Consider the following 45,849-nt stretch of genomic DNA (forward strand, 5'->3'; position numbering starts at 1 on the left):
ACTTGGCGAGCCGGGTGCGCCCGAGGCCGGACACCGCGAGGTCTTCCACGTACACCGCTTGGTTGTCGCGAATGATCTGTGTGGATGCCTTGTGGTGCCAGTCCCGGCGCCGGTCCGCCACCTTGGCGTGCTGGCGTGCGACCTTGGTGCGGGCCTTGGCCCGGTTCTTCGATCCCTTGGTCTTGCGGGACAGCTCCCGCTGAAGGCGTTTGAGTTTCTTCTCGGCCCGTTATCCACGGGGCTTAGCCACATCTCATCTACGTAATGAACGAGTAGTGACCCGTCTCAACCTTGCTCGTTGATGAAGAGGTATCAGCAGGCTCTCATCAACGAGCAGGAACGAGGGGGAAGATGGCATACACCCTTGCTCTCCGACCGCCGGGGGAACGTCGTACCTGGACCGTGGTCGGCCAGGACTACAAGACGGTGGCACCGGTCGAGGAGTGGCTGGAGGCGCACAGGCGGTATTGGTCGCCGAACACCGTCCGGTCGTACGCGACGAGCCTGGCCCAGTGGTGGACCTTCCTGGAACAGCGCGGCGAGCCCGGGAAGTGGAACGCGGTCGGCGTCCCGACGGTCGCTGCTTACCTGTCGTGGCTGCGGAACGGGCGGACGGTCGAGCGCACCATCGCCAGGCCCGAGGATGGCCCGGAGGCCACGACGCTGGAGGCCCGGCTCGGCGCCCTGATCTCCTTCTACAAGTGGCAGGACGCCATCAACGACGTGCCGGTGGCCGCGAAGATCCTGCGCGGGGCCCCGCGCAAGGCACCGGCCCGAGGGCTGCTCTCCCACCTGGACGCCCGCACGGAGGCTGGACCGTCCTCGCTGGTCCGCGTCCGCACCGTCAGGCGCCGCGACCGGCCCCCGGTCCTGCTGCCGCAACAGGTACAGGCGATCCTCGACGGCTGCGCAACCTACGACCCCGCGGCCGGGGAATGGGTCGGCAACCTGCGCGACCGGTTCCTCTTTGCCCTTCTCGCGGAGACCGGCATGCGCCTTGGCGAGGCCCTGGGCATGCGCATCCGCGAGTTCGTCATGGGACGCGGCGCCACCCCGCACATCGAGGTTGTCCCCCGCGAGGACAACCCCAACGACGCCCGCGTGAAAATGCTCCGCCCCCGCCGTGTCTACGTCGGCGGCGATCTCGAACGCCTCTATGCCGACTACCTCACTCACCTCGCCATGAGCGCCGCCGACCTTGGCATGCCCGTCGATCCCGGCGACCCGCTGTTCGTGAACCTCGACCGGCCGCCCTACCTGTCCGCTCTGCGCGAGGGCACCGTCCGCGACAAGGTGACCGCCCTCAAACGCAAGGGCGCAGGTCCCAGCGACTGGACCCCGCACTGGTTCCGGCACACCCACGCCACCGCGCTGCTCATCGGCGGCACCCCGGAATGGGTCGTCTCCCGTCGACTGGGACACGCCCACGTCCAAACCACCCTGGACCTCTACGGCTGGGTCACCGAAGACGAAGCCCTGCGGGCGGCAGCGAACTGGAAGAGCTACACCAACGGCTGGAAGGTCAACCTTGAAGCCCTCTGACACCCTCCGAGCCGTCCTCGCCCAGGCCGGACCGGACCCGCTCTCCGGGCTCGTCGCCGACCTGCCGGCCGAATGGCGAGGCGAAATCCTCGGCCCCCGGATCGACGGCTGGATCACGCGGATCCGCCCAGGCGCCGCCATGACCATCAAGCTGGGCAGGCTGCCGTCGTCGCTGCGCACGGAACTGGCTTGGATGGCCTTCTGGCAGTACCGAGACGGCGGCAAGGTGTCCACCGTCGAGATCAATCAGATCGCGGAGGCCCTCTGGTGGGCCGAGCAGGCTGGGTATGGCCGCCCGCCTTCTCTCACGGCCCTTGGAGAGCGGGAGTTCACCAAGCTCTACCAGGCCAGTTTCGTCGCACACCAAGGACGGCTTCCCGCTCCCTCCGGGACTGCAACCCTCCAGAGGTTCCTCTACGGCAGGCCGGGGTGGGCGTTGGCTGCCCGACTGAACACCGGCGCCTGGTGGGAAATGGATGTCTGGAGTCCGCGCTGTGATCCAGGCATCCCCCTGCGGGCTCGCGAGCCCCGCCGGTCGGAGAACTGGCGCCCCGGCAACCTGCGAATCCCCTGGCTACGGCAGAGCGTCAAGTGGCATCTCGGGACGGCGCTGGAATCGGGCCAGATGACCTGGGGAACGATCGGCGGCAGGCTTAGCGCGCTCATGTGGCTCGATCGCTGGCTGGCCGGACAGCCCTCGCCGCATGCCATCGCCGGCCCGGCGGCCGAGGCACACCGTCTGGCCGCCACATTTCGCCACTGGCTGAGCGATCCCGCCAACCGGGGGCGGGAGGCCGGCGGCAAAGTAGAGCCCCGCGCGATCAACGAGCCCATCCGGGCAGTGGCCGATCTGATGAGCTTTCTCCTGGACAACCTGCCGGACGTCCCTGCGCAGGTTGGCACCTCGCCCTGGCTCGCCCTCACCGAGGCACACCCGCCCATCTGGCGACGCCATATGAAGCGCGTGCGTGAGCCAGCATCTCGGGTCCGCGAAGAGCAGTACGTCGACGACCACACCCTCGCCCAGATCACGGCCTGGCTCCCGGTCCTGGCCGCTCCCGCCGATGAGCTGGTGTCCGTCAGCGTCAATGGCATCGAGACGGCGGTGCCTGGCCACGGCGACCCCCAGAGCATGCGGATCTTGCTCCTCCAGATCCTTACCGGGCGACGCGCCAGCGAAATCTGCCTATGCGACTTCGACTGCCTGTCCCCAGCGACTCCAGCCGCGGTCAAGGCGGCTGAGGGGGATGCCGTCGCCCGATTCCACTACGCCCAAAGCAAGATCGATAAGGCGTCGGACTCCATCTTTGTCGATGCCGAGGTCGTCGCCGTGATCGACGAACAGCGCCGGTGGCTGCAACAGCGCTTCCCTGATGCCTCGCCCACGCACCTGTTCCTCCAACTGGTGACGAACGCCCACGGCACCAAGCCGTTCTACCGCAGCACCTACGGAGCCGCCCTGCGCAAGTTCAGTGAAGTCGCCCAGATCACCGACTCGCAGGGCCGCCCGTTCCGGCTGAGCCACACGCACCGCTTCCGCCACACCAAGCTGACCAAGCTCGCAGAATTGGGCCTCCCCGTCCACGTCCTGATGCGATACGCCGGACACTCGAACCCGACGATGTCGATGCACTACGTGGCTCGACGCGACGAGCACGCAGAGCAAGCCTTCTTGGCCACCAGGAAGTTCAAAGCGGACGGCACTGCAGTGGCGTTCTCCCGCGAGGATCACGACGGCATGCAGCTGTTCAACCGGGCCGACCGGTTCCTCCCGCACGGCTACTGCCTGCTGCCACCACTCCAAAACTGCGACAAGGGAAACGCCTGCCTGACCTGCTCGGTGTTCGTCACCGACTCCAGCCATCTGGACACCCTCCAGCGGCAGCTCGCCGAGACCGAGGCCCTGATCCAGCGGCACCATGACCAGTTTCAGGCCCGACACGGTCGACCGATGCCCGAGGACAACGTGTGGCTCGTCCAGCGGGCTGCTGAGCGTGACGCCCTGGTGAAACTGCTGGCCACCATGCAGGAGACCCCCGAGCGTCCCTGCCAGGGCGCCGGCAGCCCCACCTCGGGCCCTACGCCGATCACCATCGACATCACCCGCCACCGGAGGACGCAGCCATGAGCGACAACAGGCAGCAGAGGATTGACACCCTCAAGGAAGCCGCCCGCCGAAAGTCGGCGGAGAAGACGCAAGCCGCCGAGGCGGCCATCCGGCGGCTGATCAAGAGCGGCGAACAGGTGACCTTCCAGGCCGTTCAGCGCGAGGCAGGCGTCTCACAGAACTTCCTCTACAAGAACCCGGAGTTGCGGGCGAGGATCGAGCACCGACGGGCCACGCACCGCCCGGCACCCCGCCCGATCCCGGAACAGGGCGACAGCAACATCGTGGCAGCGTTGACCGGAGAGGTCGCCCGGCTCAAGAAGCGGCACCACCAAGAGGTCACGGAGCTCCGGAAGGCACTCGAAGAAGCCCACGGCGAGAACCTTGCTCTTCGCCGAGAACTTGAGCGCCGTGGCGGACGTTGATGAGATGTCATCAACGGAACCAACTGCGAGAACTTCCCGAATTGAACATCAAACCGCTGATACGGCCCGGCGCAGGAAGCGCGGGCTGTCGATCTTCCGGCCGTTGGACAGGACCGCGAAGGCGGACAGGCCAAGGTCGATACCTGCCTCTGCGTCCACCTCGGGGAGGGTGTCCGGCTCGGTGTCTACGACGAAGCTGAGGAAGTACCGGCCGGAGCTGTCCTTGGTGACGGTCAGAGAGGTGGGTGCGGCCGGCAGGCGGCGGGACCACTTGACTTTGAGGTTGCCGACCTTGGCCACGTACACCGTGCCGTTCTCCTTCAGAGAGAAGGCGTTGGTGTTGAGGCGGATCGACTGCCGGATGTCCTTCTTCGATTTGTAGCGGGGCGGGCCGGCCTTGCGGCCCTGCCGCTTGCCCAGAATCGAGTCAAAGAAGTTCTTGTAGGCGGTGTCCAGGTCCCGCAGGGACTGTTGCAGGACGACCGCCGACACGTCGGCGAGCCAGGCTCGTTCCTCGGTGCGCTTGGCCTGAGTGATGCGAAGCCGGGACAAATCCGCCGACTTCACATACGGCAGCCCTGCCGCGTGCGCTTGCTTGCGGTCGCGCAGGCAGTCGTTCCACACCACGCGGGCGCACCCGAACGCACTGGCCAGCGCACGGCGCTGGGTGGCGTCCGGGTAGGCCCGGTAGTTGTAGCGGAGCTGCACGCCCAAGATCCTACTACGATTGGTCTCATGGATGAGCAGGACGACTACAGACGTGGCAGGCACGTTGTTTCGGCGATGCATGTGCACTTGGTCTTCGTGACGAAGAACCGGCGTGGAGTCTTCAATGACGAGATGTTGACGCGCTGCGAAGAGGTCATGCGCAAGGTCTGCGAGGACTTCGAGGCGGAGCTGAAGGAGTTCAACGGCGAACGCGATCACGTCCACCTGTTGGTGCACTACCCGCCCAAGGTCGCCGTCTCGAAGCTGGTCAACAGCCTCAAGGGCGTCTCCGCCCGCCGGATACGCCAGGAGTTCACCGGCCGGATCAACCGCGCCCTCATGCACGGGCACCTGTGGTCGCCCTCATATTTCTCCGCATCGTGCGGCGGAGCACCGTTGGCGATCGTCCGCCAGTACATCGAGCAGCAACAACGTCCGCTCTAACGCGCACGTCAGAGCAGCCTAATACTCCAGCTGTAGACCGTGATCTTGCTGGTGGGGCTGGTCCGAGAAACGGGTGCGTCCACCGTTGATCACCGTGAGGTACGTGGTCTGACGACGAGATGGTGGCCGCTGGCCACAGCGCAGATCCCGCATGTCGCTGACAAGGGGTCCGGACCTGCCCTCTGACCGGACCCCTCAGCGCGTGCTACTCCTCGCTAGGCCGCGTGGCCCGCCGGGTGGAAGTTGATGCGTTCACTGATGACGGGGAAGCCGGCCTTGGCAAAGTTCGCGGCCATGGGGAAGTTGCCCTGGTCCGTCGCTCCGCTGATGAACTCCGCGCCCTGCTCGACGAGGAGGTGGGTGCACTCCGCGAGGAGGTCGTAGGCGTAGCCGCGACCGCGCTGTTCCGGGACGACTCCGATGAAGCCGATGGTCGGGCCGGAGGGGTTGTGGGCCGGGATGTGGATGCCGGCCAGGTCGCCTTCCGGCGTGTGCGCGATCTGCCACCACTCCCGTGGGGAGGGGCACCAGTGGAAGAAGTCGAGTTCCTCCTGGGCGGCCTGGTCGAGGCCGCCCTCCTCGATGGCCCTGAGCGCGTGGGCGTCCAGGGTCACGGAGTGGATGCGGCGCAACGCGTCGAAGAACACGGTGTCGTCGGGTTCGGCGCTGAAGCGCAGGCGTCCGGGCCGCTCGGGCAGACCTCGCTGCGGGGTCCAGCGGTACAGGAAGCGTTCCACCAGGAGTTCGTACCCTGCGGCTCGTGCGGCGGCGAAGCGCGCCTCGGCGGCGGCGCGCAGGTCGGTCTTTTCCCGCCAGCCGCCGGGCAGGTTGATCTCGAGTTCGACCTGCCAGGGAGCGGAGCGCAGGAGCTCGGCCCCGGCCTCCTCCTCGCCCTCGGCCACGTCGAACCAGTTGATGTTGACGGGCTCCGAGTCGTCGGGGCCGCCCCACCACGCGCCGCGTGCGACGACCTCGCCGTCGCGCAGGGCGACGCGCTTCCAGTCGGGGCGGAACCGGGTACGCCGATGGCCTTCACGGGCGCCCAGGGCGTCGGGGAGTGCGTCGAAGAGATGAGCGTCGCTCGCGGAGAGCGCGCGGATGACCGCGTCGGTCATGGATTCCTCCGGGATACAGGCTGCTTGGAGCGCTCCCGGTCAGAACTCACGAACCACGCCGGGACAGCGGAAAGAGGGAGCGCTGGAAAGGTGTGGACCGCACGGCACTCGCCTCCTTCCATCCATCTCAGGGCGTGGAGCCACACACTAAGTGATCTACCGCGGGCCCGTCCACGGATTTCCTTACGCCCTGACCCGCGATTGATGTGGTCAAGCGTTCCCGTGGCGGTTGAGTTCGAGCGCCATGCCATGCACCGGATTCCCCGGGCCATGCACGGCCCAGCGGGACTTCGCCAGCGTTCACCAGCCCAGCAGATCCATGGACCTCCGGCCGAGCCAGTCCGCGAACGACGCAGCTCGGCGGCCGTCCAGGTTCAGTGGCAGGACCTGGTCGCAGGTGGCCCGGGCGTCGAACCACATCGTGCCCCGGTGCGGGCCAGTGACAATGAGGCCACCGGTGATCATCGGTGTGTGAAGACAGAAGATCAGTCGGTGGCCGCAGGTCACAGCATAGATCCTGCCCGCTGGCAGGAAGCGTTCGAGGTCCTGATGGGCCGTATTGCGGGACGGTTCGCGCGGGTGGAACCACGGCGCCGGGCACGGGCGTTCGTGCTCGGGTTATTGTCGGACCTGCCGCGCAAGAACTGCTGGACGCTTGCCGAGCATGCCGGGGACGCGACCCCGTACGGTCTGCAGCACCTGCTGTCGAGGGCCAGGTGGGACGCGGACGCGGTACGCGATGACATCCGCGACTTCGTCGTCGAGCACCTGCACCACGAGGATGCGGTGCTGGTCGTGGACGAGACCGGCGACCTGAAGAAGGGCACGCACACGGTGGGCGTGCAGCGCCAGTACACCGGCACCGCCGGACGCATCGAGAACAGCCAGGTCGCCGTCTACCTCGCGTACTCCACCCCGCTCGGACACGCGGCCATCGACCGGGAGCTGTATCTCCCGCGCTCCTGGACCGAGGACACCGCCCGCTGCCGGGCCGCCGGAATCCCCGACAGCGTCGCCTTCGCCACGAAACCCGCCCTCGCCGCACGCATGATCGGCCGAGCACTGGACGCCGGGGTCCCTGCATCCTGGGTGGCCGGCGACGAAGTCTACGGAGGCAACCCGCACCTGCGAACCGAGCTGGAGAAACGGCAGGTCGGCTACGTACTTGCCGTCGCCTGCGACCACCGGATCACCACCCGGGCGGGCAAGTTCCGAGCCGACGCCCTGGTCAAGAAGCTGCCGAAGCGGGCCTGGCAGAAGCTATCCGCCGGCGTCGGAGCCACGGGGCACCGCTTCTACGACTGGGCCCTGGCCGACATCGCCGACGACCGGCCCGGCCACCATCAGCTGCTCGTCCGCCGCAACCGACGAACCCGTGAACTCGCCTTTTACCGCTGTTACTCACCGAAACAAGTTCCGCTGTCCACCCTGGTGCAGGTCGCCGGACGCCGATGGACCGTCGAGGAGACCTTCCAGTCCGGCAAGGGCCTGGCCGGACTGGACGAACACCAGGTCCAGCGCTGGGCGTCCTGGCACCGCTGGGTCACCCTCGCGATGCTCGCCCATGCCTTCCTCGCCGTCGTCCGCGCCGACGAACACGCGCGTCACCCGAAGCCGGAGGGGCTGATACCGCTCACCTGCAACGAGATCCAGCGCCTGTTCATCGCGCTCGTCGTCCGGCTCGTCCACGGCGCGACTCACCGGCTCGACTGGTCCCACTGGCGACGCCGCCGCCAGGCCCCATCCCAGGCCAGCCACTACCAGCGACAAGCCGCTCAGACATGAAGATCGCGATCTACAGCTGGAGTACTAAAGACGCATTCATCCCCGGCGTCAACGCCGGGGCTTTCCCCAAGAGTCCCGGTACCCGCGGGGGGGGGCGCCACAGGTGTTCCTCGCCCCCCGCCGCCCCTGCCCGTCCCATCCGGCAGGGGCTACGTCCCTGGGCCCCGCATGAGCGCTCGGGTTGTTGGGGGATTTGGCGGCTCCAAGTTCGTCGTGGCCTGTCACGCCCACGCGGCGGAGCCGCAAATCGATACAGCCCCGCGCCCCTATAGGGGCGCTTCTCTACCGCTTCTCTTTGGCCGTTGCCCACTCGTGTTGTGCTGCCACATCCGCCTTTATCTCCGCCAGTTGGATCGCTACCGCACTCGGGGCCGTGCCGCCCCTCCCGTTGCGGGAGGCCAGGGCGCCGGGGACGTTCAGTACTGAGCGGACCTCGGGGGTCAGGTGTGCGGAGATCTTTGCGAACTGGTCGTCTGTCAGCTGGTCCAGTTCCTTGTTCTCGGACTCGGCCACCTTTACGCACTCGCCCGCTACCTCGTGGGCGACGCGGAACGGGACGCCCTGCTTGACCAGCCACTCGGCGATGTCCGTGGCGAGCGAGAAACCGGCCGGAGCCAGCTCCTCCATCCGTTCGCGGTTGACGGTCAGGGTCGCCATCATGCCGGTGAACGCGGGGAGCAGGACCTCCAGTTGGTCGCAGGAGTCGAAGACCGGCTCCTTGTCCTCCTGGAGGTCGCGGTTGTACGCGAGCGGGAGGGCCTTGAGCGTGGCCATCAGGCCGGAGAGGTTGCCGATCAAGCGGCCCGACTTGCCGCGTGCCAGCTCCGCGATGTCCGGGTTCTTCTTCTGGGGCATGATCGACGAGCCGGTGGAGAAGGCGTCGTGGAGGGTGACGAAGGAGAACTCCTTCGTGTTCCAGAGGATGATTTCCTCGGCGATCCGGGAGAGGTTCACGCCGATCATCGCGGTGATGAACGCGAACTCTGCGACGAAGTCCCGCGAGGCCGTGCCGTCGATGGAGTTGCCCGAGCTGCCGTGCTCGAAGCCGAGGTCCTTCGCGACCGCCTCCGGGTCGAGGCCGAGGGAGGAGCCGGCCAGCGCTCCCGAGCCGTACGGCGACACGGCCGTGCGCTCGTCCCACTGGCGCAGCCGCTCCGCGTCCCGGGAGAGGGCCTGGGCGTGGGCCAGTACGTGATGGGCGAACAGCACCGGCTGGGCGTGCTGAAGGTGCGTACGACCCGGCATGGCGACGTCCGGGTGGGCCTCGGCCAGGCCGATCAGGGCGTCCTGGAGGTCGGCGATCAGGCCGCCGATGATGCGGGCGTGGTCGCGCAGGTACATGCGGAAGAGCGTGGCGACTTGGTCGTTGCGCGAGCGGCCCGCGCGCAGCTTGCCGCCGAGGTCCGGGCCGAGCCGCTCCAACAGGCCCCGCTCCAGGGCGGTGTGGACGTCCTCGTCGGCGATGGTGCCGACAAAGGAGCCGTCGGCGACATCGGCTTCGAGCTGGTCGAGCCCGGCGAGCATCCGGGTCAGCTCGTCGTCGGTGAGCAAGCCTGCCTTGTGCAGCACGCGCGCGTGGGCACGCGAACCGGCGATGTCGTACGGCGCGAGCCGCCAGTCGAAGTGGACGGACGCGGACAGCTTCGCCAGGGCCTCGGCGGGACCGTCGGCGAAACGGCCGCCCCAGAGCCGTACGTCACCGCTGTTGCTGCTCACTTGCTCTGCTCCTCGGATGATGGTGAATGTGCGACCGCCTCCCCACCCTTGCAGGTGAGGAGGCGGCTGTCAGGTCGGTACGGGCGAGGCTTACGCCAGGTCTCCGTCAGGCTACGCCTGCAGATCACGCCGTGCCGCGATCTTCGACGACAGGCTGTAGATGTCGATGAAGCCCTTCGCCGCCGACTGGTCGAACGAGTCGCCCGTGTCGTACGTCGCGAGGTTGAAGTCGTACAGCGACGACTCCGAGCGGCGGCCGGTGACGACGGCGCGACCGCCGTGCAGGGTCATCCGGATGTCGCCGGAGACATGCTGGTTGGCCTCGTTGATGAAGCCGTCCAGGGCGCGCTTGAGCGGGGAGAACCACAGGCCGTCGTAGACCAGCTCGCCCCAGCGCTGCTCGACCTGCCGCTTGTAGCGGGCGAGTTCGCGCTCGACGGTGACGTTCTCCAGCTCCTGGTGGGCCGTGATCAGCGCGATGGCGCCGGGAGCCTCGTACACCTCGCGGGACTTGATGCCGACGAGGCGGTCCTCGACCATGTCGATCCGGCCGATGCCCTGGGCGCCGGCGCGCTGGTTGAGCTGCTGGATGGCCTGCAGGACGGTGACGGGCTTGCCGTCGATGGCGACCGGGACGCCCGCCTTGAAGGTGATGACGACCTCGTCGGGCTCACGCGGGAGCGCGGGGTTCTGCGTGTACTCGTAGACGTCCTCGATCGGGGCGTTCCAGATGTCTTCCAGGAAGCCGGTCTCGACGGCGCGTCCGAAGACGTTCTGGTCGATGGAGTACGGCGACTTCTTGGTGGTGGCGATCGGCAGGCCCTTCTCCTCGCAGAAGGCGATCGCCTTGTCCCGGGTCATCGCGTAGTCGCGGACCGGGGCGATGCACTTGAGGTCGGGGGCGAGGGCGACGATGCCGGCCTCGAAGCGGACCTGGTCGTTGCCCTTGCCGGTGCAGCCGTGGGCGACCGTGGTGGCGCCGTGCTTCTGGGCGGCGGCGACGAGGTGCTTGACGATGGTCGGCCGGGAGAGGGCGGAGACCAGCGGATAGCGGTCCATGTAGAGGGCGTTGGCCTTGATCGCCGGGAGGCAGTACTCCTCGGCGAACTCGTCCCTGGCGTCCGCGACCTCGGCCTCGACGGCACCGCAGGAGAGCGCGCGCTTGCGGATGACGTCCAGGTCCTCGCCGCCCTGGCCGACGTCCACGGCAACGGCGATGACCTCGGCGCCCGTCTCCTCGGCGATCCAGCCGATGGCGACGGAGGTGTCCAGGCCGCCCGAGTAGGCGAGTACGACGCGCTCGGTCACGGGTTTCTCCTCACAGTGCATTCGCTGACATGCATGAGTATGCAGGACTCTGCATGGTTCGTCAATCGCGGGGGTCTGACGGGTGCCGCAGGAGAAGACCGCGAACAAATCTCAGGTTTCGTTTGAACGGCTGAAACCGCTTTCGCGTATCTCCCGCTGAACGCAGGCGCCGCGTTTGTAAACGACATCTGGAGTGCGCCGCCCGAACGACCACGGGCGGCCCAACCCCCGACCAGAGCGAGGCTTCCGCATGTCCAGGGCTCTCCCGAAGTACAACAGACGCCGGGTGGCGATGATCGGCGGCGCCGCCGCGGTGGTGTTGTCCGGCGCCGTGATCGCCGGATCGGCCTTGGCCGGAGAGACGTCGAAGAACAACTCCGACCAGGCCGCTACGAACGCGTCGCCCGGCACCGTGAACTGTCCGGCGGTGGAGGGCAGCCTCCCCGCCGAGATCCCGGCTTCCGCGCAGGCCGAGGTGGACAGCAACCTCGCCCAGCTCGACAACCAGATCTCCGAGGCCAACAAGCGCATCGTCGACACCGTCGGCCAGGGCGGCCCCAACTTCATCCAGAACGCCATCCTCGGCCCGCTCGAGGACAAGCGCGTAGCGGCCCTGAACCGCATCGAGACGGCCATCGGCCGCGCCGCCGAGAAGCCCGAGGGCCTCGAAGCCCTCGCGGCCTGCGAGCTCAACGCGGGTGGCGGGGCTGACGCGGGCGGCGAGGCCGAGGAGGAGCCGACCGAGGCGCCGACCGACGCTGCGGGCGAGGACGAAGGCGATGCCGGGGACGCCGACGACGCGGAGGACGCGGGCGGAGCCGAGGACGACGCGGGCAACGCCGGTGCCGCGGGCACCATCAGCTGCCCCGACGTCGAGCCGAGCCTCCCCGCCGAGATCCCCGCCTCCGCGCAGGCCGAGGTGGACAGCAACCTCGCCCAGCTCGACAACCAGATCTCCGAGGCCAACAAGCGCATCGTCGACACCGTCGGCCAGGGCGGCCCCAACTTCATCCAGAACGCCATCCTCGGCCCGCTCGAGGACAAGCGCGTAGCGGCCCTGAACCGCATCGAGACCGCGATCGGCCGCGCCGCCGAGAAGCCCGAGGGCCTCGAAGCCCTCGCGACTTGCGAGCTCAACCAGTAAGTCCAGTGAGTAACCACACCGAGTAAGCCCTCCGTGGCTGCCCCGAGCGCTGGGCCGGGGCGGCCACGGAGTCCGTCTGCCCCCTTTGGGAGCGCGTCCCTTGGGGGCTCCTTCGCGTTGAGGCGGGCCGCTGCCCTGCCGCCGAGTCCAAGCGTCTGAAGTCGCCGTGGGTTACCGCCAGTCGCAGCAGTTCACCCGTTGCTCCCTGGTCGATTGAACAAGCTGCCGTCCAGCGACGTACCACTGGGCCAAGGGCCACTCCCCCTCTCGCCAGTCCCACGGAGGAACCGTGAGTACGATCGCCGGCGGTCGCGCTGCGCGGCGCCAGACGTTGCGCCGTATCCGCCCTCGCCGCAATCCCGCAGTCCCGCTGCTGCTCGCTGTCTGGGCGGGTGCGGTGGGAGTGGTCTGGCTGTGGTGGAGCAACACTCCGGCCATCGCCAACAACACGGACCGGATACTCGGCGCCGGCCGGATCACCGGTCTGCTGGCCGGCTACCTGATGGCCCTCGTGGTGTTGCAGATGGCCCGGGTGCCCGCGCTGGAACGCCGCGTCGGCTCGGACCGCGTCGCCCGCTGGCACGCGATGAGCGGGCGTTACACGCTCTGCCTGGTCCTCGCCCATCTCATCCTGACCATGTACGGCTACGCGCTGCAGGCCGGCCTCGGATTCTCCGGGATCGTCCAGCAGACCATCGACTCGGTGAACACGCTGCCGGACATGGGCAAGGCCGCGATCGGCACGAGTCTGCTGCTGTTCATCGGCCTGATCTCCATCGGCGGCATCCGGCGCAGGATCCCGTACGACACCTGGTACCACATCCATCTGCTGACGTACGCGGCCGTGTACCTGTCCTTCTGGCACCAGCTGTCGACGGGCAACGACTTCGCCGTCCAGCCCGCCGCGACCACGGCCTGGTACGCGCTGTACGGGGCCGTGACCGCGCTGGCGCTCTGGTACCGGGTGCTCGTGCCGATCCGGCTGAACCTGCGGCACCGTATGCGCGTCGCGGACGTCGTCCAGGAGGCACCCGGAGTCGTCTCGGTGCTGATCTCGGGGCGTCGGCTGCATCGCATCGGCGCCGAGGCCGGACAGTTCTTCCGGTGGCGGTTCATGGCGCCCGGCATGCGCTTCAGCTCACACCCGTACTCGCTGTCGGCGGCGCCCCGCCCCAACATGCTGCGCATCACGGTGAAGGCGATCGGCGACCACACCTCCCAGCTGTGTGAGCTGGAGCCGGGTACCCGCGTCTGGGCCGAGGGCCCGTACGGCGCGATGACCGCCTCCCGGCGCCGGAGCGGCAAGGTGCTGCTGATCGCGGGCGGTGTCGGCATCACCCCGATGCGGGCGCTGTTCGAGACGCTGCCCGGCTCGCCCGGCGATCTGACGCTGCTGTACCGGGCCAACAGCACCCAGGACCTGGCCCTGTGGGACGAGCTGGCCGCCATCGCCGACGAGCGCGGCGCCCGGCTCATGTACGCGGTCAACAGCCCGGACGGGGAGCGCCCCGACATCTCGGCGGAGACTCTCCGCAGAAAGCTGCCGGACGTCGACAGCCATGACGTTTTCCTGTGCGGGCCTCCCGGCTTCGCACAGCAGGTCTACGAAGCACTCCGCGGCGCGGGCGTACCGGCCCGCCGCATCCATCACGAGTCGTTCGAGATGTGAGCGACGGGAGTCAGGAGCGATGAAGAAGAGTCACCCCATTCGGCGTGCCATGCTCGCAACCGCCGCCACCGTGTCCGGGATCGTCCTTGTCCTCTCGCTGAAACCGGCGTCAGACCCGTCGTCGGACGCATCCGCGCAGGGCGGAGCGTCGCCACAGGGCGGCGCTGAGCAGTCGGCCGTCCAGGACGGCGCCGTCACCGGAGCCGCGTCCAAGACCGAGTACGGTCCGGTCCAGGTCCGCGTCACCATGAGCGGCGGAAAGATCACCAAGGCCGAGGCCGTCCAGAAGCCGCAAGGCGGACGCAGCGACCAGATCAGCGCCGACTCGATCCCCAAGCTGAACCAGGCCGCCGTCACCGCCGGCAGCGCCGACATCGATGCCGTCTCCGGCGCCACGTACACCAGCGCCGGCTACAAGAAGTCCCTCCAGTCCGCTCTCGACAAGGCCGCCCAGTCCGGTGGCGGCGGCGGCTCGTCGTCCGGCTCGGCTCAGGCGAAGACGGTCACCGGGGACGCGGTCGACACGCAGTACGGCCCGGTCCAGGTCCGTGTCACCATGGCCGGCGACAAGATCACCAAGGCTGAAGCCGTCCAGATGCCCAAGGGCGGACGCAGCGACCAGATCAGCGCCAACTCCGCCCCCAAGCTCAACCAGGCCGCCGTCACCGCCGGCAGCGCCGACATCGACGCCGTCTCCGGCGCCAGCTACACCAGCGCCGGCTACAAGAAGTCCCTCCAGTCGGCCCTCGACAAGGCTCCCCAGTCCGGTGGCGGCGGGTCGGCTGCCGGATCCGGCCAGGCCGGTTCGGGCAGTGGCAGCAGTGGCAGCGGCAGCGGCGGGTCCGCAGATTCCGGCAATGACGGTGGTGGAGGCGGCGGTGGGTCCGCCGACGTGGCGCCCGACGCCCGCGTGCTGACCGGCGCCGTCGCCGAGACGCAGTACGGCCCCGTCCAGGTCCGTATCACCTACAACGGCGGCAAGATCACCAAGGCCGAGGCCGTACAGAAGCCCAAGGGCGGACGCAGCGACCAGGTCAGCGCCAACTCGATCCCGAAGCTCAACCAGGCCGCCGTCACCGCGGGCAGCGCCGACATCGACGCCGTCTCCGGCGCCAGCTACACCAGCGCCGGCTACAAGAAGTCCCTCCAGAACGCCTTGGACCAGGTCGGTGGCTGAGGTGGCGGATCCCGCGCAGGCGCCCCCCGCGGTGCGTCACGCGGAGGAGGTGATGGGCACGGTCGTCTCGTTCGACGTGCGCGGGGGCGAAGCGGCGGCCGTGCAGACCGCGTTGGAGGAGGCGATCGCCCAACTCCACGTGGTGGACGCCGTGTTCAGCACCTATAAGGAGGGCAGTCAGATCTCCCGCCTCGGCCGGGAGGAGCTGACCGTCGAGGAGTGCGACCCGGAGGTCACCGAAGTCCTCGAACTGTGCGCCGAGGCCGAGCGGTTGAGCGACGGCTGGTTCAGCACGAAGTACGGGGGTGTCGTCGACCCGACCGGTCTGGTGAAGGGCTGGTCGGTCGAGCGCGCGGCCCGGCATCTGATGGCTGCCGGGGTGAGCGGCGTCAGCGTGAACGGCGGTGGCGACGTGCAGTTGCTCGGCACGCCGGGGCCCGAGCGGCCCTGGCGGGTCGGTGTCTCGGACCCGCTGCGTCCCGGCTCGCTCGCGGCGGTCGTCTCCGCGGCCGGCACCGACGAACTGGCGGTCGCCACCTCGGGTACCGCCGAGCGCGGCGTCCACATCGTGGACCCCGGAACCGGCCGGTCCGCGGTCACCGACCTGGTGGCCGTGACCGTGGTGACCCCCCGGCTCACCTGGGCGGACGCCTGGGCGACGGCAGCCTTCGCGATGGGTTCCCGGCAGGCCCTCAGCTGGCTGGAGTCCCTGCCGGACGTCGAGGCGCTGCTCGTCACGGCGGGGGACGAGGTCCGCTGCACGGACGGGCTGGCTCGTCGACTCGGGTGACTGAAGCGCCCTGAAGGGGCGCGGGGCTGTGCCAATGTGCGGCTCCGCCGCGTGGGCGCGCGACCAGCCACAACCGGTCGGCGGCCAAGACGCAACACTCGGGAGTGGGCGCACCCCGGCAAAAGGTGCGCCTCAATTCCCGTACGCCTCAATGGTTGTTCTGAGCCAATCGCAACAGGTGATCGGCCAGCGCCTGACCGCCCGTCGGGTCACGGCTGATCAGCAGCAACGTATCGTCACCCGCGATCGTGCCGAGGATGTCGTGCAGCTCCGCCTGGTCGATGGCCGAGGCGAGGAACTGCGCGGCGCCCGGCGGCGTACGCAGGACCACGAGATTCGCCGACGCCTCCGCGGAGATCAGCAGCTCTGCGGACAGGCGCCGCATCCGCTCCTCCTTCGCCGACCCGCCCAGCGGTGCGCGCGGGGTGCGGAAGCCGCCCTCGCTCGGGACCGCGTAGATGAGATCGCCGTCGGTGTTGCGGATTTTCACCGCGTTCAGCTCATCCAGGTCCCGGGAGAGCGTCGCCTGCGTGACGGTCAGCCCGTCGTCGGCGAGGAGCTTTGCCAACTGGCTCTGGGAGCGCACCGGTTGCCGGTTGAGGATGTCCACGATCCGGCGGTGGCGTGCGGTGCGGGTCTGCGGCACGGCAGGCCCGGCGTGCTCGTGATCCTGCGCCTGACTCATCGTCGTCGTCTCATTCTTTGGCTCGTCCGTCCCCGTTGGCTGCACCGGCCGCGTCGGCCGCTGCGTCGAGGACGCCGGGCAGTGCCCGGAGAAAGACCTCCACCTCGTCGTCGCCGATGTTCAGCGGCGGCATCAGCCGTACGACATCGGGGGCGGGCGCGTTCACCAGAAGGCCGGCGTCCTGAGCCGCCTGCTGCACCTGGGGCGCGAGCGGCTCGGTGAGCACGATACCCAGGAGCAGGCCCGAGCCACGGACATAGTCGATCATTGGATGGCCCAGCGCCTCCACCCCGCCCCGCAGCTTCTCGCTCGTCCGCTTCACGTTCTCCAGCAGACCCTCGGCCGCGATGGTGTCGAGGACGGCGAGCCCGGCGGCGCAGGCGACCGGGTTCCCGCCGAAGGTCGTGCCGTGGTGACCGGGCTTCAGCAGCTGGGCGGCGCGGCCGAAGGCGACGGTCGCGCCGAGGGGCAGTCCCCCGCCGAGTCCCTTCGCGAGGGTGACGATGTCGGGCAGGACGCCCTCGTGGGCCTGGTACTCGAACCAGTGCCCGGTCCGTCCGACGCCCGTCTGCACCTCGTCGAGGACCAGGAGGGTGCCGGTGGCGGCGGTGATGGCGCGGACCGCCTTGAGGTAGCCGGGGGGCGGTACGACCACGCCGTTCTCGCCCTGGACCGGCTCGACGATCACCAGTGCCGTGTCCTCGGTGACCGCGGCGGCCAGCGCCTTCGCGTCGCCGTACGGGACATGCGTGACGTCACCCGGCAGCGGCAGGAACGGCTCCTGCTTGCCCGGCTGCCCGGTCAGCGCGAGTGCGCCCATGGTCCGGCCGTGGAAGCCGCCCTGCGTGGCGACCATGTGCGAACGCCCGGTCAGCCGCCCGATCTTGAAGGCACCCTCATTGGCCTCGGCCCCCGAGTTGCAGAAATACACGCGGCCGTCGCGCCCGAAGAGCTGGAGCAGCCGTTCGGCGAGCGCGACCGGCGGCTCGGCGACGAAGAGGTTGGAGACATGCCCGAGGGACGCGATCTGCTTGCTGACGGCCTCGACGATCGCGGGATGGGCATGGCCGAGCGCGTTCACCGCGATCCCGCCGACGAAGTCGAGGTACTCCTTGCCATCGGCGTCCCAGAGTTTGGTGCCCTCGCCGCGGACGAGGGGCAGCCTTGGGGTGCCGTAGTTGTCCATGAGCGCGCCCTGCCAGCGCGTGGTCAGCCGCTCATTGCCGGTCACGCCGCGTCCCCCTTTTTCTTGTCGTCCTCGTCCGGCACGACCATCGTGCCGATGCCCTCGTCGGTGAAGATCTCCAGCAGGATCGAGTGCTGGACGCGCCCGTCGATCACGCGGGCGGTGTGCACGCCATTGCGTACGGCGTGCAGACAGCCCTCCATCTTCGGGACCATGCCGCTGGCCAGCTCGGGCAGCAGCTTCTCCAGCTGCTTCGCGGTGAGGCGGCTGATCACCTCGTCGGAGTTCGGCCAGTCCTCGTAGAGGCCCTCGACGTCCGTGAGGACCATGAGGGTTTCGGCGCCAAGTGCCGCAGCGAGTGCCGCAGCCGCCGTATCAGCATTGACGTTGTAGACATGTCCGTCGTCCTGGGAACGGGCGATCGAGGAGATGACCGGGATCCTGCCGTCCTGGAGCAGCGCCTCGATCGCGCCTGTGTCGATTGCGGTGATCTCGCCGACCCGCCCGATGTCGACCAACTCCCCGTCGATCTCGGGCTGGTGCTTGGTGGCGGTGATGGTGTGCGCGTCCTCGCCGGTGAGCCCGACGGCGAGCGGCCCGTGCTGGTTGAGCAGCCCGACCAGCTCGCGTTGCACCTGTCCGGCCAGGACCATGCGTACGACGTCCATGGCGTCCTCGGTGGTGACCCTCAGGCCCGCCTTGAACTCGCTGACGATGCCGTGCCGGTCCAGCGCCGCGCTGATCTGCGGTCCGCCGCCGTGCACGACGACGGGCTTGAGGCCGGCGTGGTGCAGGAACACGACGTCCTGCGCGAACGCGGCCTTCAGCTCTTCGTCGATCATGGCGTTGCCGCCGAACTTGATGACGACGGTCTTGCCGTTGTGCCGCACCAGCCAGGGCAGCGCCTCGATGAGGATCTGGGCCTTGGGCAGGGCGGTGTGCTTACGAGTAGTGCTCATGACGAATACGCGCTGTTCTCGTGGACGTAGTCCGCGGTGAGGTCGTTGGTCCAGATCGTGGCGGTCTCCTGGCCTGCCGCGAGGTCCGCGACGATGTGGACCTCGCGGTAGCGCATGTCGACCTTGTCGCGGTCGTCGCCGACGCCGCCGTTCTCGCAGACCCATACGCCGTTGATGGCGACGTTCAACTGGTCGGGCTCGAAGGCCGCTTGGGTCGTGCCGATGGCGGAGAGCACGCGGCCCCAGTTGGGGTCCTCGCCGTGGATCGCGCACTTGAGGAGGTTGTTGCGGGCGATGGAACGGCCCACCTCGACGGCGTCGTCCTCGCTCGCCGCGTTGATCACCTCGACCTTGATGTCCTTGCTGGCGCCCTCGGCGTCCCGGATGAGCTGCTGCCCGAGGTCGTCACAGACGGCGCGTACGGCCTCGGCGAACTCGGCGTATTCCGGAGCGGCTTGGGAGGCTCCGGAGGCGAGCAGCAGCACGGTGTCATTGGTGGACATGCAGCCGTCGGAGTCGACGCGGTCGAAGGTCGTACGCGTGGCCGCCCGCAGTGCCATGTCCAGTACGTCGCTCTCGACGTCGGCGTCCGTGGTGAGGACGACGAGCATGGTGGCGAGTCCGGGAGCGAGCATGCCCGCGCCCTTGGCCATGCCGCCGACGGTCCAGCCGTCCTTCGTCACGACGGACGTCTTGTGGACGCTGTCGGTGGTCTTGATGGCGATGGCGGCCTTCTCGCCGCCGTGCTCGGTGAGTTGCTGAGCGGCTGCCACAACCCCGGGCAGCAGCTTGTCCATCGGGAGCAGCAGGCCGATGAGGCCGGTGGAGGCGACGGCGACCTCCCCGGCATTGTGCCCCAGAACCTCGGCGACCTTCTCGGCGGTGGCGTGTGTGTCCTGGAAGCCCTTGGGCCCCGTACAGGCGTTGGCGCCACCGGAGTTGAGGACGACGGCGGAGACGAGGCCGCCCTTGAGGACCTGCTCGGACCACAGCACGGGCGCGGCTTTCACACGGTTGGAGGTGAAGACGCCCGCGGCGGCCAGACGGGGCCCGTTGTTGACCACGAGGGCCAGGTCCGGGTTGCCGTTCTCTTTGATGCCTGCTGCGATGCCGGAGGCTGTGAAGCCCTTGGCAGCGGTGACGCTCACGGTGCGACTCCGATCGTGGAAAGACCCGTGTCCTCGGGCAGCCCGAGGGCGATGTTCATGCTCTGCACCGCGCCGCCCGCGGTGCCCTTGGTGAGGTTGTCGATGGCGCTGATCGCGATGATGCGGTGCGCGGCGGCGTCGTACGCGACCTGGATCTGAACGGCGTTGGAACCGTAGACGGACGCGGTCGCGGGCCACTGCCCCTCCGGCAGCAGATGTACGAAGGGCTCGTCGCCGTACGCCTTCTCGTACGCGGCGCGCACGGACTCGGCGGTGACGCCGTCCCGGGCCTTCGCGGTGCACGTGGCGAGGATGCCGCGCGGCATGGGGGCGAGGGTCGGCGTGAAGGACACGGTGACGGGCTCACCGGCTGCCGCACCGAGGTTCTGGATCATCTCGGGGGTGTGCCGGTGGACGCCACCGACGCCGTACGGCGACATGGACCCCATGACTTCGCTGCCCAACAGGTGCGGCTTGGGCGACTTGCCCGCGCCGGAGGTCCCGGATGCGGCGACGATCACGGCTTCGGGTTCGGCGAGCCCGGCCGCGTACGCGGGAACGAGCGCGAGCGAGGCGGCGGTCGGGTAGCAGCCGGGTACCGCGATGCGCTTGGACCCCTCCAGCGCGGCGCGGCCACCCGGCAGTTCGGGAAGCCCGTAGGGCCAGGTCCCGGCATGCTCGGAACCGTAGAACTTCTCCCAGTCCCCCGCGTCCTTGAGCCGGAAGTCGGCCCCCATGTCCACGACGAGAACATCCGGACCGAGCTGCTCGGCAACGGCGGCGGACTGGCCATGAGGCAGGGCGAGGAAGACGACACCGTGCCCGGCGAGGACGTCAGCGCTGGTCTCCTGGAGCACACGATCAGCGAGCGGCAGCAGATGCGGCTGCAGCGCGCCGAGCCGCTGCCCGGCGTTGGAGTTGCCGGTCAGAGCACCGATCTCGACCTCGGGATGCACCAGGAGCAGCCGCAGCAGTTCCCCGCCCGCGTACCCACTCGCTCCGGCCACCGCCGCACGTACCGCCATGGAACCCTCCTCCTAGACGGCATGACTATACGTTTGTCCGCACGTTTATGCAATCCATTCGGGTGTGTGCCGACCGCCAGGGCCCCTGCTTCTGCGAAAGACTCCGCAGAATCACTCAGTGATCGCGGGGAGGGGAGAGATGGACGAGGCACCTCCGGTGTCGTGGTTGGGCGGGCCGCCCGGGGCCGGCAAGTCGACCGTGGCCCGGCTGCTCGCGCGGCGGCATGGGCTGCGCTGGTACAACGCGGACGCCCATACGTGGGAGCACCGGGACCGGGCGATCGCGGCCGGGCACACGGCTGCGATCACGTGGGAGCGGATGCCGCGCGCCGAGCGGTGGACGGCACCGGTCGAGGACATGGTCGCGATGTCGCTTCATCATGAGCGGGGCCGGATGATCGTCGACGACGTACGCGCGCTCCCGCCCTCGCCCCTCGTCATCGCGGAAGGCACGCCCGTCACACCGTCCGTCACAGGTCCGCCCGGCCGGGCGGTATGGCTGCTGCCGACGGCCGAGGCCCAGCACGACCGGCTCGGCGAACGGGGAATGACGCCGGGCGTGGGCGCCTTCCGTCTGTATCAGGCGCTGCGGCGGGAGATCGAGACGCAGGTCGAGGAGTACGGCGGACGCAAGCTGGTCGTCGACGGGCGTCAGAGCGTGGCGGACACTGTCGCGGAGGTCGAGGCACTGTTCGCCGACGCCCTGGCCGAAGGACCCGTGGCGGCGACGGCGGCCGAACGCCGACGACTTCTGCGGTACGCCAACAGAGCCGTCGTCTCCCAGCACCAGCAGTTCGACGCCCGGCCCTGGGCTCCGGAGGGTGCGCTGAGCAAGGTGTACGGGTTCGCGTGCGAATGCGGGCACGAGGCGTGCATGGCGGACGTGAACCTGGCTATCGCGGACTTTCCTCGGCTCCCCGATAAGGGTTCCCCTCCAGTCCTGGCACTAGGCCACCAGGTCGTGCGGCCCGCTCCCTAGGGTTGCTCTCCGTCCGCAGAAGGAGGCGTCCCCCTAGCAGCCCCAGGGATCGACCCCTCCCTTCGTACGACGCCCGCGGCCCCGGCCGCATGGTCCGCTGGATCGCATGGCGATGAACAGGCGAACGGCGGTGCAGGCGTTGGGGCTCGGTTCCTTGGGGCTCGGTTCCTTGGGGCTCGGTTCGTTGGGGGTCGGTTCGTTGGGGGTCGAACGCGGCCCGAAGGAGCGCAAGGCGGCGATCACCGTGCAGGGCGAGTCGGCCGTTCGTACCAACATCCCGACGGCCCGGGACCGCCGGGCCTCGGGCGGCGCATTACTGGCCCTGGCGACCCCTCAGCCTCCCCCGGGACAGGGCTGGTACGCGACGTACGAGGTCGATGTTCCCGCCGCAGGGCCGTACCGGCTGATGGCGGTGGCCACGGTCCCGGTCGAGCAGCCGCACATCGAGGAGATCGGCTGCTACTTCAAGCTCGCGGTGGGCGACGGTCCCCTCATGCCGGTCGCGCGCTCGCAGCCGTACTGGTACGAATCCGTGCCCGCGTGGGGCGATCTCTCCGAACTCGCCCTGGGCGTCGTCGAGTTGGAGCGCGGCCGGAACACGATCACCTTCGTCGTCGACGAGCCGACCGTGCTGGCCGACTCCCCCGGTTACCGCTTCCTGCTCGACCGCTTTACGCTGACGCCCGTCGCCCGCGTCGCGCCGCTCGGCGTCCACCTCGGGGATCCGGCCCGCAACCTGGGTACGTACCGGGGCGACGAGCCCCAACTGCCGCAACTGACCTTCGTCCTGGAAGCGCGCACGCAACGGCCCCGCACGCTGCCTTTCACCGTCACCGACTATTTCGGCAACGAGGTCGCGCGAGGGCAGGTGACCATCCCGGCCGGCCAGGCACAGGCATCGATCGCGCTCCCGGCACTACGCCAACTGCCCCCGGGCCACTACCGGATGACAGCCCCAGGCATCACCGGTTGCTTCGCCCGGCTGCCCGAGCGGCGGCCCGTCACCGGCCCCGCCAACCGATTCGGCGTCAACACGTACGTCTTCTCCCTCGTCCCGCCCTCCCGTCTCGACGCCTTCGCCGCCGCGATGAAGGACATGGGCGCCGGACACGTACGCGACGGGATGTCCTGGCCAGCGGCCGAGCCCCGCCGTGGCACGTACGACACGCGGCTGTACGACAACGTCCGGCGGGCCTTCCATCGCCACGGGCTCGCCACGCTCGACGTACTGACCACCGCCCCGGAGTGGGCGATGACGGAGGCCTCGCTGCCGCTGGCCGACGATCTGCGGGACGCGTACCGCTACGCCGCCCACCTGGCCGCCGCCTCGCCCGACGCGATCCAACTGTCGAACGAGCCCGACGTCGACACGACCAGTTCCACCGGCGACCAGCACGCGGCCTTCGTCAAGGCGGCCGCGCTGGGGATCGCGGACGCCCGTCCGTCCGCCACGGTCACCGTGCTGCCCGGCATCGCCGACGCGGGCAGCTACTTCCAGATCCTCATGCTGCAGAACGACGTGGCCCGCTACGCCGACGCCTGGGGCTTCCACGGCTACCCGGACCCGAAGGACCAGGACGAACCCGAGGTCCCCGAATCGGCCGAAGCACAAAGGGAGTTGCGCCGCCTATACGGGGCCGCTCGGCAGCCGATGTGGATGACCGAGTCCGGAGTCATGCTCAACGCGCGGCCCGGCAAGGATCTCACCCCGGCCCAACAGGCCGTCCAGGCCCGCTATCTCGTCCGCGCCACGGTGCTGAGCCTGGCGGCCGGTACGGGGAAGCAGTTCTGGTTCGGCGCGCCGCCGATCCACGACGAGGGCGTGTACTTCGGGCTGCTCAGCCGCGACTTCCAGCCCTGGCCCGCCTACAGCGCCCACGCCGCGCTCACCTCGCTGCTTGGCGAGGCGCGTTTCCTGGAGCGGCTGTCCGACTCGTGCTACGTGTTCGCGGCAGGGTCGGGACGGCGGGTCACGGTGGCCTGGGGACCGGCGGCGGAGGCGGTGTCGGAGGTGGAGATTCCGGTGCTGTCCGGGGTGACGGCCGAGGTGTACGACATCATGGGCCGCCGCGTGGGGGCCGTCGGGCCCGAGGGGCGGGTGAAGGTCTCGCAGGACCCGGTCTATGTCGTACAAGAGGGCATACGGGAAGTGCTGCCGGAGGAGGACCCGGACTCCCGTCCCGCCACCCGGAACCTGTCAGTCGCCGAGCACATCGTGCTCAGCCAGCGGTTCGACCTCGCCAACGCCGCCCCGAACAAGGCCGACGGCGACGCCGAACCGCCTCTCGGCTACCGGCTGTCCACCACGACCCGGATGACGGTCGACGTCTACAACTTCAACGCCACGCCCCAGACCATCGAGCTGACCGGCCGCGCCTTCGGCGGCTGGACGGTACGGCCTACCCGGCCGCGTGACCGGATCACCGTGCCGCCCAAGGGCCGTACGAGCGCGGAGTTCACGGTCGTCGCCGGGGAGGAAGTGCGCCGGGGCGTGGACTACCCGCTGGTCTTCGCGGCAACGGTCCCCACCGCGGACGGCGAACGCTCCGTCCCGCCCTCCGTCTCGCGCATCCAGCGCAGGTCCCGCAGGCGCGGAACGCCGATCCCGCTCGCGCCCTCCGTCGACCGGCTCACACCGGCCGACGGGTCCACGGTCGACGGCCCCGACGTCCGTGTGGAGGCCCGGATCACCGACGCGCTCTCGGGCGTGGACGCGGAGCGCGTCGACGTCGAGGTGGACGGCCGATACACGCCTTGCCACTACGATCCGGCCACCGGACGACTGACGGCCGCACTGCACCTTCGGCCGGGTCGCCACGAGATCTGGGTCCGGGCGTACAACAGGGCGCACGCCCCGGCCCAGGCGTCCGTGTCGGTGACGGTGCGCGAGTAGCCGGGCAGGCCGATCACTCAGGCAAGCCCGCCAAGTTCGGTCAGTCATCCGGTTGCCGAACCACCGTTCCTAAAGACTGAGCGGAAGTGAGTCCTGTCGCCAGAACTCATGCCCAGCCGGACGCACCGAACGGTGTTGGGCGTCCTGGTCCCCCGCTTTCGCTCCGCATCCAGCGCGCACGGATCGTGTCCGTGGTCCGGGGATGTGGGGGCGGGATTCCTCACGCCCGGGGGTGTTCAGTCGGGCCTGGACGGTCCGATGCCCCTGCTCATCACTCCGGTGAGCAGGGGGCGGTGCCGTCCGTCGCCGGATCGGGTGCCCCAGGGCGCGCCTGCCGATCGCCACGGCCGCTGCGTCGTGGCGAGTTGTTGTGCGGTTCTTGCTGGTGAGGGGCTTCTGCCAGTGCTGGGCACCCCACTTGCTGGTGTAGGCCGGGTCGACGGCGACAATGGTGATGCCGAGTTCGGCCGCCATCGACACCAGGCGGGCCCGCAGCTTACCGACGGGCATGCCGGAGATGAGGTTGCGGAAGCGTTTGCGGCGGCCGTGCTTCTCTCGGGTCTTCTCGGCGGTGAAGTCGAGGTCTTCGATCGCGATGGACAGGCTGTGCCGCCTGGCCCAGTGCAGCAGGCGGATCAGCGCGTGCCGCACCTGGGTATCCCGGTATTGGGCGGTGCCGGACAGGTCGAAGCCGAACCGGAAGGGCTCGCCGACGGGGTTGCCGTGTTCGTCGAGGCGCCAGGCAGCCAGGTGGTCGGCGTTGGTGTCGACGCCGACCAGCCCGTTCGTGCGGGCAACCGTCAGAGGCACGGTCTGGACCGGTGGGATCGTCCACGACGCGGTGAGGTACCAGCGTCGGCGCTCCACGTCTTCGTGGATGCGGTAGGCGACGGCTCGGTTGACGGTGACGCGGTCGGCCCACTGCTCGCCCCGGTGCGCGAATGCCACGCGGGCGGTGAGCACGTACCGGCCGTGCGGGGCGTTCGCCAGGTGCGCCAGCGGCGCAGGGAGTTTGAGGGAGACCTCGCCGTCGAGGGTGACGCGGATGGTCTCGTTGCCGTACCGCTTGCCGGACTCGCCGTCGGTCTCAAGGAACCGGCGCCCGGCCTGCCACCGCGTGCGCCACTGCTCCTCGGTGAGCTGGCCGGCGTCCAGGTGGTGGCGGGTGTTCAGCAGCCGTCGGCCGCCGCGCACCACACGCACGATTCCGGCCTCCCAGTCCGCGCGCGCCGCCTGAAGCCGGTCGGCGAGCACGTGCAGACGGCGGGACTTCGCATGCCACTCTTGCCTGCTGCGGTAGCCGCCCGGAGCCCGCTTGGAGCCCTTCTCGTGAGGGCACGCTTGCGCGCGGCCCACTGCTCGGTGTCGTGGTCCAGCCCGGCCGCGCACCGCGCCTTCAGATCCCGGGAGGCGAGCGTGCCCAGATGGTCACCGACCAGACGCAGTATGTACTCATCCCCGGCAGTCAGGTGCTTGAGCCGGTCGCGAACCGCCACACCGGACGGCCCCAGGGCGACAAACGGTGCCGCCATCACCCGCAGCCCACCCATTCCTCCACCCTCGTCCCCGCGCTGGCCGAAAAACCCCTCACCACGTTCAACGACCACCACTGGCAAAGGTCACGCATTCGACACAGGAACCTTCGTTCTCGCCCATGCAGTCGCACGTGCCGCAGCCCGGACACTCACTCATGTGCACACGAGCACACCCGTGCGCAGTCAACCGCCAGCAGTTCACAACCCCTGCGCTCGGTGTTGCGTTCCCGCTGGCGGCGTACGACATCGCGGCCTGGCACGATGCCGGTGCCTCCGTGCTCGGGGTGAATGAGATACGCGACCGCCAGGTTTCGATCATGCCGAGGGCAAGGCCGGCTTGCAGAGGTCGCCGGTGAAGCGGCAGGTACCCGGTGGGCAGAGATGCGCAACACCTTTTCTCGGCACCCGGTTTGCGCACTTGAGGACGTACGGGCGGCCCAGGCACCGAACTACGCCCGAGCCGCCCGCCCGATCACCTCATCCAAACCTGCCGAACCGTTCGGATCACCTCTCCTTGATCCTCAGGAACGTGACCGAGTTCCCCGGGAAGGTGTACGTGAACTTGCTGCTCACCCCCTCGAAGGTGGACCCCACCGGGGCAACAGGCGTCTCCGTCTCGGAGTTGACCGCGTCGGGCGCCGCCTTCAGCGTCGTCACGGCGGCCTTCTTCGACGTCTTCAGGCCGCCGAGGTCGATCGCCGTACGGGCGTCAGCGGACTGGGCGTTGACGACCTTGACGATCACGTCGCCGGTCTTCGCGTCCCGCGTGACGACCTGGCGGAACGGCTCGGCCGGCTTGTCGTCCTTAAAGCTGCCCCACTCCTTGCCGTCGAGGAAGAGGGTCACCTGACGGCCGCGGACCTTGATGTCGACGTCGTACGCGCGGCCCGTCTCGATCGATCCCGCCTTGGAGATGAGCGTCGACTTGCCGCCGTCCGAGGCCTGTTCGACGGCGGACTGGGTGTTGTTCCAGCCGCCCAGGTTCCACCAGTAGTAGTTGCCGGTGTCCTTGACGCCGAAGGCGACGAGGAAGCCCTCCTTGCCGGACTTCTTGGTGGCCTTCACGTGCAGGTCGTAGTCGTGCCAGGCCGGGTCGCCCGCCGACACCATGGTGTTCTCGGCGGCCTCGTCGGTCTGCACGTACTGCCCGTCCTGGACGGTCCAACTGCCGCCGCCGGTGTGCGTCCACTTCGAGGCGTCACCGGAGAAGTCGTCGGTCAGCAGCGCCGAGCCGTCCGCCGCAGTCACCTTCACATCGTCGTACGCGGCACTCGTCGCCCAGGTCGACAGTCCGACCGCACCCGAGATCGGGCCGCTCACCGAGGGCGTACCGGTCGCCTTGGAGGGCACGACCCGGTCGCCGACGTTGCGCATGAACAGCTTCTGGACCTCGTAGCTGGCCGAGTTCCAGGAGGCGTGGTTGTTGAACCAGATCATGTCGGGACGCCACTGCACGTAGTCCTCGTTGGCGAGCAGCGGGGCGTACGAGGCGAGCTTCACGATGTCCGCGTTGCGCTCCAGGCCGGTCATGAACGCGGCTTCGGAGAGGGCGTTCTTGAAGGCGTTGCCCTGGGAGGCGTACTCGCCGAGGAAGACCTTGGGGCCCTTCCTGTCGTACGAGTCGTAGCGGTCGTTGTTCTGCAGGAACCACTGCGGGCTGTTGTAGTAGTGCTCGTCGACCATGTCGACGTTGCCCTCGCGGTTGAGCTTCCAGGCGGTGTCGAAGGTCGAACCGCTGTCGTCCGGGCCGGAGTTGGAGATGACGGTGATGTCCGGGTACTTCGCCTCGATGGCGGCGCGGAACTGCTTGAACCGTTCGAAGAACTCGTTCGGCAGGTTCTCCTCGTTGCCGACCCCGAGGTGGGTGAGGTTGAAGGGCTTCGGGTGGCCCATCTTCGCCCGCTTCTTGCCCCACTCGCTGGTCACGGGGCCGCTGGCGAACTCGATGAGATCGAGCGTGTCCTGGATGTGCCGCTTCAGCAGAGCGTCGTCATCCGTGGCCTTGTTCTGGCCGCAGCCGGTGACGAGGGCGGGGACGACGGGCAGCGGCATGGCGCCGATATCCTCGGAGAACTGGAAGTACTCGTAGTAGCCGAGGCCGTAACTCTGGTTGTAACCCCAGAAGTTGGCGTTCGTCGCGCGCTGCTCGACCGGGCCGATGGTGTCCTTCCACTGGTACGAGCGCTTGCGCTGCCAGCCGGAGGCCTCGTCGTATCCCTCCATGCTGCCGGTGTTGACCAGACAGCCGCCCGGGAAGCGCACGAAGGACGGGTCGAGCGCGGCGATCTTCTCGGCGAGGTCCTTGCGCAGGCCGTGGCCCTTGTAGGTGTCGCGCGGCAGGAGCGAGATCATGTCCAGCGCTACGGGGCTTGCGGCGGCGACCGTGAGGCGGCCGGTCGTGCTGGTGCGGCTCGCGGTGAACTTCGCCGTGTACTTCGCCCAGCCGCCACGCGCGGTGACCCGCCGGGCCTCGGCGAGCGCACCGTCGGCGTCCGCCAGGGCCACGGTGAGGGCGGAGGCCTGGTCGGCGCGGGCCCAGACCGAGAAGTTGTAGACCTTGCCCTTCTCGACCGAAATCCCGGTGTTGTAACCGGAGTTGGTGACCGACGAGCCGCCGTCCAGGGAGAGGTAGGTGCGGTTGCGTTCGTGGAGGCGGCCCTCGTCGTTCACGGTCTTCGCGGTGCCCGTGGTGGCCCAGGAGGTGAGGGGCGTGTATGAGGCGTGGTCGGCCGTCGAGTACTCGAACGACCGGTTCTGTACGAGCTCCGCATACAGGCCGCCGTCCGCGGCCCGGTTGATGTCCTCGAAGAAGACGCCGTACATCGTGTCGTCGATCTTCGCGCCCTTGGTCTTCGGGTCGACGGTGATCGCGTAGTCGGTGGTGTCCTCGTCGGCGGCGTTCCCCGGGGCGGCGGGGACGAGGAGCGAGGCGGCCATGATGCCGGTGGCCGTCAGGGCGAGTCTCCAGCGGGTGCGGGTGCGTGACATGGATACTCCGCGGCTCTGGTGTCGGTGGTCAGAAATCGATGTGTGGTTCGAAATATCGGACGATGATCAAGACTTCGAACGGCAAGATAGGGAGGGGGCTTGAGTGCGTCAATGGTTTGCACAGGACACGTCAGAGAGGCGGAAGGTCATGGACGACTTCTGGCCGGTGGCCGACGTGTTGGCGTACCTGGCGGGGAGTTGGCGCGTGGAGCGTTCCGTACGGGACCACGCGAGCGGGGCGGAGGGGACCTTCAGCGGCACGACGGCGTTCGAACCGCTCGAAGCGGGCGGCCTGCTCCACCACGAGTCCGGCACCTTCGTCTGGCAGGGCGTCGCCCGCCCCGCCGAGCGAACCCTGCGGTTCCTGCCGGGCAGCACACCGAGCCGCGCCGACGTACGGTTCGCCGACGGCCGCCCCTTCCACGACCTGGACCTGGCCTCCGGCCGGCACACCGCCGAGCACCCGTGCGCCGCGGACCACTACCGGGGCGAGTTCACCGTGCACGACGCGAACCACTGGCGGACGGTGTGGCAACTCGGCGGCCCGGCCAAGGACTTGACGCTGACGACGGACTACACGCGCGAGGGCTGACCTTCAAGGCGAAGGTTCCAGCGCCCCGCCCGGCCCATCAGCGTGACCGTCGACAGGGGGCGGACGTCGATATTCCAGTACGTCGACGGGGGCGCTTTCAGCGCGTACACGAGCGCGGCGCGTACGACCGCCGGCTCTGCCACAGCGACGATCTTGACGCCGCCGTCGGTCGGCCGGGTGTCGAGCCAGCCGCCCACCCGCTGGATGAAGGCCAGCAATGACTCGCCGCCGTGCGGGGCGGAGCCGGGATCGGCGAGCCACGCGTCCACGGCACCGGGCTCGCGGGCCATCGCCTCGCCGAGCGTGAAGCCCTGCCAGCGGCCCATGTCGCAGTCCCGCAGGGCGAGTTGGACGAGCGGGGTGTAACCGAGGGCGTCCCCGGTGGCCCGGCTGCGCGGCGTCGGCGAGCAGTACCGCAACTCGGCTGCCGCCAACGGCAGCAGCAACGGCGCCGCGCGCTGCACTTCGTCCCAGCCCTCCTGGTCGAGGGGCCGGTCGTCCCCGAACCGCTCGGCGAGCAATGGCGAGCTGCGCGCGGCGGCGACGAACGTGACCCGAAGCTGCATGCGGCGATGGTGGGCCGCAGAAGTGCCAATGGCAAGAGACGTTACTCAGGAGTTACCCGGGGTGTGCAGCCCCTTGCTCGAAGGCCGTGCGCAGCCTGCGTACGCCCTCCTCGATCTCGGCGGTACTCGCCACCGCCGCGAAACTCAGCCTCAGGTGGGCGGCGGCCGGTTCGGCGCTGAAGTAGGGGCGCCCCGGGGTGATGGCCACGCCCGCGCGCAGGGCGGTGGCGGCCAGCGTCGTCTCGTCCGTGCCGTCGGGGAGGGGGAGCCACAAGTGGTAGCCGCCGGCAGGGATGTGCGGGAGGGCGAACTCGGGCAGGTGCAGCCGCAGCGCGGCCGTCATCGTGTCTCGGCGGTTCTTCAACTCCCCGGCGACCGCCCGCAGATGACGGGGCCAGGCGGGCGAGCCGACGAGTTCCAGGGACGCCTCCTGGAGCGGGCGCGGCACGAAGAAGGTGTCGACGACCTGGATGGCCCGCAGCCGTTCCAGTACGGGCCCGCGGGCGGCGAGCGCGCTCACCCGGAAGCTCGGCGAGGTCGCCTTGGTCAGCGAGCACACGTGCACGACGACTCCGTCGGGATCGTCCGAGGCCAGCGGACGCGGCAACGGCCCCGCGTCCTCGTGCACGAGACGCCGTACGAAGTCGTCCTCCACGACGAACGCGCCGGCCTCGCGCACGATCCGCAGCACCTCACCGCGCCGCTCGGGCGCGAGCACGGCACCGGTCGGGTTCTGGAACAGCGGCTGGCAGACGAAGACGCGGGCGCCGGTCGCCCGGAACGCGTCGGCGAGCAGGTTGGGGCGTACACCGTCGGCATCGACCGGCACGGGTACGGGGCGGAGCCCGGCCGCTCTGGCGATCGCCAGCATGCCGGGATACGTGGGCGATTCGACGAGCACCGGTGCGCCGGGCGGGGCGAGGGCGTGCAGGGCGGTGGTCAGCGCGGACTGGCCGCCTGCCGTGATCAGTACCTCGGCGGCGGTGATCGCGCCGCCGATGCCCCGCGCGAACCACTCGCGCAGCTCCGGCAGCCCGTCCATGGGCGGGCGCCCCCAGGCGCCGGGGCGACGGCCCGCCCGGGCCAGCGCGGCGGCCATCGCCCGCTCCGGCTGCAGCGAAGGGTGCAGATAGCCGCCGTTGAACTCGATGACTCCGGGCGGCGGAGCGGCCAGCGTGACCAGCACTCCGGAGGCGTCGACGGTTCGCGGCACGAGTTCGGCGGCGGCGTCCGCGGTGAGCGCGACCTCCTGCCAGGAGGTGTCCCCCGCGACGGGCCCGTCGCGACGCGGCCGGGCCCGGAACGCGCCCGCCCCGGGCCGCGTGACCACCAGCCCCTCGGCGGCCAGCTGCGCCAATGCCCGCGACACGGTCACCGGGCTCACCCGGAACCGCTCGACGAGAGCCCGGCTCGACGGCAGCTTTCCACCTGGAGAGTAGCGGTCCAGCTCCCTTCTCAGTTGACTCGCCAGATCACCCACACTGCTACGCTCTTGCATGAGAGCACAGAGTAGCGCTACTACGCCCACACCAGTAGCGGTCCCCGCCGCCCGGACCCGACCGCCGGCCAGTGAAGGCCCACAGCTGTCACCCCGCGGCCTCCTCCTGGCCGCCCTGGGAGTCACCGCCTTCTCCCTCACCTTCCCCGCCACCGCCTGGGGCCTCGAGGGCTTCGGCCCCTGGTCGCTCGTAGCCACGCGGAGCGTCCTCGCCGCGATCATCGCCGGTGCCTGTCTGCTCGCGCTGCGCGTACCGCTGCCCGCCCGCCGCCACTGGCCGGGCCTGTCCGTCGTGGCCGCCGGAGTCGTACTCGGCTTCCCCATGCTCACCACCCTCGCCCTGGAGACCTCGACCACCGCCCACGCCGCCGTCGTGGTCGGCCTGCTCCCCGTGACCACCGCGCTGTTCTCGGCCCTGCGCGTGGGTTCCCGCCCCTCCCGTGCCTTCTGGGCGGCGGCGCTCGCGGGCTCCGCCGTGGTGATCGCGTTCACCGTGACACAGAGCGGCGGCGCTCTGACCAGCGCGGACGCGTATCTCTTCGGGGCGCTGCTGGTCTGCGCGGCCGGTTACACGGAGGGCGGCCGGCTGGCCCGTGTGATGCCCGGCTGGCACGTCATCGGCTGGGCTCTGATGCTGTGCCTGCCGCTCACGGTTCCGGCGGCCGCGGTGGCGCTCGCGCACGAGCCCGTACAGCTGACGGCGCACAGCGTGACCGGGCTGCTCTGGGTCGCGGTCGGCTCACAGTTCCTGGGTCTGGTGGTGTGGTACCGGGGCATGGCGGCGATCGGCATCCCGAAGGCCAGCCAGTTGCAGCTGGCTCAGCCCCTGCTCACACTGGTGTGGTCGGTGCTGCTCCTCGGTGAGCAGCTCACACCCGCCGCACCCCTGGCCGCCGCGGCCGTACTGGTCTGCATCGCGGTCGCCCAACGAGCACGCGCCTGACCGGCACACACCGGTGGCAACCGGCTCCACCCGCTCTAGACTGAATCCACGGACCGCTACTCCCGTGCGAGACGAGGAGGCCCTCCACATGCGTGCAAGCAAAGGCGACCACCTGCTGGTGCACGGCAGGATCGTCGGACAGCACGACCGGGTCGGGGAAGTCGTCGAAGTCCTGGGGCCGGACGGCAACCCGCCGTTCCGTGTCCGCTTCGAGGACGGCCACGAGACCGTGATGTCCCCTGGTCCTGACACCACAGTCGAGCATCACGTCAGCGAGACCAAGACCCAGTAGGCCGCAGACCCAGCAGGTCAGCGGGTCAGATCAACGCGGCGGCTTCGCCGACCGCTGATAGTGGTCGGCGACGACGCGTGCCATCGCGCCGATCGGGTCGGCGCCGACCTCCTTGGCCGCGAAGAAGACATGCCCGCGCGCCTGCGGGTGATCGCGGGCGAAGGTGAGGTGCCGGGACAGCTCGGCCGGGTCCTGCCAGGCCTCGGGCTGCGCGGGATCCCCGGCCTTGTACAGCGCCTCCCCCACATACAGCCGCGTACTGCTGCCCTCGGCGACCTCCGCCCACCAGGGCAGCAGCTTCGCGTAGTCGGCGGCGCCGAAGCCGATGTTCCAGTAGATCTGCGGACAGATGTAGTCGATCCAGCCCTCGCGGACCCATTTCCTGGTGTCCGCGTGCAGGTCGTCGTACGTCTGCACGCCGGCCTGGGTGTCGGAGCCCTGCGAGTCCGTCGAGGCGTTGCGCCACACTCCGAACGGGCTGATTCCGAACTGCGTGCCCGGCCGGATCTTCTTGACGCGGGCCGCCGTCTCGCGCACGAGTTTGTCTATGTTGTCCCGCCGCCAGGCCGCCCGGTCCGCGAAGCCGCCGCCGTACCGCTTGTACGCCGCGTCGTCGTCAAGGACCTCGCCCTCGACCGGGTACGGGTAGAAGTAGTCGTCCCAGTGCACGGCGTCGATGGCGTACTTCTTCAGCGCGTCGAGCATCGCGTCCTGGACGAAGGCGCGGACCTCGGGCAGCCCGGGGTTGTAGTACAGCTTCCCGCCGTACGGCACGACCCAGTCGGGGTGCTCGCGGGCAGGGTGCGAGGCGACCAGCTTCGTGGGGTCGGCGTGGTTGGCGATCCGGTACGGGTTGAACCAGGCATGCAGTTCCAGACCCCGCGCGTGCGCTTCCTTGACCGCGGTGCCCAGCGGGTCCCAGCCGGGATCCTCACCCTGGGTGCCGGTGAGGTACTGCGACCAGGGCTCGTACGGCGAGGGCCACAGGGCGTCGGCGGTGGGGCGCACCTGGAAGATCACCGTGTTGAGCCGGTGGCGTACGGCGGTGTCGAGGTGCGCGAGCAGTTCGGAGCGCTGCTCGGCGGCGGTCAGCCCGGTCTTGGACGGCCAGTCGCGGTTGGTGACGGTCGACAGCCACATGCCGCGCAGCTCGCCGGAGCCGACGCGGCGCCGGGCCTCTGCCTTCTCGTCCTCGTCCGCCTCGCCGCCGGTCGTCGCGCCCCAGGCCACCGCGCCTCCGGCGGCCGTGAGCCCGGCCAGCATCGCTCCCGCGAACGCCCTACGTGTCACTCGTCCCATGGGTCCCCCCATACGCACCGGACCGGCCTGGTCACGGATCGCTTCCGGGCAGACAGCATGCCGCACCCGCACGATCGATCATCGGGACCCCGAGAGTAACGTTCACGAATGGAGCAGGCGCCCTCGGGGTCCTGCCACCCCCATGGAACAGCGAAAGGGACGATGTGACGGACACCTTCGGAGACATCTCACGTGTCGGAGTGGTGGGCTGCGGCCAGATGGGAGCGGGCATCGCCGAGGTGTGCGCCCGTGCCGGGCTCGATGTGATGGTCGCCGAGACCACCGGCGAGGCCCTGGAGATCGGCCGGACCCGGCTCTACAACTCGCTTTCCAAGGCTGCCGAGCGCGGCAAGATCTCCGAGGAGGAGCTCGCCGCCACACAGGCGCGGCTCACCTTCACCACCGATCTGGGCGAGTTCGCCGACCGCGATCTGGTGATCGAGGCCGTCGTCGAGAACGAGATGGTGAAGACCGAGATCTTCCAGGTGCTCGACCAGGTGGTGACCCGTCAGGACGCGATCCTCGCCTCCAACACCTCCTCCATCCCGCTGGTGAAGCTCGCCGTCGCCACCTCGCGTCCCGACCAGGTCATCGGCATCCACTTCTTCAACCCGGCGCCCGTGCAGAAGCTGGTCGAGCTGATCCCGGCGCTCACCACCTCCGAGGGCACGATCAGCCGGGCGCAGGCGCTGGTCGAGAAGATCCTGGGCAAGCACTCGATCCGGGCCCAGGACCGCTCGGGTTTCGTGGTCAACGCCCTGCTGATCCCGTATCTCCTGTCCGCCATAAGGATGTTCGAGTCCGGCATCGCGAGCCGCGAGGACATCGACAACGGTATGGAGATGGGCTGCGCCCACCCGATGGGCCCGCTGAAGCTGACCGACCTGATCGGCCTGGACACCGTCGCTTCGGTGGCGTACTCGATGTACGAGGAGTACAAGGAGCCGCTGTACGCCGCTCCCCCGCTGCTCCAGCGCATGGTCGACGCGGGCCGGCTGGGCCGGAAGTCGAGCTCGGGCTTCTACACCTACCCCTAGCGGCATCCTCGTACCGACTACGGTCCGTACGTCTCTGGCCGGACGGGCCCGGCTCTCTTCCGAGAGCCGGGCCCGCGCCGTTCACACACCGTGTGCGCACCGGGCCCGCATATGCCCCTCGCACACGCTCCCCAGGGCCCACCAGGGCCGGTTGACTTTCCGTGCGCACGTAAGGGATGTGACGACTACTGAAAGGAGCGGACTCGTGACCGCCGACCCGGAGCATCCCGTGGTCCAAGGAGAACTCGCAGAGTTACGCCGTCGCCTCGATGTGGCGCATGCCCGCGTCGAGGGAGGACAGGCGCTGCTCAGTCACCGCGCCGAACAGACCGCCAAGGATCTCGACGACCTCAGCGCACGCGTCGTCGCACTGGAACACACCCGCTGGCCACTGCGCGCGGTCGCGGTCGTCACGGCTGTGGGCGCACTCGCCGTGGCGGTCTGGCAGGCTCTGGGCCACTAGGCCCCAGGACGCGGTGGGGGGATCAGGGCAAAGCGTCCTGCCCGAGCCTGAGATGGTGCAGGAGGAGCAGCGCGGCTGCCATGTTGGCGGCCGGGACCTCTCCGCGGGCGACCATGTCGGGGACGAGCTTGAGTGGAACCCATTCCCGACGGTCCGACTCGAAGTCGTCCACGGGGTGTCCGATGTACGCGCCTTCGTCGGCCCAGTAGATGTGGTGCCGGGCGTCGGTGAGCCCGTTGGAGGGCTCGACGCTCATCAGATGGCGCAGAGGTCCCGGCCGCCACCCGGTCTCCTCCTCCAGTTCACGGGCCGCCGCGACGGCGATGTCCTCGCCGTCCTCGACGACGCCCGCTGCCAGCTCCCACCCCCAGCTGTCGGTGATGAAGCGGTGCCGCCACAGCAGCAGCACCTCGTTGGCCTCGTTCACCACGGTGGCCACGGCGACGGGCCGCAGCCGTATCAAGAAGTGATCGAGGTGCCGACCGTCCGGCAGCTCCACATCCGCGAGATTGACGCTGAACCAGCGATTTGCGTACACAGTTTGTTCGTTCTGTTTCGTCCACTGCACGGTTCTGCCACCTTCCGCCGAGTAGATGGCAATATCGCAGCAGGAGCGTCTTCACAGCAGACTCGTGGTGGTCCGTCGGCGGTCCGCTCGCGGCGGTAGGCGCAGTGTCCGGGCTCTCCCTAGAGCGGTACGCGCAGTGCCCCGGCGATGAGTTCGGCGGCCTCGGAGGTTCCCGCGCAGTCACTGGCCACCAGATGTTCGCGTACCGCCCGGAGTCTGTCGCGCAGCCGCTGGGACTCCATTCCCCGCGCCTGCTCGGCCATTTCGACCGCGGTGACCACCGCCTTGTCCGCATTGCCCTGGCGCAGCTCGATCTGACTGAGCATCGCGAGCCGGTGCACCCGGCCCCGATCGTGCGCCGGAGTGTCCACGGCGGCCGCGGCGTGCTCCTGAGCGGCGGTCAGGTCACCGAGACTCAACAGCGCCTCCGCCACTTGTACGTTGACCAGGCCCGGCTGGACATAGCCGGTCTCGTCCGGCTCGTAACCGCGCCGGATACGTTCGGCGGCCGACTCCGCACGCCGGATGCAGGACAGGGCGCTGCTGCCGTCGCCGAGGTGTGCGTACGCCTTGGCCTGCATCGCGTAGAGGTCGGCGGCGAGCGCCGGGGTGATGTGCCGCCCCGCGGCGCGCAGCGCGGCCTCGGCGAAGGCGACGGCCTGCCGGTACTCGCGCATGAACAACGACTGGTTGACCAGCAGGGCGATGACATACGCGCCAAGTCCCCGGTCGCCGCTGGCCTTTGCCAGCCTGAGCGCCTGGTGGAAGTAGCGCTGGGCGAGGCCGTGCGCATCGGAGTCGTACGCGCAGATGCCGGCGATCGCCACCAACCCGCCGGTCGCGCGGTGGAGTTGGCGGCCCGTGGCGTCGGTGTAGCTGCCTCTGAGCAGCGGCGCGGTCTCGGAGTTGAGGAACCCGACGATACGGCTGCGGGTCGCGACACCGCCGGCCTTGCGGTACATCTGCTCGTAGTGGGCGCGGGCGGCGCGCAGCATCTCGATGTCCGCCATGCTCACGCGCTGCCGCCCGCCCCGCGAGACATCCGTGTCCTCGGGCGGGTTCTCCCATTCCCATACGGGCATCACGGCGGGCGTTCCGGTGACGGCGGGGGCGCCGAGGATGTGCGGGCGCTGCTGTTCGTCGGATCGCCACAGGGCGGTGGCCCGCTCGACGAATCCGGAGAGGGTCGTGCCGTGCGGAGAGGCCGACTCGCCGGGGACGCCGAGGCCTATGTCGTCGAGGGTGACGGGTCGCTGCAGGCGCGTGGCGAGCACCTCGCAGATCAGGTCGGGCACCTGGCCGCGCGGCCGCTGGCCCTTCAACCACCGGGCCACGGCGGTGTGTTCGTACCGGAGTGCCAGGCCACGGCTGCGACCCGCCTGGTTCACATGGGCGGCGAGGCCCGCGTGGGATATGCCGGCTTCGTCGAGAATCGCGTCGAGCAGAGTGTTGGGCTGCATGGAGGCCCTCCGGGTGGCTCGGTGCGGAAAAGAGTAGTGCGTGCGTGTTCACACGGGGTGTGAACGGAGTGCTCGAATCCGCGCTGTACGCGCGCTGTTGCGGAGAGTTTCCGGCCGGTTGACTGAAATGCCTCGCAAAGAGGCCCGCCGGGCCGCCGGCTCCCCCTCGTACAGTGCGGTGGCCCGTCTTCGCGCCGTCCGCCCAGCTGCCTGCCCGACACTCCGTGGCTTGGGCGGACGGCGTCGCTCCGCGGGTTCGCTCCGCTGGGTTGAGCGGCTGAAAAGCGGGGGCTACAAGTGGTTTGTCGACTGCGGGTCCGTCGTGGCTGGTCGCGCCCCGGCGGCGGAGCCGCCTATGTCACAGCCCCGCGCCCCTAACGGGGCGCTTAATGCTGGGCGGTCGTTGCGTAGTACCAGTATGGCTACGTCGTCCGTCGTGCTTCCGGCTGTGTGGTGCTGGAGGCCGGTGAAGACGTCTCGCAGTACGTCCCTCGGCTCCACGGGCTGCGCCTTGGCGGCCTCCGTCAGCGCGGCCGGTAGCGGGAAGAAGTGGCCCTTCCCGTTCCGTGCGTCCTCTGCGCCGTCCGTGTGGAGGAACAGGGCCTCGCCTGGGAGGAGTTGGCCGCAATCCGTGAGCGGCAGTTTTTCGGGGAGCGGGAACAGGCCCAGCGGGGGCAGGGGTTCGGCTTGCGCGAACGGTTCCGCTTGGCCTGGGGTGAGGAGATACGGCCAGGGGTGACCGCAGTTGAGGGCGTGCACCGTGCCGTCGGGGCGGATTTCCAGCAGCAGTACGGTGACGAAGTCCTCGGCTACCGGGCTCGGCGGATCCGTGGCTGAGGACGCCGGGTGCTCGTGGCGGGAGCGTTCCCGATGATGCCGGTCGAGGGCGCGCTCCAGGCGGCGCAGTACGTCGGCGAACTCGGCCTCCTCGTGGGCCGCGTCGCGGAAGCTGCCCAGCAGTGCCGCGACCGTTCCTATCGCGGCCAGGCCGTGGCCCCGTACGTCTCCCATGACCACTCGCACCCCGTGTGCCGTGGCCATCACCTCATAGAGATCGCCGCCCACCGCCGCGCCCCGGCTCGCGGACAACTGCCCGGCGGCCAGGGCGAGTCCGTCGAGTCGTGGCGGCAGCGGGCGGAGCACCACGGCCTGGGCGGCGTCGGCGACGGCGCGGGCGCTTTCGAGTTCGCGCTGCAGGCGGGCGCGGCGCCCGGCCGTGAGATAGCTGGCCAGGACGACGGCGAGGATGGCCGCGAACGTGCCGCACCGGGTGCCGATGCTCTCGTCCCGGCCCGCCGTGCCGACCGGGACGAGCGCGAAGGCCGCGCAGAGGCCGCCCAGCAGTACGCACGAGCGGCGGCCCGTGCCGGCGCAGGCGATGGCGGGGGCGGCGGCCAGGAGCTGGATCAGCTGCGCCTGGGGCGGAGAGAGAATCTCCCACAGGAGGACGGCGGCGACCCACAGGCCAGGCAGTACGAGAAGGAGTGTCCGCCACACACGGGAGGCACCGACGCGGGCGCCGCCCCGGGCAATGGTACGGATCATGCCGACGGACCCCCAAGCTGCGGTGCGGCGGTCGTGGGGCCGTCCCTGGTCGGCGCTCATGGACGGCCGATCGACCGGATCGATTCTTGTCGGCGTCCATACCCGAATGACCCGTTGGCACCGAATTCTCACCCGAATGAGTGAGGGACACCTCCGTGGCTCCGGAAGTGTCCCTCATCGCAGGTCAGCGGGCATGTGCCGGGGTCACGCCCCGCGCAGCACCGCCCCCGTGCGCTCGCCGGCGAGAGTGATCGCCGCGTCGCGGGCGGCCGAGGCCTCCTCGACGGTGAGCGTGCGGTCGTCGGCGCGGAAGCGCAGCGCATACGCCAGGGACTTTCGCCCCTCGCCGAGCTGCTTGCTCTCGTAGACGTCGAACAGCCGGATGGACTCGAGGAGTTCACCGGCGCCCTCGCGCAGCGCGGCCTCCACGTCGGCCGTCGGAACGTCCCGCGAGACGACCAGCGCGACGTCCTGCGTGGCGACCGGGAAGGTGGAGATACGCGGTGCCTGAAGGGCGCCGGTGCCCGCCTGCTCGATGAGGTCGAGCTCGACCTCCATGGCGCAGCTGCGCTCCGGCAGGTGCAGCGCTTTGATGACGCGCGGGTGCAGCTCACCGGCGTGACCGACGAGGGTCTCCTCGCCGTTCACCGCGACGTACAGCGCGGCGCAGCGGCCCGGGTGCCAGGGAGCGTGCTGGTCAGCACGCACCGTCAGCTCGACACCGGCTTCACGGGCGACCGTACGAGCCGCCTCGACGGCATCCGCCCAGTCCGCCGGACGCCCCTTGCCCCACCAGCCGGCCTGCTCGCGGGCGCCCGCGAGGACGATGGCGACGCGACGCGGCTGGCGCGGCAGCGCGGAGTTGATCCCGGCGACCTCCTCGTCGGTGGGACGACGGTCGACGGGCAGGCGCTCGGCCGTGTGCTCCTCGCCGGTCGGCCGGAAGACCAGGCCGGTCTCGAAGAGCGCCAGGTCGTGCGAGCCACGGCCGTCGTTGCGCCGCAGCGCGCCGAGCAGACCCGGCAGCAGGGTGGTGCGCATCGCCGGCTCTTCGTCGGAGAGCGGGTTGACCAGCTTGACCAGGGCGCGGCGCGGGTCGTCGGCGTCCAGGCCGAGCTGGTCGAGGACCTCGGTCCCGATGAACGGGTAGTTCAGCGCCTCGACGTACCCCGCTCCGGCCAGCGCCCGGCCGACCCGGCGGTGCAGCCGCTGCCGGTCGGTCAGGCCAAGGCCCGCGGGGGGCTTGGGCAGGGTCGAGGGCAGGTTCTCGTAGCCCTCGAGCCGGATGACCTCTTCGGCCAGGTCGTTCGGGTCGGTCAGGTCGGGCCGCCAGGACGGCACGGTGACGGTCAGCCGGTCCTGGCCGTAGACGTCGCAGCCGATCTGCTGGAGGCGGCGTACGACAGTCTCGCGGCCGTACGCGACGCCCGCGACCTTGTCCGGGTGGTCGGCCGGGATGGTGATGGTGCGCGGCGCGGAAGGCGCGATGACCTCGGTGACGCCGGCCTCGGCGGTGCCGCCCGCGAGGAGCATGAGCAGGTCGACGGTCCGCTGGGCCGCCGCGGACGCGGCCAGCGGGTCGATGCCGCGCTCGAAGCGCTTGGACGCCTCGGAGGCCAGCTTGTGGCGGCGGGCCGTACGCGCGATGGAGACCGGGTCGAAGTGGGCGGCCTCGATGACGACTTCGGTGGTACCGGCCTCGTCTTCGTGGTCCGCGATCTCCGTGTTGGCGCCGCCCATGACGCCCGCGAGGCCGATCGGCCCACGGTCGTCGGTGATCAGCAGGTCCTCGGCGTCCAGCGTGCGCACCACACCGTCGAGGGTGGTGAGCTTCTCGCCCGGCTCGGCCCGGCGCACACCGATCGCGCCCTGGACGCGGGAGCGGTCGTACGCGTGCAGCGGCTGACCCAGCTCCAGCATCACGTAGTTGGTGATGTCGACGGCGAGGGAGACCGGGCGCATCCCGGCCTTCTGCAGCCGGCGCCGCAGCCAGATCGGGGAGCGCGTCTCGGGGTCGAGGCCGGTGACCGTACGCGCGGTGAAGCGGTCGCAGCCGAGCGGGTCGGACACCTCGACCGGGTAGCCGAACTCGTTCGGCGCCGGTACGTCGAGCAGGGCCGGGTCGCGCAGCGGCACCCCGTACGCGATGGCGGCCTCGCGGGCGACACCGCGCAGCGAGAGGCAGTAGCCGCGGTCGGGGGTGACCGCGATGTCCAGGACCTCGTCGACGAGTTCGAGCAGCTCGATCGCGTCGGTGCCGACCTCGTGCTGCGGCGGCAGCACGATGATGCCCTTGCTGCCGTCGTCGCCCATGCCCAGCTCGTCGCTGGAGCAGATCATGCCGTGCGAGGTCCTGCCGTACGTCTTGCGCGCGGAGATCTCGAAGCCGCCGGGCAGCACGGCGCCCGGCAGGACCACGACGACCTTGTCGCCGACGGCGAAGTTACGGGCGCCGCAGATGAGTTCCTGGGGCTCGCCGGTGCCGTTGGCCTGGCCGACGTCGACGGTGCAGAAGCGGATCGGCTTCTTGAACTCCGTCAGCTCCTCGATGGTCAGCACCTTGCCGACGACGAGCGGCCCCTTCAGGCCCTCGCCGAGCTGCTCTACGGTCTCGACCTCGAGACCGGCAGCGATGAGCTTGGCCTGGACGTCGCGCCCGGTCTCCGTCGCCGGCAGGTCGACGTACTCCCGCAGCCAAGAAAGCGGGACCCGCATCAGATCTCCATCCCGAACGGCCGGGTGAACCGGACGTCACCCTCGACCATGTCTCGCATGTCTTCGACGTTGTGGCGGAACATCAGCATCCGCTCGATCCCGAACCCGAAGGCGAATCCGCTGTACTTCTCCGGGTCCACACCGCAGGCGGTCAGCACCCGCGGGTTGACCATTCCGCAGCCGCCGAGCTCGATCCAGCCCTCGCTGGAGCAGGTGCGGCAGGAGCGGTCGGGGTTGCCGACGGACTCGCCCTTGCAGACGTAGCAGAGCATGTCCATCTCGGCGGACGGCTCGGTGAACGGGAAGTAGTTCGGGCGCAGCCGCGTCTTCATGTCGGCGCCGAAGAGCGACTGGACCATGTGGTCGAGGGTGCCCTTGAGGTCCGCCATGGTCAGGCCCTCGTCGACGGCCAGCAGCTCGATCTGGTGGAAGACGGGGGTGTGCGTGGCGTCCAGCTCGTCCGTGCGGAACACGCGGCCGGGGCAGACGACGTAGACCGGCGGCTCACGGTCGAGCATGGCGCGGGCCTGCACGGGCGAGGTGTGGGTGCGGAGCACGACTCCGGACTCGCCGTCGCTGTCAGCACCCTTGCCCGCGGCGGAGCCGCTATTGGATGCAGTCTGGACGAAGAAGGTGTCCTGCATCTGCCGGGCCGGGTGATCCGGGCCGAAGTTCAGGGCGTCGAAGTTGAACCACTCGGCCTCGACCTCGGGGCCCTCCGCGATCTCGTATCCCATGGACACGAAGACGTCCGCGACCCGCTCCATCATGGTGGTCAGCGGGTGCCGTGCGCCGGCCGGGACGCGGTCGTACGGCAGCGTGACGTCCACGGCCTCCTCGACCAGCACCCGGGCGTCGCGCTCGGCCTCCAGCTCGACTTGGCGAGCGGCGAGCCCCTTGTTCACGGCGCCGCGGGCCTGGCCGACACGCTTGCCGGCGTCGGCCTTGGCGTGCGGGGGCAGGGCGCCGATCTCGCGGTTGGCGAGCGCCAGCGGCGAGGTGGGGCCGGTGTGGGCGACCTTGGCCTCATGGAGCGCGTCGAGCGAGTCCGCGGCGGCGAAGGCGGCGAGCGCCTCGTCCCGCATGCGCTCGATCTGTTCCGGTTTCAGTGCCTCGACCTCTACAGGGTCGTACGACTTGTTCGGTGCCGACATCTCTTCCCGTGCTTCCGGTTGGCTGGCGGTGGGTCCCCGTCTGCGACTCGGGGGACGCGTCGTCCTGAAAAGAGGACGCAAGGTGCCAAAGGCCGAGTCTAACGGGGGTACGGGCTTCTCCCGGACCGGGCGTCCGAGGGCCGCGAAGTGTACGAATGCGCCCGTGGGGCCTCGTCGGCGTTACAGCAGATACGCCGGGGTGCCCACGGGCAACGTAAATCGGAACTGGGCGCCGCCGCCGGGGGCGCGGCCGACCGTGATGGTGCCGCCGTGGGCTTCGACGATGCCCTTGACGATGTACAGCCCGAGGCCGGTTCCGCCGCGCTTGCTGCCCCGCCAGAAGCGGGTGAAGACGCGGTTCATGGACTCCTCCGGGATGCCGGGGCCCTCGTCGCTCACCGTGACCGATGTACCGGCGCATTCCCGTTCGCGGGGCGACGGCGCGGGCTCTACGTCAATGGTGACGGTTCCCTCGCCGTGCCGCACCGCATTTTCCAGCAGGTTGCTGAGCACCTGGTCGACCTTGTCGGGGTCGGCCCACAGGTCGGGCAGCGGCTGGCCGATGCGCAGCAGGAAGCGGTCGGCGGACTGGCCGGAGGCGACGTACGCCTGGATGTGCCGGCCGACGGCGACGCCCAGGTCGACGGGCTGGCGGCGCAGCTCGAGGCGGCCGGAGTCGATGCGGGAGATGTCGAGAAGCTCGGCGATGAGCCGGGTGACCCGATTCGCGTCGGCGTCGACGGTCTCCAGCATCAGCTTCTTCTGGTCGTCGGTGAACCGCTCCCACTTGGCGAGCAGCGTCGCCGTGAAACCCTTCACGGAGGTGAGCGGCGAGCGGAGTTCATGGGCGACCGTGGCGATCAGCTCGGCGTGGCTGCGCTCGGTGCGGCGGCGGGCCTCGGTGTCGCGCAGCGAGACGACGACGCGACGGACGGGGCCGGTGGGCGCGGTGCGTACGTAGCGCGCGGAGACCAGCACCTCACGTCCGCCCGGGAGCAACAGATTGCGCTCAGGCTGCGCGACGCGGATCGCCAGACCGCCGTACGGGTCGGTCAGCTGCCACCAGCGGCGGCCTTCCAGGTCCTCTAACGGCAGCGCCCACTCCAGGTGCCGGCCGAGCGCGTCGGCGGCGGGAACGGCGGTGATACGGGCGGCGGCGGCGTTGAAGCAGATGACGCGGCCGCGCTCGTCGGCGATCACCAGTCCGTCGGGCAGGTCGTCGGGGTCGATGCCGAGGTCGATGAGATCACCGCGCGGGGACGCGGGCGCGCTGTGCATGTCCCGTGCTCGCAGTGCCCTTTTCGCACCGCTCGTTCCGACACTCATCCCCGTACCCCACCTCTCGGACCTGGCGAGTGGGCCCCCGAGTCCGTCACCCTACTAGCTGTCAGTGACGGAACGGACCCCCTCAGGGACGTGCACCGCGGGTGCGCTGCGCACGGGCGGACGCGTAGAGACATACGGCGGCGGCGGTCGCGAGGTTCAGGCTCTCGGCCTTTCCGTGAATGGGGACGCGCACGACGGCGTCGGTGAGCGCACGCGTCTCCTCCGGCAGTCCCCACGCCTCGTTCCCGAACACCCAGGCCGTGGGCCCGCCCATGGTGCCGCGGTCGAGCTCGTCGTCCAGGTCGTGGTCGCCGGCCCCGTCTGCGGCCAGTACGCGCACACCGGCGCCCTTGAGCCCCGCGACGGCGTCCGCCACGGGTACCCCCACGGCGACAGGCAGATGGAACAGCGAACCGACCGATGCGCGCACCGCCTTGGGGTTGTAGACGTCGACGGACGCGTCGGTGAGGACGACGGCGTCCGCTCCGGCGGCGTCCGCGCACCGCAGTACGGTTCCGGCGTTCCCCGGGTCCCGCACATGTGCCAGTACGGCGACCAGTCGCGGCCCCGTCTCGAGGATCTCCTCGAACGACGTGTCCAGGAGCCGGCAGATCCCGACGAGGCCCTGTGGGGTGACGGTCGTGGAGATGTCCGCGATCACGTCCTCGGCGGCGAGGTGTACGCGCGCGCCCGTCGCCCGGGCCTCGCCCACGATGTCTGCATACCGCTCCGCGGCGTCGACCGTTGCGAACAGCTCGACCAGCGTGGCCCCGGCCCCGCCCCTGTGCCCGGCCGCCTCCCGCACGGCCTGCGGCCCCTCGGCAAGGAACAGCCGTTCCTTGACCCGAAAGTTCCGCTTGGCGAGCCGGCGGGCCGCGGTGACGCGGGGCGAGCGGGGGGAGATCAACTCCGGGGCGGTTGGCATCGGTTCACCTTCGGTGGGATGGCGGGAACCGCGGCGCGAAAAAACGCCGCGGTTCCTCAGCCGGCCGTATGGAGCCGGAACAGCGCCCACACGACCTTGCCGTTGAGCGCGCCCGCGAGCGGGTGCCATCCCCAGCTG

The 45,849-nt window shown here is 69.6% G+C and carries 36 protein-coding genes and 4 pseudogenes (1 of these 40 running past the window's edge); 16 read left to right on the forward strand and 24 right to left on the reverse strand.

The genetic code is table 11. The features are described 5' to 3' along the window. A pseudogene (locus G6048_RS05730) lies at window positions 1-229 on the reverse strand (RNA-guided endonuclease TnpB family protein); its annotated part reaches 377 nt to the left of the window's first position; the annotation flags it as partial. A gap of 122 nt (window positions 230-351) precedes the next feature. Here G6048_RS05730 and G6048_RS05735 point away from each other — a divergent pair. Genes G6048_RS05735 through G6048_RS05745 form a run of 3 tightly spaced genes read left to right on the forward strand, consistent with a single transcriptional unit; the run spans window position 352 to window position 4,074 of the window. Then, window positions 352-1,542: a tyrosine-type recombinase/integrase gene (locus G6048_RS05735; RefSeq protein ID WP_165338337.1), complete on the forward strand. Its 1,191-nt coding sequence runs from the start codon at window positions 352-354 to the stop codon at window positions 1,540-1,542. After that, window positions 1,529-3,670, forward strand: a complete 2,142-nt coding sequence (locus G6048_RS05740) for a tyrosine-type recombinase/integrase (protein WP_165338338.1) — start codon at window positions 1,529-1,531, stop codon at window positions 3,668-3,670. The genes G6048_RS05735 and G6048_RS05740 overlap by 14 nt, the downstream gene beginning before the upstream one ends. Then, window positions 3,667-4,074, forward strand: a complete 408-nt coding sequence (locus G6048_RS05745; RefSeq protein ID WP_165338339.1) for a DUF6262 family protein — start codon at window positions 3,667-3,669, stop codon at window positions 4,072-4,074. Before G6048_RS05740 ends, G6048_RS05745 begins: the two co-directional genes overlap by 4 nt. 63 nt (window positions 4,075-4,137) lie before the next feature. On the opposite strand, the pseudogene G6048_RS05750 reads toward G6048_RS05745, so the two are convergent. After that, window positions 4,138-4,782: pseudogene (locus tag G6048_RS05750) on the reverse strand (RNA-guided endonuclease InsQ/TnpB family protein); the annotation flags it as partial. A 27-nt stretch (window positions 4,783-4,809) separates the two neighbouring features. On the opposite strand from G6048_RS05750, the gene tnpA reads away from it, so the two are divergent. After that, window positions 4,810-5,226, forward strand: a complete 417-nt coding sequence (tnpA, locus tag G6048_RS05755) for an IS200/IS605 family transposase (protein WP_165338340.1) — start codon at window positions 4,810-4,812, stop codon at window positions 5,224-5,226. Between the two features lie 215 nt (window positions 5,227-5,441). Here tnpA and G6048_RS05760 read toward each other — a convergent pair whose 3' ends face one another. Together G6048_RS05760 and G6048_RS05765 are read right to left on the reverse strand one after the other, a co-directional pair. Continuing rightward, entirely contained in the window at window positions 5,442-6,341 is a 900-nt protein-coding gene (locus tag G6048_RS05760; protein ID WP_165338341.1) for a GNAT family N-acetyltransferase, read from the reverse strand. A gap of 300 nt (window positions 6,342-6,641) precedes the next feature. After that, window positions 6,642-6,806 carry a hypothetical protein gene (locus tag G6048_RS05765; protein ID WP_165338342.1) on the reverse strand — a complete coding sequence of 55 codons (165 nt, stop codon included), beginning with the start codon at window positions 6,804-6,806 and terminating at the stop codon, window positions 6,642-6,644. Window positions 6,807-6,890: 84 nt separating this feature from the next. On the opposite strand from G6048_RS05765, the gene G6048_RS05770 reads away from it, so the two are divergent. Beyond that, window positions 6,891-8,126: an IS701 family transposase gene (locus G6048_RS05770; protein WP_165338376.1), complete on the forward strand. Its 1,236-nt coding sequence runs from the start codon at window positions 6,891-6,893 to the stop codon at window positions 8,124-8,126. A gap of 282 nt (window positions 8,127-8,408) precedes the next feature. On the opposite strand, the gene argH is transcribed toward G6048_RS05770, so the two are convergent. Both argH and G6048_RS05780 read right to left on the reverse strand, forming a co-directional pair. Further along, entirely contained in the window at window positions 8,409-9,842 is a 1,434-nt protein-coding gene (gene argH / locus G6048_RS05775; RefSeq protein ID WP_165338343.1) for an argininosuccinate lyase, read from the reverse strand. Between the two features lie 111 nt (window positions 9,843-9,953). Beyond that, the gene (locus tag G6048_RS05780) at window positions 9,954-11,150 is read right to left on the reverse strand and encodes an argininosuccinate synthase (protein WP_328825681.1); all 1,197 of its coding nucleotides are present in this window, start codon (window positions 11,148-11,150) and stop codon (window positions 9,954-9,956) included. A gap of 250 nt (window positions 11,151-11,400) precedes the next feature. Between G6048_RS05780 and G6048_RS05785 the strand changes: the two genes are divergently transcribed. The 4 genes from G6048_RS05785 to G6048_RS05800 all read left to right on the forward strand — a co-directional run bounded on the left by G6048_RS05785 (window position 11,401) and on the right by G6048_RS05800 (window position 15,930). Beyond that, on the forward strand, window positions 11,401-12,294 hold the full coding sequence (locus G6048_RS05785) for a hypothetical protein (RefSeq protein ID WP_165338345.1): 894 nt from the start codon (window positions 11,401-11,403) through the stop codon (window positions 12,292-12,294). Window positions 12,295-12,583: 289 nt separating this feature from the next. Continuing rightward, window positions 12,584-13,963, forward strand: coding sequence for a ferredoxin reductase family protein (locus G6048_RS05790; RefSeq protein ID WP_165338346.1), 1,380 nt, complete (start codon window positions 12,584-12,586; stop codon window positions 13,961-13,963). A 19-nt stretch (window positions 13,964-13,982) separates the two neighbouring features. Beyond that, the gene (locus G6048_RS51295; protein ID WP_165338347.1) at window positions 13,983-15,140 is read left to right on the forward strand and encodes an FMN-binding protein; all 1,158 of its coding nucleotides are present in this window, start codon (window positions 13,983-13,985) and stop codon (window positions 15,138-15,140) included. 1 nt (window position 15,141) lies between these two features. Further along, window positions 15,142-15,930 carry an FAD:protein FMN transferase gene (locus tag G6048_RS05800; RefSeq protein ID WP_165338377.1) on the forward strand — a complete coding sequence of 263 codons (789 nt, stop codon included), beginning with the start codon at window positions 15,142-15,144 and terminating at the stop codon, window positions 15,928-15,930. Between the two features lie 148 nt (window positions 15,931-16,078). Here G6048_RS05800 and G6048_RS05805 read toward each other — a convergent pair whose 3' ends face one another. From G6048_RS05805 to argC, 5 genes are read right to left on the reverse strand one after another with little or no spacing between them, the layout of a single operon-like run. After that, entirely contained in the window at window positions 16,079-16,615 is a 537-nt protein-coding gene (locus G6048_RS05805; RefSeq protein WP_165338348.1) for an arginine repressor, read from the reverse strand. A gap of 10 nt (window positions 16,616-16,625) precedes the next feature. Beyond that, the gene (locus G6048_RS05810) at window positions 16,626-17,846 is read right to left on the reverse strand and encodes an acetylornithine transaminase (RefSeq protein WP_165338349.1); all 1,221 of its coding nucleotides are present in this window, start codon (window positions 17,844-17,846) and stop codon (window positions 16,626-16,628) included. Then, entirely contained in the window at window positions 17,843-18,760 is a 918-nt protein-coding gene (gene argB / locus G6048_RS05815; RefSeq protein WP_165338350.1) for an acetylglutamate kinase, read from the reverse strand. Before argB ends, G6048_RS05810 begins: the two co-directional genes overlap by 4 nt. After that, on the reverse strand, window positions 18,757-19,908 hold the full coding sequence (gene argJ, locus G6048_RS05820; protein ID WP_165338351.1) for a bifunctional glutamate N-acetyltransferase/amino-acid acetyltransferase ArgJ: 1,152 nt from the start codon (window positions 19,906-19,908) through the stop codon (window positions 18,757-18,759). The genes argB and argJ overlap by 4 nt, the downstream gene beginning before the upstream one ends. After that, a complete protein-coding gene (gene argC / locus G6048_RS05825) occupies window positions 19,905-20,933 on the reverse strand; it encodes an N-acetyl-gamma-glutamyl-phosphate reductase (protein ID WP_165338352.1) in 1,029 nt (342 codons plus the stop codon). The genes argJ and argC overlap by 4 nt, the downstream gene beginning before the upstream one ends. Window positions 20,934-21,072: 139 nt before the next feature. Here argC and G6048_RS05830 point away from each other — a divergent pair, with 139 nt between their 5' ends. Then, window positions 21,073-21,912 carry a hypothetical protein gene (locus G6048_RS05830; protein WP_206341216.1) on the forward strand — a complete coding sequence of 280 codons (840 nt, stop codon included), beginning with the start codon at window positions 21,073-21,075 and terminating at the stop codon, window positions 21,910-21,912. A 112-nt stretch (window positions 21,913-22,024) separates the two neighbouring features. Beyond that, window positions 22,025-24,805 (forward strand): glycoside hydrolase 5 family protein, encoded by a 2,781-nt coding sequence (locus G6048_RS05835; RefSeq protein WP_165338353.1) that lies wholly within the window; start codon window positions 22,025-22,027, stop codon window positions 24,803-24,805. Between the two features lie 69 nt (window positions 24,806-24,874). Here the strand turns inward: G6048_RS05835 and G6048_RS05840 are convergent. Further along, a pseudogene (locus G6048_RS05840) lies at window positions 24,875-26,355 on the reverse strand (hypothetical protein). Between the two features lie 489 nt (window positions 26,356-26,844). Continuing rightward, window positions 26,845-29,328, reverse strand: a complete 2,484-nt coding sequence (locus G6048_RS05850; protein WP_165338354.1) for an alpha-L-arabinofuranosidase C-terminal domain-containing protein — start codon at window positions 29,326-29,328, stop codon at window positions 26,845-26,847. 148 nt (window positions 29,329-29,476) lie between these two features. On the opposite strand from G6048_RS05850, the gene G6048_RS05855 reads away from it, so the two are divergent. Continuing rightward, on the forward strand, window positions 29,477-29,920 hold the full coding sequence (locus G6048_RS05855) for a DUF6314 family protein (protein ID WP_165338355.1): 444 nt from the start codon (window positions 29,477-29,479) through the stop codon (window positions 29,918-29,920). Here G6048_RS05855 and G6048_RS05860 read toward each other — a convergent pair. Together G6048_RS05860 and G6048_RS05865 are read right to left on the reverse strand one after the other, a co-directional pair. Continuing rightward, window positions 29,902-30,486, reverse strand: a complete 585-nt coding sequence (locus G6048_RS05860; RefSeq protein ID WP_165338356.1) for a histidine phosphatase family protein — start codon at window positions 30,484-30,486, stop codon at window positions 29,902-29,904. The genes G6048_RS05855 and G6048_RS05860 overlap by 19 nt on opposite strands. A 52-nt stretch (window positions 30,487-30,538) precedes the next feature. Further along, window positions 30,539-31,984: an aminotransferase-like domain-containing protein gene (locus G6048_RS05865; RefSeq protein WP_165338357.1), complete on the reverse strand. Its 1,446-nt coding sequence runs from the start codon at window positions 31,982-31,984 to the stop codon at window positions 30,539-30,541. Between G6048_RS05865 and G6048_RS05870 the strand changes: the two genes are divergently transcribed. Further along, a complete protein-coding gene (locus G6048_RS05870; protein WP_165338358.1) occupies window positions 31,983-32,927 on the forward strand; it encodes a DMT family transporter in 945 nt (314 codons plus the stop codon). The two genes, G6048_RS05865 and G6048_RS05870, sit on opposite strands and share 2 nt — an antisense overlap. A gap of 88 nt (window positions 32,928-33,015) precedes the next feature. Beyond that, entirely contained in the window at window positions 33,016-33,219 is a 204-nt protein-coding gene (locus G6048_RS05875; RefSeq protein WP_165338359.1) for a DUF1918 domain-containing protein, read from the forward strand. Window positions 33,220-33,249: 30 nt separating this feature from the next. Here the strand turns inward: G6048_RS05875 and G6048_RS05880 are convergent, their stop codons facing one another. Then, a complete protein-coding gene (locus tag G6048_RS05880; protein ID WP_206341217.1) occupies window positions 33,250-34,518 on the reverse strand; it encodes a glycoside hydrolase family 10 protein in 1,269 nt (422 codons plus the stop codon). A gap of 164 nt (window positions 34,519-34,682) precedes the next feature. Between G6048_RS05880 and G6048_RS05885 the strand changes: the two genes are divergently transcribed. After that, window positions 34,683-35,555 (forward strand): 3-hydroxybutyryl-CoA dehydrogenase, encoded by an 873-nt coding sequence (locus tag G6048_RS05885; protein WP_165338360.1) that lies wholly within the window; start codon window positions 34,683-34,685, stop codon window positions 35,553-35,555. A 205-nt stretch (window positions 35,556-35,760) separates the two neighbouring features. After that, window positions 35,761-36,018 carry a hypothetical protein gene (locus tag G6048_RS05890; RefSeq protein WP_165338361.1) on the forward strand — a complete coding sequence of 86 codons (258 nt, stop codon included), beginning with the start codon at window positions 35,761-35,763 and terminating at the stop codon, window positions 36,016-36,018. 22 nt (window positions 36,019-36,040) lie between these two features. On the opposite strand, the gene G6048_RS05895 is transcribed toward G6048_RS05890, so the two are convergent. The 8 genes and pseudogenes from G6048_RS05895 to G6048_RS49210 all read right to left on the reverse strand — a co-directional run. Beyond that, window positions 36,041-36,586, reverse strand: a complete 546-nt coding sequence (locus G6048_RS05895) for an NUDIX hydrolase (RefSeq protein WP_165338362.1) — start codon at window positions 36,584-36,586, stop codon at window positions 36,041-36,043. Window positions 36,587-36,705: 119 nt separating this feature from the next. Next, the gene (locus G6048_RS05900; RefSeq protein ID WP_165338363.1) at window positions 36,706-38,046 is read right to left on the reverse strand and encodes a transcriptional regulator; all 1,341 of its coding nucleotides are present in this window, start codon (window positions 38,044-38,046) and stop codon (window positions 36,706-36,708) included. Between the two features lie 291 nt (window positions 38,047-38,337). Next, window positions 38,338-39,591, reverse strand: a complete 1,254-nt coding sequence (locus G6048_RS05905; RefSeq protein ID WP_165338364.1) for a PP2C family protein-serine/threonine phosphatase — start codon at window positions 39,589-39,591, stop codon at window positions 38,338-38,340. A 204-nt stretch (window positions 39,592-39,795) separates the two neighbouring features. Beyond that, window positions 39,796-42,306, reverse strand: a complete 2,511-nt coding sequence (gene pheT, locus G6048_RS05910) for a phenylalanine--tRNA ligase subunit beta (RefSeq protein ID WP_165338365.1) — start codon at window positions 42,304-42,306, stop codon at window positions 39,796-39,798. Next, a complete protein-coding gene (gene pheS, locus G6048_RS05915; protein ID WP_165338366.1) occupies window positions 42,306-43,460 on the reverse strand; it encodes a phenylalanine--tRNA ligase subunit alpha in 1,155 nt (384 codons plus the stop codon). The genes pheT and pheS overlap by 1 nt, the downstream gene beginning before the upstream one ends. A 180-nt stretch (window positions 43,461-43,640) precedes the next feature. Next, window positions 43,641-44,786, reverse strand: coding sequence for a sensor histidine kinase (locus tag G6048_RS05920; protein ID WP_165338367.1), 1,146 nt, complete (start codon window positions 44,784-44,786; stop codon window positions 43,641-43,643). Between the two features lie 82 nt (window positions 44,787-44,868). Then, on the reverse strand, window positions 44,869-45,711 hold the full coding sequence (locus G6048_RS05925; RefSeq protein ID WP_165338368.1) for a TrmH family RNA methyltransferase: 843 nt from the start codon (window positions 45,709-45,711) through the stop codon (window positions 44,869-44,871). Between the two features lie 56 nt (window positions 45,712-45,767). Further along, window positions 45,768-45,849, reverse strand: a pseudogene (locus G6048_RS49210) (ATP-binding protein); the annotation flags it as partial.

The organism is Streptomyces ureilyticus (assembly GCF_011045025.1).
GTDB lineage: Bacteria > Actinomycetota > Actinomycetes > Streptomycetales > Streptomycetaceae > Streptomyces > Streptomyces ureilyticus.

What these genes read in the sequence shown, in the direction of transcription:
- pheS (WP_165338366.1), bottom strand. Translation starts at nt 43,460, where the DNA reads ATGTCGGCACCGAACAAGTCGTACGACCCTGTAGAGGTCGAGGCACTG.
- G6048_RS05920 (WP_165338367.1), bottom strand. Translation starts at nt 44,786, where the DNA reads ATGAGTGTCGGAACGAGCGGTGCGAAAAGGGCACTGCGAGCACGGGAC.
- G6048_RS05925 (WP_165338368.1), bottom strand. Translation starts at nt 45,711, where the DNA reads ATGCCAACCGCCCCGGAGTTGATCTCCCCCCGCTCGCCCCGCGTCACC.
- G6048_RS05745 (WP_165338339.1), top strand. Translation starts at nt 3,667, where the DNA reads ATGAGCGACAACAGGCAGCAGAGGATTGACACCCTCAAGGAAGCCGCC.
- G6048_RS05765 (WP_165338342.1), bottom strand. Translation starts at nt 6,806, where the DNA reads ATGATCACCGGTGGCCTCATTGTCACTGGCCCGCACCGGGGCACGATG.
- G6048_RS05830 (WP_206341216.1), top strand. Translation starts at nt 21,073, where the DNA reads ATGGACGAGGCACCTCCGGTGTCGTGGTTGGGCGGGCCGCCCGGGGCC.
- G6048_RS05875 (WP_165338359.1), top strand. Translation starts at nt 33,016, where the DNA reads ATGCGTGCAAGCAAAGGCGACCACCTGCTGGTGCACGGCAGGATCGTC.
- G6048_RS05735 (WP_165338337.1), top strand. Translation starts at nt 352, where the DNA reads ATGGCATACACCCTTGCTCTCCGACCGCCGGGGGAACGTCGTACCTGG.
- G6048_RS05860 (WP_165338356.1), bottom strand. Translation starts at nt 30,486, where the DNA reads ATGCAGCTTCGGGTCACGTTCGTCGCCGCCGCGCGCAGCTCGCCATTG.
- pheT (WP_165338365.1), bottom strand. Translation starts at nt 42,306, where the DNA reads ATGCGGGTCCCGCTTTCTTGGCTGCGGGAGTACGTCGACCTGCCGGCG.
- G6048_RS05785 (WP_165338345.1), top strand. Translation starts at nt 11,401, where the DNA reads ATGTCCAGGGCTCTCCCGAAGTACAACAGACGCCGGGTGGCGATGATC.
- G6048_RS05865 (WP_165338357.1), bottom strand. Translation starts at nt 31,984, where the DNA reads ATGCAAGAGCGTAGCAGTGTGGGTGATCTGGCGAGTCAACTGAGAAGG.
- argB (WP_165338350.1), bottom strand. Translation starts at nt 18,760, where the DNA reads ATGAGCACTACTCGTAAGCACACCGCCCTGCCCAAGGCCCAGATCCTC.
- G6048_RS05855 (WP_165338355.1), top strand. Translation starts at nt 29,477, where the DNA reads ATGGACGACTTCTGGCCGGTGGCCGACGTGTTGGCGTACCTGGCGGGG.
- G6048_RS05905 (WP_165338364.1), bottom strand. Translation starts at nt 39,591, where the DNA reads ATGATCCGTACCATTGCCCGGGGCGGCGCCCGCGTCGGTGCCTCCCGT.
- G6048_RS05770 (WP_165338376.1), top strand. Translation starts at nt 6,891, where the DNA reads ATGGGCCGTATTGCGGGACGGTTCGCGCGGGTGGAACCACGGCGCCGG.
- G6048_RS05850 (WP_165338354.1), bottom strand. Translation starts at nt 29,328, where the DNA reads ATGTCACGCACCCGCACCCGCTGGAGACTCGCCCTGACGGCCACCGGC.
- G6048_RS51295 (WP_165338347.1), top strand. Translation starts at nt 13,983, where the DNA reads ATGAAGAAGAGTCACCCCATTCGGCGTGCCATGCTCGCAACCGCCGCC.
- argC (WP_165338352.1), bottom strand. Translation starts at nt 20,933, where the DNA reads ATGGCGGTACGTGCGGCGGTGGCCGGAGCGAGTGGGTACGCGGGCGGG.
- G6048_RS05835 (WP_165338353.1), top strand. Translation starts at nt 22,025, where the DNA reads ATGAACAGGCGAACGGCGGTGCAGGCGTTGGGGCTCGGTTCCTTGGGG.
- G6048_RS05880 (WP_206341217.1), bottom strand. Translation starts at nt 34,518, where the DNA reads ATGGGACGAGTGACACGTAGGGCGTTCGCGGGAGCGATGCTGGCCGGG.
- G6048_RS05760 (WP_165338341.1), bottom strand. Translation starts at nt 6,341, where the DNA reads ATGACCGACGCGGTCATCCGCGCGCTCTCCGCGAGCGACGCTCATCTC.
- tnpA (WP_165338340.1), top strand. Translation starts at nt 4,810, where the DNA reads ATGGATGAGCAGGACGACTACAGACGTGGCAGGCACGTTGTTTCGGCG.
- G6048_RS05900 (WP_165338363.1), bottom strand. Translation starts at nt 38,046, where the DNA reads ATGCAGCCCAACACTCTGCTCGACGCGATTCTCGACGAAGCCGGCATA.
- G6048_RS05870 (WP_165338358.1), top strand. Translation starts at nt 31,983, where the DNA reads ATGAGAGCACAGAGTAGCGCTACTACGCCCACACCAGTAGCGGTCCCC.
- G6048_RS05805 (WP_165338348.1), bottom strand. Translation starts at nt 16,615, where the DNA reads ATGAGTCAGGCGCAGGATCACGAGCACGCCGGGCCTGCCGTGCCGCAG.